The following is a 57,671-nucleotide window of genomic DNA, read 5'->3' on the forward strand; positions in this document are numbered from 1 at the left end:
AGTGCTGACGCCTCCCGCCTAGTGTGTAAATACACCTATCTTTCAACCAGCGCCTATTTCAGGCGCGATGAAAATCAAATGCCAAAACATCCGCAATCTGCCGGGTCTGCGCCATCAACATATGTAGCCGATCAATACCCATGGCTACACCGGCACAATCCGGGAAACCTTCTTTTAGTGCGTCGACCATGCGTTGATCATAGGGATAGACTGAGCGCCCCAGAGACTTTCTTTCTTCCTGATCATTACGGAAACGAGCATCCTGCTCATCACCATCTGCCAGCTCATGATAGCCATTGGCCAGTTCGACACCATTAATGAACAGTTCGAACCGCGCAGACACCTGCTGACCCGCCTTATCCGTCATGATGCGAGACAACGCAGACATAGAGGCCGGAAAGTCATAGACATAAACACCTTCCAGCTGGCCGTTTTCACACCCGCCCAGCTCTGGTTCGATAACTGCGGAAAACAGCAGATCCAACCAATCGTTACGCGCCAGTCCCTGAAGCGAGGCATCTACCTTTTCATGAACGAGTTTTTCAAGCGCCTGATCGCTGGCTGTATGGGGATTAATGTCAAAATGCTGCTCGAACAGTTGTTGATAACTGTAGCGACCGATTTCCCGGAAAGGCGTGACTGAAGAGAGTAATGCCGAGACATCATCCATTAGGGCGTGGTGATCAATCCCCAGCCGATACCATTCCAGCATGGTGAATTCCGGATTATGGCGACCACCAGCTTCACCATTACGAAATACCCGACCCAGGTAATAAATATCCTCTGAGCCTGCGGCCAGCAGCCGTTTCATTGGAAATTCGGGGGAGGTATGAAGATAGACCGTCTGCCGTGCACTAGTCCCTACGGGACAAAATTCTGCACTAAAACTGTCAATATGCGGGTCTACCGTGGCAGCACAGGAGAGCATCGGCGTTTCCACTTCAAACACCTGTTCGGCATGAAAATACTCCCGAATACCCCGCAACAACTCGCCGCGCCGACGCAATTCAGAAAACGATGCAGACGGTTTCCAGTCGTCATGCTCTACAGCCATGGCAGCCTCAATGCTAGTCAGTTAAAAAAGAGGTCAGGAGAAGATAGCGGATTTCTGGCAAGAAAAAAGGCGGGACGGGCCCGGACACCAGCCCGGGCCGAACAGATTACTTCACGCGACCGACGTATTCGCCGGTACGGGTGTCAATCTTCAGTACTTCACCTTCAGTGATGAACAGGGGCACCTTGACCACAGCACCAGTGCTCAGGGTTGCCGGCTTGGTAGCGCCGGTAGCAGTATCACCTTTCAGGCCCGGATCAGTCTGGGTAACTTCCAGGAATACGAAGTTCGGCGGCGCTACGGACAGGGGGGAACCGTTGTACAAGGTAACGGTGTAAACTTCCTGCTCCTTGAGCCAGTTGATGGTGTCGCCTACGGCTTCCTTGCTGGCAGCGTGCTGCTCGAAGGAACCATCGGTCATCATGAAGTGGTAGAACTCACCGTCGGTGTAGAGGTATTCCATATCCAGATCGATGACATCCGCCGCCTCAAGGGATTCACCAGACTTGAAAGTACGCTCCCAGACACGGTTGGTCATCAGGTTGCGCAGACGTACGCGGTTGAACGCCTGGCCCTTGCCCGGCTTAACGAATTCGTTCTCCAGAATGACGCAGGGATCACCCTCAAGCATCACCTTCAGGCCGGAGCGAAATTCGTTGGTACTATAGTTAGCCATCAGGATTACACCCTAAAAAATCGACAATTATATAGACTCAATACTCATACGTGAATTTTTATCCCGGCCAGCACCAATGATCCCTGGCTTTTCTCGCTTTAGCTCATCTTGAGAAATGACAGCAACAAAGATTCTGGACAGACAATCACGTCGCCGCAACACCTGCAACACACACCACCAGCAAAGCAAATGACCTATGGGGCAATACCAGCTATCATTGTCAGGGCGATAGAGCGATACACTTTTATTGTGACAAACCAGCGTCACAAACCTCCTAGCTCACATGTCAGAACGCCCACCTCATCATCCAAAGATAGATAGAGCCTCGAATAATAATTCCCTAAACTGCCATACCCGCCTGTTGACCCGTCTACAAGTGTAGGGCTGAGAATAGTTCCTGTGCTCACGAAGGAAGTCATATGCTCACTGTTACCCAATTGGCAAGGAAGTACGATATTTCCCGCACCACGATTCTTTACTATGAGCGTGTCGGACTACTGTGCCCCCGCAATCGTTCAGAGAATGGTTATCGGTGGTACGGTGAAGAAGAAATCAAACGACTGGAAGCCATTATTGCGTATCGCTCGTTTGGCGTGCCAATCAGTAACATCGCATCACTGCTGGACCGTGAGGACGACCTGTCACAAGAGCGCATTCTGCGAGACCAGTTTACGTTGCTGGAAAAAGAGGTCCAGAAACTGCATCAACAGCAGAAAGCGATTTTCATGCTACTGGAACAACCCGATTTATTAGAGCAACAGATGGTCAACAAAGAACGCTGGGTAGAAATCATGCAAGCCGCCGGTTTCAGTGAAGAGGACATGAAGAACTGGCATCAGCAATTTGAAAAAATGGAGCCCGATGCACATCAGGAATTCCTGGAATCCCTGAAAATTGATCAAGATGAAATTGCTGATATTCGCGCCTGGTCGAGGCAATAAGTAAGACGCTGCGTGTAATGCCTATGCGGTATTGCACGCAGACGAAACCCTATTCACTAGAAAAACGTGATAATGCGTTGCAACTTTTTACCATTGGTTCACTCAAAAGAAAGCAATACTCAGAATGGACAACACAATGCGACACTTATTATCTAAAGAAGACTCAATCTTCAAAACACAGTTCGAAACCTGTGAATTCCACGTCTCCGATTTTGACCATAAATCGCATCTACGGCTGGCCTACATCTATCTGGTTGAGAATACGATTGAGACGGCTATTCCCATGATGCGGGAGTCACTAAATCGCTTTATACAGCACAATGGCGTCCCTGCCTCGAAATACCATGAAACGCTAACCCAAGCCTGGTTACTGGCTGTCCATCACTTCATACATAAAACCGAAAAGGCAGAATCGTTCCTTTCATTTATTGACCAGAATCCGGAGATGTTAGATACAGACATCATGCTGACGCACTACACAACGGATGTGCTTTTCTCGAAAAAGGCCCGGCAGACGTTTATCCAGCCTGATCTTGAGAGGATCCCAATGTATGGTGCATAAGACGCCCTACCAAGTGTGGTAGGGCAAACACCGTAAACACTGACGCAATCGTCATTTTGTGATTATAAAACACCTGACGTACTCAACTTTTCCCATAAAATCAGACCTGAAAGGATAAGCGTTATCATGGCCGGGACCCCATCCTTCCAGGTATCAAACCGGAGGTGGCAAAAGATCGCACCGGCAGAGGTCGAAAAAATTGCCAGAGCGCCAGTAATCGCCATAAAACCCGGCAACCAGATCGCGATGGCACCGAAAAGCTCAACAATACCAACCAGAGCCATAACCTGACGGCTAAGCCCATATTTAATAAAAAACTGCAACTGCGTTTCAAAGATCAGCTTTTGCCAACCCAGAATTTTGATCGAACTGGCAAACACAAAGAAGAGAGTTATCAGACAGGTGATAACTGTCACCGATGTTTCATTCATCCTGGATCCTCAAACAACATGGATACTTCACACCGTCTAACCGGTAGAGCATTGCTAAGTGCATCCTGCAACACCGTTTTTCAAGATATGAACCCACGTTTGAACCAGGATGTCTTACACCAAAGCCAATAATGACTATATGAGATCAATGATTATCAATCATCGCGCAGTTGACCCAAATGATATGACAACAAAACAGTCCACTATTGACGTATGAGCTCTTTTAACGTCCCAAAAAAATAGTCAATTTCCTGCTCTGTGTTGAAATAGTGCAGTGATGCTCGCACGACTTCCGACAGACCTCGCTTCTCAAACGAAACCAGACTTCCCGAGCCTTTTGATATAGACACATTGATCTTATGCGCTGCCAGATAACTTTTGATGCTATCCGCACTCACCTGTTTTGCATATAAGGTCACGATTCCACACTTTTCCTTTCCTTCGTCGGAAAGCGTGATGCCATCAACCTCAAACTTTATGCCCGACACGCTCTTCTATAAAAGACTTATGTTTTTCGTGCCCCATACCAGCTTATCTCCTGATTCTGTTGATCGGGAAGGAAATGAAGTATAGATGTTCATCAAGTTCCGGAAGGAACCTTTTCGAAGGGAAATAAAAAAACCAGTACTACTTATTATCCATCTTTGCGGCCAATAAGCTGGCATGCTGTCGATCTACGCCTTCATATATAACCCGCAATTTCATGAAATGGCTACGTTATTGTAATTTTTATATAACAAATAGAAATAGCCATTATTCACCTATTAGAGCAAGTAGCAATTTAATCCCAACCCTTTATTAAAAAACAACCAATTAAATGCATTTATATATTAAAAACATCTTTTAATTTTTATTTTTATTGACTGAAACGATTTAACTCTGTAGTTTATAACTAAAAATCAAAAACCTTATTTTTAATTTAAAAAACTATTTACACCTCATTAGCTTTTTAATTAGAAAAACACTAACAACCGAAAATTAGTCACCAGAGAATACGAAGAAGGAGGCTTATGCAGACATCAATTATCAAGAAAAATCGTGGCACCGCACTGGTTGAAACGTCATGTTTATTGCTGATTGTTGTTTTTATTTTGACGATGGGTTTTTACTCAACAAAGGTTTATAACGCGAAACCTGAAAACCTTGGTGCAATCTTGTCATCATACGATATGAATACAATGATAACTTGCATAACTGAAGAAACACCAAATTACCATAAAACCATGAATGGTGGCTGCCTATAATTAAACAACAAGTATTTACATAGCAGTATCATCAGGTGATTTAGTGTTATAATCTGAATTTATTTTTAAACCCAATTTAATGAGCCCCATTAATCAAAGCATTTAAATCACTAACCACTGCAGACAAATTATATTGAAATCAATAGTCAAACTTTCATTTCCACTCTCTTTCACAAGGCGTTAGTTAACGAAAGAGATAACTATTCCAAACAAGAGAAATGGGTAATAGCACTACTACAGCATCCTGTAAGCAGTATTAAAAAATGCTGATTCGCTACCGTCCTGTTCTCACTTTAACCATTCTGCAAACTTATCCCTGAGCCTGTCCCTTAACAACAATACCGCTGGCGTTATCTGCTGACGGCTCGGACAGATGAGATTCAAATCCACATCCGGCGACTGATACTCAGGCAATATTCTCACAACCCGGCCTGCACGAAGGTCTGCAGCCATATCCAGTCGTGACTTAAAGGAAATACCTTTTCCTGCAATGGTCCATCGGCGCACAACATCCCCATCATTGGTGCAGCGGTTACTGTTAACCCTGATGCTAAATGGCTCCTGTTTCTCATTTCGTTTGCCGGTAAATTCCCAGACATCATTCAGGCGGCTGTTGAGCTGAAAGAGTAAACAGTTGTGATGCTGCAGGTCATCAGGTTCTACAGGCATGCCAAACCTTGAGAGATACGCCGGGGATGCACACAGGATCCGCTCAATGGATGCCAGCTTGAAGGCAACCATTGATGAATCGGGCTGGTTGCCATAGCGAATGGCCAGATCCACCCGGTCCAGATAAAAATCCGCAATCGAGTCTCCCAGCAGGACGTTAATCGATAAATCAGGATGTTCTTCCATGATTTCGTCAACCCAGTCTAACAGCAGGTTACGCCCCAGATCTGACGATACAGAAATCCGCAACTCACCGGCTATTTTTCCTTTCAGGGCATGCACTGACACCCTACCCGCCTCCAATGTATTTAAGGCTTCGCGGCAGTAAGCCAGAAAACGTTCACCTTCTGCAGTAATTCGTAGCTGTCGTGTAGATCGAATGAAGAGCTGTATCTGAAGCTGTTTTTCCAGGCGCTTCAGCGCGGCACTGGCTGCCGCTGTGGACAAATCCAGCTGCTCAGCTGCACGGGTAATACTGCCACTGTCGGCTGTATGAACGAAAAGGGAGAGATCGCCGGTATTCATTATCAAAAATATTTTGAATATGTTTGAAGCATTACCGCGTTTATACCATTCATACACTGACCAATAATAGTTTCACAGAGAGACAAATCCTGACCAAACGCAAATAGATGACAGTGAGAACCTAACATGAAAGCCATCGGTTATTTACAAGCCAGCCCCATTGATCAGAGCGATGCCTTAGTCGACATTGAGTTGCCGACACCTCAGACATCAGGACGTGATCTGCTCGTGAAAGTAAAAGCCGTCTCGGTTAACCCGGTAGATACCAAGATACGGGCTGCAGTCTCCCCCGAAGCTGGTCAATACAAAATCCTGGGATGGGATGCTGTTGGCGAAATCGTTGCAGTCGGTGACCAGGTTGAGCTGTTCAAGGTGGGGGATGAGGTGTGGTATGCCGGGGATCTTACCCGTGCCGGTTCCAACGCCGAATACCAGTTGGTGGATGAACGTATTGTCGGTGAGAAGCCAAAATCTTTATCCAACGCAGAAGCAGCAGCAATGCCGTTAACCGCAATCACGGCTTGGGAATTGCTGTTTGACCGTCTCGATTTTACGCCACTGCTAGCTGATAACGACAAGGTTGATCACACAGAAACTGCCAGCCCGAAACCACGTATTTTGATTATGGGAGCAGCCGGTGGCGTGGGTTCCATCCTGACCCAGTTGGCTGCCAAACTCACCAATGCCACGGTGATTGGTACCGCCTCTCGTCAGGAGAGCCAGGACTGGGTTCGAGAGCTGGGCGCCGATCATGTGATTAACCATTACCAGCCATTACTGACACAACTCCAGGCTCTGGGCATTGAGGATGTCACCCATGTGATCAGTCTTACCCACACTGATCAGCACTTTGAGCAACTGGTTGAGGTGCTGGCACCACAGGGCAAGCTGGCGCTGATAGACGACCCTCAAGCCGGTCTCGACATTATGAAACTCAAAACGAAATCCCTGTCCCTTCACTGGGAGTTCATGTACACCCGCTCCATGTTTCAAACAAGGGATATGCAAAAGCAACATGATTTACTCAATGCCATGGCCAGGCTTATCGATGATGGCATGATAAAAACGACGCTGGGTAAGAATTACGGCACCATTAATGCCGCCAACCTAAAGCTGGCGCATGCACACATTGAAAGCCATCAGGCTGTGGGAAAGGTAGTACTTGAAGGTTTTTAGCATCAACGATCACCGGCTGGCGATGGGCTATTCACGCTCATCGCACGCTGACGAACAGATGTTGACCTCTTACATAACGGTTAGTCACTTATTCAACGCACTCGTTAACCAACGTATTGAGGTATCGAGATGAGCAAACCATTGACCATTGTCGCTCGTATTGAAGCCAGGCCAGGTGAAGTCGACAGGGTAAAAGCCGCCCTGCTCAAACTTATTGAACCTACGCGTCAGGAAACCGGTTGCCTGCAATACGACCTGCATCAGGACAATGAAACCCCGGAAGTATTCGTTTTTTATGAAAACTGGGCATCACGCGCCTTGTGGCAAATCCACATGAACAACGATCACCTCAAGGCGTATATGAAAGAAACTGAAGGCGCCGTGGCAAACTTCACACTCAATGAGATGCATCAGGTTGTTTGACTGAATAAACCCAAACCATAATCGTTTATCCAGACAATAAAGCCTTGCATTGAATGAAAACAGATAACGGAAAAAAACCATGCAAAAGAAGATTCTTGTTACGGGATCCACTGATGGCATCGGGCTGGCCACCGCCAGGCAATTAGTTTCCATGGGGCATCATGTTCTTCTGCATGGTCGTAATCCCACCAAGCTGGAGGAAGCGGAGCGTTCGCTTGCCGCACTACCGGGCGGTGGACGTGTTGAAAGTTATCTGGCTGATCTATCACGTATGGCTGATGTTGTGGCTTTGGCCAAAACAATTACCGAACACCACAACCAGCTTGATGTTTTGATAAACAATGCCGGGATTTTTCGAACTCCCGCACCCATCACGCAGGATAAGCTTGACGTGCGCTTTGCGGTTAATACGTTTGCCCCTTACCTGCTGATGCAGCATCTGATGCCAGTGTTGGGTACGTCCGGGCGAATAATCAACCTCTCATCGGCGGCACAGTCCCCTGTTGATATTGAAGCACTTGCCGGACGCGTCCATCTAGACGACGACTTCACTGTTTACGCGCAAAGTAAACTGGCGCTCACTATGTGGTCGCGCTATACGTCCCTGTCATTGAAGGATAAAGGGCCGATGATTGTTGCAATTAATCCCGGTTCGATGCTTGGCAGCAAGATGGTGAAGGAAGGCTTTGGTGTAGTAGGAGGCGATATCGCCATTGGCGCAGACATCCTGTGCCGTGCAGCGCTTTCTGATGAATTTGCGACCGCTTCCGGCAAGTATTTTGACAACGATACCGGCAAGTTTTCGCCCCCTCACCCCGATGCGCTAGACACCCAAAAAACGCAAACCGTTGTACAAACCATGGAGAATGTTTTATCGGAACTCATGGTGTCATAATTCGTTCAGACACAGCTATCTGCGTTGCCCAGCAGAAACGGGCTGGGACCAGTTATCTGTTTTTCGCACATAAGACTTCAGTTGCAGGTTATTTGTCTCTGTATGAGGTTATGCCTGTTATCTACATGATGAATTTCTACCAGTGCGACTAAGCAGTGAAGGAAGCGTTTTTTCAGAAGGGAAATATGCTGATTTGTTTTACTTAGCAGACTACCGGTATTTCTTCATTACCAACGTACCCAACACATCCCGTATTCTGAAAAAGCGCCGTTGCTTAAAATACGATTCAAACTGTTTTTCACCCGGCATCGGATAATAGATATCATCCTCATCATGGATATTGACCGTATGTAGTCTTGGATCTTTTCCAGCCATTAATCGTTTCAACACACGACCCAAGAGTTTTGCACCGATCACGGCGGTGTACATTAAGACACTTTCCTGTGTGGCATGGGCTTTTAGCTTGAACGATTTTCGGGCCAGAATTTCACCGGTATCTACGCCTTCATCAATCCAGTGAACGGTCACACCGCCCCGGTCACTCCCGTTATTCAACACCCAAAAATAAGCCATCGCCCCTTTGTAAACGGGAAGCCAGCCCGGGTGGACATTCAATACCCCGAGTTTTGGGAGAGCGAGTATCCCTTTTTTAAGTATTTGTGAGAAATAGGCAGAAATCAGCAGATCAGGCTGCAGTTGCCGGATAAATGCCTGGCAAGCTTCGTCATTAATATTGCCACAATGGAATACAGGAATATTATGATCCACCGCGATTTTCCAGGCAGGCTTTAGTCGTTTACGTAAAAAGGGGAATACCAGTGTGATGAGGTAACCCAACACCTGAATACAACGTTGCCAGAAGAGTAACCAGGCGAACTTCCAGCCGACTTTTTTAAGGTGATTGATGACACGAGTGCGCCCTTGCAGGGACAGCGTTAACGGCTGGGCTTTGACGACACCGACAATATTAACCCCCGGCATGGTCAATAGCTTGTTCATAATCACTGCACTGCCCAGATGACCTGCGGAGTACAGAACGACCACATTCATGAATAACACTCCCTGTTTTTACACGTAATGTGTTCGTTGTCGTTTAAGTGCCATACACATCAGGTGCTGAAACGATAATAGCTAATCCTTACAGCGTGGAACAAGGTGATTTAACTGTCTTATCTGATACCCAGGGTGTATCCATCATTGCTACACGCACAATAAACCGTTGAATACCCTATGCTCAAAATGTCACTTGGAGCAGCCGAACATGAATACGATGAAAGCAGTAAGAATTGAATCTTGTGGTGGTGTGGATGTCCTGACGTTTGATGATTATCCGATGCCGGAGATGGGCGAACACGACCTTCTGGTCAAAGTCATGAGTACTGCCGTATCGGGTTGGGATATCAAGTACCGTAATGGCAGCCTGATGAAAAAGACGCAAAATCGCCCGATACTTCCCGGCCGAAAAGCGTACCCACTACCACAGCAGTTAGGACGAGAAGCAGCAGGGGAAGTGATTGCTGTCGGCAAGCAGGTCACATTATTTACACCTGGCGATCGGGTTTTGGGGCTGGTGCATCCGGAGAAAGTTGGTGATCTGGATGCTATCCGGGGTTTTGGCAATCTCAGTAAAGGGCTGGATTATCCGGGTCATGTGATGGCCGGAGGTAATGCCCAGTTTGTATCACGACCAGAAAACTACTGGTTCAAACTGCCTGATGGCGTCAGTTACGAGGATGCTGCCGCCGGCGCCTGGTCCTACCCTACCAGCCATCGAATTATTGTTGATCGTTGTCGTGTTTCTATTGGCGACACCATTCTAATAACAGGCACCACTGGTGGCATGGGCAGTGCAGCCATGCAATGGGCCCAACTGGCTGGCGCAAGAGTGATCGCCTCCAGTCGCAGCGAAGCCAAACGAAAAGCGTTATCAGACAATGGCGCAGACCTTGTTATTGATCCAACCCGGCCCGAAGAAGCCTGCCAGTCGATAATGGACTTTACCCGCCAGCAGGGGGTTGAGCATGTCATTGAATTTACCGGCAACGAAATACTGCAAAAACTGGCATACGACGTTTTACGTCTGGGTGGCACGATTTGTCCGGTCGGTGGGGATATGTCTCAACAGGGCATGCCCTGGGGCGTCATGGACCTTGTTGCCAAGGAAGCCACAATCCTGGGAATTCGGGGGTCACGCCTGAATGACCAGCGAATCTACCTGGAGATGCTGGCCGCTGGCAAAATCAAACCAGTGATTGGCAAGGTATTACCATTAAGTGAAATCCGACAAGCCCACCAGCTGGTAGAAGAAAATCGCGTCGTCGGAAAAGTCATGCTGGATCCATGGGCCTGAGGCAATCGCAGGTTCCCTGCCGAAAGCAGGGAAAAACCTGACTGTTGCCGTTATGGCATTACCTTTGAAGCACAAACATCTGGTAACCAAATTCACCCAGGTGGTGACGGTAAATGTTCAGCTCCGTTTCGATATCTCTGAGTGCTGCTGAATCAGGCAGTGCTGATTTGAGTTCATCAACACGCACCTTGAGTGGTTCGATATAACTCTGCCAGGCAACATCACTGAGGGTAAAACTATCGATAACCGAATAACCTGCCTCACTAGCCTGTTCAATGCGTTGGGCGACTGTCGTCGCATCGGGGTATCCCTGCTCCCAGAACGCCAACGCGTCATGGCTCGGTGCATCATTTAGCCATACGAGATCGCTTAAAACCAGGACGCCTTTTGGCCCCAGCAACCGACGCCACTGTTCAAAGGCACTGGTGACACCCATGATGTAGGCGCAGCCTTCTGCCCAAATCAGATCGAAACTACCTTCTTCAAAGGATAAATCGGTCATACTGGCGCAGACTGTTTCGATGCGATCAGCCACTCCACTTTCCTGAGCCCTTTCGACAAGACGTGCCAAGGCAGGCTCATCATTGTCCAAAGCAGCAATGTGCGCTGATGTGTGGGCTGCAAGTAACGTTGTTGCGATCCCCTTGCCACAACCAATTTCGAGAATACGCGCAGGTTTAAACGGCACTTTCTCCAGCGCTTTCAGCGTATCCTGCTCCGACCCGGGGCCCCATCGGTCCAGCGTTTCGAATACCTGCATAAAGTCGTTCATATAGTGTTCGTGCGTGTTCATGTCTTTTGATAACCATTTAAGTCTGAGCGCTTCTTTTTCCGTGAAGCCCTGATTCATTAACCACTCCAGGTGAGCATCCGGTGCCACTTCGTCCAGGGATTGATGCCACGCCTTGAGTTCTCCTTCACCGAGCATTGCTGCCAGTAACTGGCGGGACTGTTGCTTTCGGGCGATTTCCTCATCCAGCTGTTGCAGACGGTTAAGCAATAAGGAACGATCCACCCTGCTATTGAGGCAGGCCTTGCACTCTTTCAACGTCAGCCCGCCTGCCTGCAGTTTCTGGATCAGCCGTAACCGCTGAGCGTCTTTTTCGCTATAGATTCGGTAACCGTTAGCCTGTCTTTTCCCTGCAATCAGTCCCTGTTTTTCGTAGTAGAGCAGGGTACTGCGGGAAAGGCCGACGCATTCCGCGAGTTCAGCAATCAGGTACATTCGTTGGCTCCGGTCTGCGGCAATGTGCCCGGTGAATATGAAGCACCTTAAACTATGAAGTTGTAGACAGGTCAACCCAAAATGTTGTGAATACACACCTACAAAAACCGTTATGGCTGACAATGGAATGAGGAAGGGAGAGTGGATAGCTAACGGCTTATTAATAGGCCAAAAACGTTAACTATGCGCTTACGTATCCTGCCTTTGCAGGACATGGACTTCTCCGGTCCTGAACGATCAGGAACCGGAGAAGTACGCTTCAGCAGGAGAAGCTATGTCCAGAATCATCCTGATTTTGGTTCTGACCAATGTTAACAGGCCTCTAGAACGAGAAGTCAGCAACGTCCTTGCCATCCACTTTGATCAGGCAAACGGGTCTTAGTAGCGTACCGCTCGGAGTGCCCAGTGCACATTCTGCAATGACTGTTTTCGTCTGCCATTGTCCGGAAACCGGTTTAAACACTATAGGCTGGCGCATGTATTTCTCATTATTCCCCTCATATTCAGGGAATATGGGGTTACCAATCGACTGATCAATCACTGGGATGCCGTTAAATTTTACGTTCAAATGATTGGCAAGAATCTCATTGAATGATGCTGTGATCTGTACCGTTTCCTGATTGATGGTGGCCATGGATGAACGGTAGGTTACCGGAGTTAAACTTATACAGCCGGATAAAAGAAGACAGGCAACAGTAGTAGGTAGCAGTCCGGCACTCAGTTTTGGGAAAGGCTTCATTTTATAATTCCTGTTGTTGAAAACCGCCAGCTTCAGTTTACGCCTGAGAACTTGTTTATTAATTGATCTAAAGCGCTATTTGTGACCTGTGCGATTTGTGAGAACGAAATCAACCACATTCTTATAACGTAGACTTGCATGATGCCTCCCAAAAGAGGCCATATGTCAGCCTTCCGACAAGACTGACTTAAGTTCTCCCCAAACCCCAGAGCTCAATAGCGAACATTTAACTCCTGCTGAAGCCTTTCTTATTTTGTCTAATATTTAACGTATTCCTGTATCATTTCCTCACCCTCACCGATCATATAATCACAATAGACTTCGACCAAAAATAATATTTACCAAACATCAAGGAACTAATTACATAATAATTTGTCTATAAAATTCATAGATTGATCGACGTAATCCCACGTAAACCTCATGGTTTTTTCTACATAATTACGCAAAGGATATTAACATGGGAAAATTAATATTTGAGTTTCAAAAAACATGCAATCATCAGTCATCAGTGTGCCACCCACCCGAGGACACAGAAAAAGAAGTCAGTAAATTATTTTCCTCAAGAACACTGATTATCCATAAGCAGATAGGAACTGGATTTTTTTCCAAAGTATTTATTGGGTCGCTGAACGTAAAGAAAAAAGGTATACCCGAACGATTTGCAGTTAAAATATCAGGGTCAGAGGCATGTTTTAATGGAGAAGTTGAGAGCTTAAATAAAATGAGACAATGCCCTTATATAGTCGACATGCTAGCCTCAGGCGTTGATCAATATAGATATAACTATGATACATATATTTTTCTTGAACTAGCAGATATTGACCTAGGACACTTATGCGGAGCTATGAGATCACACAATATAAAGCTCACAGCCGGTCATTTAAATTTCATTCTCGACAATACCACCAGAGCAATTGAATTCATGCATAAACAAAGAGTATGGCATGACAACATAACCGGAATTAACATATTATATTTCTTCAGTAAAAGTATATTAAAAATCACTGACTTTAATCTATTTATAATTTCCCCATCAAAAGAAGAACATGAATCAAAGATGCTTAAGGATATGGGAAAGGTAATCACCCATATCAAGTCAATGAGTGACCATCAATGCCCGAAAAAAGCATTTTATGCCGATAGTTATTATGGCGATTCAGTTTCTTGTAGTCAGTGTGATGACCGTACGTCTAAGCATACTCTGAAAGTCATCGAAGAAATGGACTGGGAAGATAAAATGCTTCGCTCAATTGTGATAAGAATGTTTAAAGAACCCGAAGCCGGTTTAAAACCCATTACGTCTGCAGAAATATACGGCCATCTGACACAACTTGAAGCACTGCCCTGTTTGCCTCCAGAGCACCTGAAAAATATGCCCACTGCGTGATTGATCAACGCTAAATCAGCAGTGGGCAGAAAGCATCAATGCCCATTACCCAGATGAGCGCCAAGCGGCAATGCTCAAAATAGTGTTGTCTGAATACGTTACATAATCAGGCGTTCAACACCACTGTTTACAAATATCCCAGCAACACTGCCCTGGTTGCGGATTGTCCAACCGGGCTTAGCCCTGTATAAAGGGCGGTTCTACCGAGGGAACCGGTCATGCCACTGACAAACTTTCCACCAGGAAATACCAGTCAGCGGCTGCAACACGCTATTGTTCTTACATTGCCAAACCGCGGGAACCTGAACATCGCCTATGATCATGCGATCCGCTCAAAACCTGATTACCGACCCTGTCGCGCCGGCACACCGGCCTGCCTGGCAGCATATTCTCAGCGACGCGATTACCGATCCCGCCGCACTGCTACGCCTGCTGGAACTGGATCCCGCCCTGCTGCCTGCCGCGCAGGAAGCCAGCCAATCCTTTCGCCTGCGTGTACCGCTGCCCTATATTGCCCGTATGGAGAAAGGCAATCCGGACGATCCGCTGCTGAAACAGGTGCTGCCTGTTGCAGATGAACTGATCGAAACCCCGGGATATTCTGCTGATCCCCTGGGGGAAGCACCAAAGAACGCCCAAAAAGGCATTCTCCACAAGTACCGCAACCGCCTGCTGCTGATGCTGGGCAGCGCCTGTGCGGTAAACTGCCGTTTCTGTTTCCGCCGTCATTTCCCCTATGACGACAACAAGATGAACCGAGCCGAGTGGCAGGCTGCACTGGATTACATTGCGGCGGATACTTCACTGACGGAAGTGATTTTCAGTGGTGGCGACCCGCTGGCTGTCAACGATGCCCGCCTGCGCTGGCTCACCGAAGCCATTGCCGACATTCCCCACATCAAGCGCCTGCGCATCCATACACGGCTGCCCATCGTTGTACCCCAGCGCATTACCGAGGAAATGGTCAGCTGGTTCACCGGCACCCGCCTGCTGCCGATCCTGGTAGTGCACTGCAACCACGCCCGCGAGATAGACCAGGATGTCAGCCACAGCCTGCAGACCCTGCGAAATGCTGGCGTCACATTGCTGAACCAGACCGTCATGTTGCGTGGCGTTAATGACAACGTTGACGCGATGGTCGATCTCAACGAGACCCTGTTCGACAACGGCGTGCTGCCTTATTACCTGCATCTGTTCGACAAAGTACAGGGCGCCGCCCATTTCGATCTGGATGAAACCCGCGCTCGTCAATTATTGGGAGAAATGAGCTACCGTTGTTCCGGCTACATGGTTCCGCGCCTGGCCCGGGAAAAAGCCGACGCCCCCTGCAAAATCACGCTTTCCCCCCTCTACAACGACTAGCAGGCCCTCCCGCCATTCCGGAAACCGCCCAGTGACTGACTACGGTTTCCGGATGACAACTGCGTCACACTTTCTTTACCATGTTGGGATAACAATACGAATTCACGCCGTCCGGCACCCAGCATGGAGAGGGGCTCATGGATACGTCAGAGCAGAACCTGGCGCTCAATGTTCCCGCACACACTCAGGACACACTGCAATTCTGCGCAGCGGAGATGCCTGCCATCCACCATTGGCTGGGTCAGCTGCCCAAGGCCAACCTGGGCGAGACGGCCCGTCAGCTCTACCTCGCGTTGCAGGATCTGAATCAAACCCGCCTCTCCTCTACCCTGCGCCTCGATATCCTCGAACAAATGCGCCCCTGTGTGCATTACACCTGTCAGGCACTGGGCAAGCATTTTCTCCGCAAAACCGTGACGCTGGATCCACGGGAGCAGAAGATTGCGAATCTATCCAAGGCGCTCAGGAATCACCTTCTTTGTGGTTACAAACAGGTTATTCTCGCAACACACACAGAGAAACAACAAAAAACCAACAGGTTATCCACAAGGCGCAACCACTCTCGCCGCCAACGTCGATTGCCACTGGCATTGCACCGTGCACTGTCGGAAAGCTGCGACCACATGCTGACCACCTACCAGCTTTATTCACAACTCCCCAGGCACTTCTGGCTGGAATTACACACATTTTACCGGCTGGCGACCCAGTACCAGTTGCAGGCAGTTAAAGTCAGCGACCCGGAAACACCAGGCATTTCTGAACTGACCATTGAAGATATTTACAAGCGCGCACTGCTGATGGCTCGCTCACGACCCAATATGCTCCGCCAGATGGAACTCCAGCAACTCTCGGACACGCTCAAATACTGGTCCGGAACAGCCAGAATTGTTGACAACAGCGTCAATAATGCAGAAGAAATGCCCTTCGTGGTGAATATTGCTGGCAACCGCGGGCCGGATTACCAGTCGGAGGACATAACGGCAAGCGATGCCAATCTCCGCGGAATCGACACCCGGGAGCTGATCAACATGCTGACGGGTTCATTGGCACAACAGAATTCCGCCGACAGCCTGATGACACCACCGCTACCAGAACACCTTACCCGCCACCTGCTGTCCGCCTGGAGCCATAAGACCAGCCGCAAGTACAACCGGCAACCCACCGAGGGAGAACTATCTCTTGTCACCGGGTTTACCGCCTGCCACTTTTACCTCTGCAATCAGGTACCGTTTGACCGCTTCCTCTCCCGCACCATGGGATATACCGCCATTCTTAAAAACCAGACAGCCATGGCCAAAGTTGACCGTGATGTCTGGTCCCATGTGGATAACGGTACCGGTATCAGCAGCGATGCACCTGTCACCCACAACGATACGATCCTGTTCTCGGGCACCACATCGAAACCCGGGGCTACCAAAGGCAAGGGACATACCATCTACCAAGCAGCAATGCAGGACATGAGCCCGGAAGGATACTGCCTGCGCCTGACCGGGACGATTCCCTCCCAGATCCAGAGTGGTGAACTGATTGCCGTGCATGATAAGACAAACCAGCAGTGGACACTGGCCAACATCCGATGGCTAAAACGCGCGGATGACAATTCCATGCTGGTTGGAACCCAGTTGCTGACACCCGGTGCACGCCCCGGCGCTGTGTCACTGCTCAGTAAAACGCAGGAACAGAGCGCGTTCATGCGCTGCTTCCTGTTGCCGGCTTTCCGTACCACCAACCATACCGAAAGCCTGATTCTGCCCCGCGTCGCCTTCAAACCCGGTAACAAGATCATGCTGAATACTGGCCATCAGGTGTTGCGCGCGAAACTGATCGACTGTCTGCAAACCACGGGCAGTTTCAGTCATTTTACCTACCGCACATTTGAACAGCTGGCACAGAAATCCAAGGAGAAGACAGCGGACACGAACGCGGATGATGATTTCAGCACGATCTGGACATCACTCTGAAAGCAGACCCGAGCCCTTGTACCAGCGCACTAATCCTTTAAGATAGCGTTCAATAACAATGCACAGCGGTACCCATGGCACATAATAACCAGACCATTCGCCTGCTCCTGCTTGAGCAATCCCAGAATGACGCCGAACAACAGGTCAACCTGTTTCGTAATGCCGGACATGCTGTGCGTGTGCATCGCATCACCTCGCCGGAAGACCTGGAAGAGTCTCTCACCAGCCAGACCTGGGACCTGTTAATTGCCGCAGAAGAAACCGACACCCTGAACGCCAGGCAGGTACTTGACCTTATCCGGCACCTGAAGCGGGATATACCGGCCATAATCCGCGTGGGTAACAGCGAACCGGAAACCATTGAAGACTGGCTGAAGGCCGGCGCCATGGATGCCATCCCGGCAGAGCATGAGGGGCACCTGTTGCTGGCGGCACTCCGGGAAGTGCGTCACCAGAGTGACAGGCGGCGTCGGCAACAGGCGGAATCGGTACTGGCGGAAACCGAGAAACGCTGCGAACTGCTGCTGGAAAGTTCCAAGGATGCCATCGCCTACGTCCATGACGGGATGCACATCTATGCCAACCCCGCCTACCTCTCCCTGTTTGCCTGTGATGATCCTGATGAGATGATCTGTATCCCCGCCATTGACCTCATTCACGGGGAAAGTCAGGCGGAGTTTCGTCAGTTTTTAAAGGACTTTCACCAGGGCAACGAAGTGGGCGAATTGAACTTTCAGGGCGTTCGTAATGACGACAGCTCCTTCAACGCCCGGATGACACTGTCCGCCGCCAGTTATGAAGGCGAACCCTGCACCCAGGTAGTGATCCGCATGGATCGCGTGGATCCAGAGCTTGAAGCTCGCCTCCATGAACTCAGTCACAAAGACCTGACGACCGGACTGTTCAACCGGCAATACTTTACCGAACAGCTGGCCGGCGCCATTGAACTGGCCGCCCAGGGAAAACGTAACAGTACACTGCTGGATATACGTCTCGACAACTTCAGTGAAGTCAAACGATCACGGGGCCTTGCCGATGCCGACCTGTTGCTGGCAGATGTCGCGAAAGTCATGCAGGAACATATTCGGGAGCCGCAGCTTCTGTCCCGTTACGGGGACGATATATTCCTCGCGTTGATCTACGGGGATGACGAGGAAACCCTGGATAACCTGACCGCAACCCTGCTGGCATCGATTGAACGGCATTTATCAGAAATCTCCGGACAGACGCTACAGTCCACCCTGTCGATCGGCATCATGCCGGTCAACGGCCAGCAGCAGGATGTCGAGTATCTGCTGACCCTGGCAGAATACGCCTGCCTCAAGGCCCGCAAGGCCGGTGGTAACCAGGCGGCATTGCATGATCCGAAGGAAGAACTGGAGCGCAGGGCGCGGGAAGGCAACATTGTGGCCATGGCCCAGAACGCCATGGAGAACAACGGCTTTACCCTGCTGTATCAGCCCATCGTCAACCTGGAGCATCCGGAAGAGCAGTATGAAGTGTATGTCCGGCTAAACAGCAACGATGAGGAAGACAGCATCACCACAGCAGAATTCCTGGAAGCCTGTCAGAAAGCCGGTCTGGCCCGCAAGGTGGATCGCTGGGTGATACTTCAGGCCATCAAGCAACTGGCAGAGAAGCGAAAGCAACATCCGGAGACGCGGTTATTTGTGAATATCAGCGGAGAATCCGTGCGGGACCAGACGCTGTCCTCATGGCTGAACATTGCCCTTAAAGCCGCCAACCTGCCCGCCAGCAGCCTTACCATCCAGGTATCGGAAGGTGAACTGGTAAAATACCTGAAGAAAGCGGAACCGGTGTTCAGTGCATTAAAAGAAAATGGCTTCGGACTCAGTATTTCCCGCTTCGGGCTGGCGGATAAACCGCTTGCCACGCTCTCACATGTTGCTGTTGACCGGGTAAAAATCGATGGCAGCTACATTGCTGATATCACGACGGACGAAAAGAGCAAAAATCAGCTACAGGATCTCGTCAACACGCTGTCCGATAATAATATTTCAGTCGTCATGCCCCGCATTGAGTCGGCCAGTGAATTGTCCTGCCTGTGGCAGATGAGTGTCACTTATGTGCAGGGTTATTATATTCAGGCGCCGGAACCGGACATGCATTACGATTTCGAGCAGTAGCCCGATAAACACACCATGTTTCTTTCTATTTATTCTCCTGACATTTCTGGTGTCAGGAGAACTCCTCCTGTCGCTTCACGTCCATGATCTTGTTGCTGTCTGGCCTGTGACCTCAACTGCTGCGGCGTAACACCAAAATACCGTTTGAACTGTTTACTCAGGTAGCTGCTATCGTGAATGCCAATCTCCAGTCCAAGCAGCCCAATAGGGTGGGTACTATTTAACAGACGCCAATGGCAATGCTGCATGCGCATTCCATACCAGTGCTGACGGGCACTATGACCCAGGTTATCAACAAACAAACGATCCAGCTGTCGTCGACTCACCCCCAGCTGATGAGAGAGTTGTTCGATGGAAAGCGTCTTTGCCAGATTCTGTCGCATCAACGCGATAGCACGTCCAACCAGACGGTTCTGACCCGGCACTTCACTCAGCGAGCGCAGCGCATGGTGCGAACCCCGGCTCTCATCCACCAGCATATCCGCCAGCCCTTTCAGCGCCAGTTCACGACCACTGTGACGAGCCAGTAGCTCAACGGCCAGATCGACCGTGGCACAACCACCTGCACAGGTGGCCCGTTTGCCATCAATACAGTAGAGATCCCGTTCCCGTATCCGGCTATCAGGAAAAGCATTTTTGTATTCCGCCAAGTGCCGCCAATGCACCACCACCTGATAACCCTTAAGCAAACCACACTGTGCCAGCAGAAAACTGGCGTTATCCACTGCCACCAGCGTCAGGCCACGCCGGGCAGCCTGGTTCAGTAATGTTCGATAAGACGGTGCCATCGCCAGGGCCGCTTGCGTTGTCCGGGGACCAAATATCACGAGATAGTCATAGCCTGTGAACCCCTCAGGTGCCATCAGCGCCTCCACCTCAACCGGCACACCACTGCTGGCGGTAACAGCCCCGGCCTCCAAACCCGCCAACTGCCAACGGCAATAACGTTGCTGGCTATGGTCTTCTTCATCCGCAGAAAAGCGCAACTTGTCCACAAAGCCGCCCAGTGCCAGTAACGAAAATCCCGGCAGCGGCAAGAGCAGAAAACCCGCTTCAAGCGGTGATTTTGACGTCGTCATCCAACATCCCGAGTTGTCCTGAAATTACCGGTATACGACCAGAACAGACCGTCTAGTCAGAATCGGGACTCAGTATACTCGCGATTCTTTGATTCAATGATGTGAGATTCTTTCGTGGCGTTAGAAACCTGGTTTTTGTTTGCCCTGGCGATGATTGGTCTGGCTCTGGCGCCCGGCCCCAATGGCTTGCTGGCCTTGTCCCACGGTTTGATATATGGCCATCGTCAGGCACTGTTTACGGTGCTCGGTGGTGTCTCCGGTTTTATTCTTTTAATGGCGGTCTCTGTTCTTGGCGTCGGTGCGATCATGCAAACCCATGGCAGCCTGCTGATGATTATGAAGACGGCAGGTGCTCTCTACCTGACCTGGCTGGGCCTCAAACTGTGGAAAACACCAGCGCCAAAATGGCAGGAAAACCAAACCAATGACCGGGTCAGCCGAAGAATACTCTTTCGACAGGGGTCATTGACGGCACTGGCAAATCCGAAAGTTATCCTGGTATTTGCCGCTTTTATTCCGCAGTTTATTGATCCAGCCCGCCCGCTTCTGTCACAGCTGCCGGTCATGATACTGACATTTGCAGCCTGTGAATTCATGGTCGAATATACTTTGGCGAGAATTGCTCACTGGCTGCGTCCCTGGCTCAGTGCCCGGGGCAAGATCTTTAATCAGTGCTGCGGCACTGCCTTCATTCTGATAGCGCTTCTCATGGCCTTTGAGCAAATCGTCTGAAAGCCATCACCTCTTTCTGTGAGAAACAGCATGAAAACCTGCACGTCATTGTTCGCGTTGAATCAGCCAGAGAATTGCCCTACCTGTGGCAGATGAGTGTGGGTAATGTGCAGGGGTACTCTATCAGGCGCCGGAACCCGGGATGCATTACGACTTCGAGCAGCCCCCGTTCCCGGGTGGATTCCGGTTCTGCCTGCCCATGAGTATAATCCCGCACGCAATTCACCGGGATTCAGCATGGATTTTATTACCACGGCTTTGCGTATCAGACCGGGTGATGCTGGCTTAACAGTAACGCATTGCGCAAATGCTTTAATTACCTGAGCCGTTAATAGCAGGCAGATTTTACTGACTGTGTTTTTTGCCAGTCTTCTTTAATCTTTTTAATTTTGGGAAACGAGAGCCTATAGCTTAATCTATCAAACACGCCAAGCTCAATCAGCACTTGTGATGTGATTTCTTCGTCAGCAACCGGTATTTTTTCTGCTGGTATCCCTTTGTCTTCCAGTAAATCTCTTAAGGAAATTTTATCGCTTTTTAGCTTATTATACTCTTCACGATCTTGCTCAGCCTGTTCAAATACTTTATTCAGCTCCTCATCCGTAAAGAATTCATCCAAGGAACCGGAATTATTGTATTCTTCTACAAGAAATAGCATTATATCTTTTATTTCCACCTCGCCTTCCAGATCAAGCAAAATAAACCTTGGAGGACTTTCTTTTGTACACAATGCGAACATGAAAGATTGTTTACCGATATTTTTTTTAAAAAATCTTGAATGATTTGAAAAACTATATAATTCACCATATTTTGGCTTCGCTCCTTTCTCGACGAGACTTAACTCAAAAAAATTATATAATGGGTTACTAAATGAAGATCCCAAAGAACTAAGCATAACGACAGTAAACCATTTATCTTGTCCACCAAAGTAATCATCAAATAATGACATACCAAAATACTTAAGCAGCAACGTATAAAAAATAATTACTTCCCTGGTAAACTGGGGAGCAACTGAGAATTTATCCACACAATATTTCAACGCATCTGTAGCCGTAGAACCTTCTTTTAGCTTTAGTATGTAATCTTTTCCACCACTTTCTTGCTTCATATATGTTTCGTTGGTACTTATATCCATAGGAGGGGTAAAATTAAAAAAATAATCACGCTCAATTAAATAATCAAATTTTTCCTTAAATCTAACATCTTCGCTTTTCTTATACAGCCGTTTAAGTGAAACAAATAATTCCAAAGATGACCACATTCCTTTAGAGCACGCACTGAGTGCTTTAGCCGTTTTTTCATGGTCTTTCTTGCTTGCAATACAGTCTTCAATTATATCATTTCGTGTTTTAATCTCATTTATATGTTCTCTATAACATTGCACATGAAATTGCATAAGTTGCTCTTCGTTGTTGATTGTAACCTCATCATCCAACGACAGCGCGGTACGTGGAGCGGGATGTGTGATTGTTTTGCGTCTCGCACCGGTGGCTTTTTCTACTGCATTATCCTGATCCGTTTCAGGCTTGGCGTGTGCTGGTTCTTGCGAGGAGTCTGCAGCTTCCCTGGGGCGCAGGACGTTTGTACTGCTGCCGGGCTGATCAGCTCCTGACGGATCACTGGGTGGGACATCCTCTGCGGCTAATGGTTTTGTTTCAGATTCTTTTGATTCGGGGGCTTTACCCTCACTCTCTATGGCAGGTGCGTCATATCGGGGGGATTTCTCTAAACTCAGTTTATCCCATTCTTCAGGGTTGTGTTGAACCCATATACGATGCAAACCCTCCAGAACACTGGCGCACCGAATCAGCTCCTGTTGTTCTTCATCATTGTTAACCGGAAAATCCATCAGCAAATGTAGACAGGACTGATATTCTGTTTCCAGTTTCTCATAACCTGTATTCATGTCCAGCGCCATGCACTGAATCGTTATGTATTTGATCAGTGGAAGAATATCTTTTTTGGGTTCTCTACGTGAATATAATGCTTCTAATCTCTCAATATTTCCTGTTAGCCTGTCAATCCCTGCTTCCACCATTAAATCCCGAACCAGGCTCATCTGTTCTGTTAAGTGTTTTTTATCAAAGCATGTCTGTATATTTTTCATTAACAACTGCTTTGCATCCTCAGCCTGTCTTCTTAACCCATCGACAATATCATACAGATCTTTGCACTTTATAAGACTCTCCTGTTCAACAATTCTTTCCGTCAGTTTTTTTTTGAGCTCTCCTGCTTTTAGTTCATTGAGGTGAGCAATGAACATTGACCTTAATTCCTGCTGCATTGATTTCTGAAGTCCTTCAATCGCAGGTAACGACTTTAGCCTTCGACCTTTTACAAAAACCACGGTATCTTTTGCAACATCCAATTCTTTGACAGAAAAATCAAACAGCTTATGAATTCTGATTGGATTTATTTTTGGATCACCATCTTTCATCTTGTATATTTAAACTTCCATCAAACCTAATTCATGCACATAGGATATAGGACTTGCGCTTTAGTCATTGATTCAATTCTAACAGCGAACCATGACATAATCGTCATTAATACTGACAACCTACCATTATTAATAACCAACAAGATGATTAGCGCTCATCCCTCCAAAAAAACACAGATTCTTTTTACATGTACCAAAGTATTCTCAGCGGGGCTGACAAAGCCCCGCCCCCATAACCACACGTCAATACCCCAACAACGCGTCCAGATCAGTATCACGCCAGCCCAGCAGGTAGAGAATAGCATCCAGGCCCAGTGTCGATATGGATTGCCGGGCGGACTGTTTCACCAGTGGTTTGGCACGGAATGCAACGCCCAAGCCGGCGGCGGCCAGCATGTCCAGATCGTTGGCTCCGTCACCGACGGCAATGACCTGCTCCAGACGACACTGTTCCTTCTCTGCCAGCTCTCGCAGCAATTCGGCCTTGCGGCTGGCATCCACAATTCGCCCTTTAGCTTCACCGGTTACCTTACCGTCGACAATCTCCAGGGTATTCGCGTGGATATAATCAATGCCCAGGCGCTGCTGCAGGTATTCGGCGAAATAGGTAAAACCGCCGGAGACGATAGCGGTTTTGTAACCCAATTGTTTCAGGGAACCGACCAGGCGCTCCGCACCTTCCGTCAACTTGAGCCGTGCCGCCACTTTTTCCAGCACAGCTTCATCCAGCCCTTTCAGCAGGGCTAGTCGCTTGCGGAAGCTGCTGGCAAAATCCAGCTCACCGCGCATGGCGGCTTCTGTGATGGCCGCGACCTCATCACCAACGCCAGCCTCAACCGCCAGCTCATCAATCACTTCTGCCTCAATGAGCGTGGAGTCCATATCAAACACCACCAGTCGTCGGGTACGACGGTAGATAGTGTCTTCCTGGAAACCGATATCCACATCCATCTCAGACGACAGTTGCAGGAAATCCGCCCGTACCTGCTGCAGATCTTCAGGTGTTCCCCTGACAGAAAATTCCACACAGGCGCGTGCATCAGCACTGTTTTGATCCAAAGGGACACGGCCAGAGAGGCGGGTAATACGATCAATGTTGAGGCCGTGTGCGGCGGTCATGCCGGATACCCTCGCCACCTGCTCCGCTGTCACGCAACGCGACAGCAGGGTAACAATATAGCGATCCTTGCCCTGCGCCTGCACCCAATCGTCGTATTGGGTTTCAGTGACCGGCTGATAACGCACCTGAAGCTCCATTTTATGGAAATGGAACAACAATTCCTTGAGAACAGGGTCGCTGGCTTCTTCATCCGGCAGGCGCACCAGGATGCCCCAGGTGAGGGTGTCATGAATCACGGACTGGCCAATATCGAGGATTTCCAGGTCATGCTCAGCCATGATCGACGTGATGCCGGAGGTCAGCCCCGGTTTGTCCTGCCCGGTGACATTGAAGAGGATAATTCTGCACACACCCTGCCCCTCATCGCTACTATCGGAAATTGTTATGGCGGCATTCTACCAGTCCCGGCGACGGCATGCGCCAGAAAATCCGCCTTTCACGACCGGCGCCTGAAAACAGGGCAACGCACTATTGAATTTGTTTGCCAGCTGGCCGAATGGAGGGGCATTTAGTCGTCCGCTGTACGGGTCGCCGGTATCAATGGAATGAGAATCACACGACCAGATGTTACGGTTTGGACTCCTTCAACACGACCGGTTACTATTCCTACTTTGTCGTTTGTTATGTGTTCGCGCCGGCATTCTTACCCTTCATCGACGGCTCGAAGCGGAATGTGTCTGACCTGTACCGGTTTGCCGGGATGTCGGTTCAGCAGCGGCCTGCGCTAACACCTGTGAATACAGTCTGGCAGGGGGAGGACCCTCTGGTGGCGACGGTACGTCATCTGGCCATTGAATGGTCAGCTGAACCGCATGTCGTGGATATGCGCCTCTCGCTTGCTGCAGGCTTTGCTCGGGCTGCACGATATAAGATTTTTCACCGTCTTTCAGTACCAGCGTCTGCCCCAGTTGCACCGCCAACGCTTCTGACGGATGACCTTGTGTGAGCGGCCCGCACCAGGCAGCCACAGCCTCGTCTTCGGCGGCATGTGCGACAAAGGGTAACTGTTGTCCCGGCAATGCGCGGGACAGCTGGTTTAAGATGAATGTCGGCAATGGCATAGTGTTGACCGCCGTGACAGCTGGCGCCGTTTCCCGGTGAACAGGGAGCGCTTCACTATCTTGCAGCCACTCATCATCCACCAACGCTGTTTCAAACAAATCCATGATACGCTGGAGCTTCTCAAGCTGCTTTTCTTTTTCCTTTGAGTAGGTAGCCGTTTCACCGAGTTTCCTTAATCGAATGATTTCGCCCCTTTTCTTGTACAATATTTTTAACTCGCTGCATGATTCCCTGAACATCACGATCTTGTCATTAACTGTTTGAGTGGTCGACGCTATATGATCGGAAATCTCTTGTCTTTCCGGAATACCTTTGTCGCTGCAATAATTATCAAATGATTGTCTGGCAAGCTCCAACATCGGTAAAACATCATTTAATGTATCGTGGAGTTCACCAAACCTGATTATTGTTTTCAGGAACTCCTGATCATCCGTTTTTTCAAGACAATCATTTGCTGCAATCAGAAAATCCTTCGCCTTTTCAATCGTTGACATGGAAGAAGGGGAACAACATTTATCAAGCGACATGTTCATCCAGCACAGTATAAGATCCATCAGGGCATAACGGGATTGATAACCAAAAACAGGAACATTCTCTTTGTTAACAATTTCCAGTTCTGCTTTTATTTTATCAACGAGGGGTACGATCTCTTGATTTCTCTTCAAGCCATCAACAAACATACTGACGGCATTATCGATAACTGGATGCAGAACTTCACCCATGGCAACAGAAGCAGGCGTTTGTGACTTAATATTACCGCCTGTTTCTCTCTCAGACCATGAATGCCCATGTCTGCCCGATACAGAAGCGCTGTTTCCATGATCTTGTCCTTTACCTTTACCTTTTCTTCCTTTTTTTCCTTTTTTTCCTTTACCTTTTTGTCCCTTGCTTTTTTGCCCTTCAATTTCCGTGTGTTTTCGTTCCTGCCGTATGCTGCGCATTATACTATTTTGAATATCATAAACATCCTGTTGATCCAAATTAAAACCAAAATATAATTTATTGTTTTCCTGACAAGTAAATTCTTTAAGGGAGTCTTCAAGATATTTAAGGTTATCAGAATTATCTTTGATGAGACTTTTTACTTTCCCAAGGATTTCCGAGGAAACGTCACTCACTGTCAATATCTTTTCAAACCATTTAGTCATGGTTTTCAGTATGTCATTAAAATCATGACATCGTTTTATGTCGTCTGAATAACAGCCTGATGATTTTCCGTAAAACCGGGTCAGGTTAGCCAGTGTTATACCGGTCTGATCTAATAAACTTATCTGTTTTTCCGAGGCAAATGAAAGCAGGTTAATATTGTCCAATGCATGGGAAAATTTTTCATGCTGATCACAAAGACAACAGGTTATCATTCTTCCGGTAAAATCCTGACCTAAATTGAACGAATCCTCATTCAGGTCAAACATATCTATCCATAACATTAACATGGACTTTATTTTAACATCTCGCATGTAGCGCTTAGACTCATCAACAAAAACATCTATATCATCGTGATCCAGCAGCCGGGTAAACAGTATCATGGTTAACTGACCAGCTATAGCTACTGATTCTAATTTCCCTGACTGACCACTTAGTTGTTTTACGGCATAAGAACAATAACCGTATCTTAATACGTATAACATGTCTCTAAGGTATTGCTGATGCATAAACTGTTTCTTTCTATCACCTGCCTCACTTTTTATTTGCTCTTGTATTGCCTGAAAAGCCTTATCAAGATAATTTTTTACCGAAGAGTAGATATTGAAAGACGATAAAAAATGTTTTTTTAAACTCTGCTTAAAATCAATTTTTTCGCCAAGTTTTTTTTCAGTAAAACCATAAATGGCCATATCCAATTCCGCAAGTTTTTTACTACGCCCGCCCTTATCTAATTGCGCTCTGTAATGGGATTTCACATCAGCTTCTTTTTCTGAAAAACTGGATGACACACCACCAAAATAACAATTCACGTAATAACATTCCATTATCCTTAAATACATCTCAATATCTAAAAGCATTTTTTTCATTGTACCACCATACATTTTAATAATTTCTTCTTCCTGTCTAGATATTGATGATTCTGCTAAACCCTGTTTCCTCCCACTAACTTCTTTGGGGTAAACTGCATAACCTTTAGCCGTACATAAAAAGCCTATTCTATTTTCAATACGATCGAACACTTTATATTCAGATTTTACACGCGTCGATATTTCATCGAGTTGCTCCCAACAAAAATCAGTTATTCTTTCAAGCTCATTATCACTGAGTATTTTATACGAGCTATCTTTCATAGAGCTTATCGACTTGATTGAATCAGGCGTCATATATAAACGGTTAGCGATTTCCTGAAGAGTCACAGATCGAAAATGCATCACTGTTCCGCTTGCACCTGATTGTCCGCTCTTTTTTGTATCCGATGTTATTGTTGCTTCCTGCTTTTTTACTGTTGCCTCTACTCCTCTGCCTCTGCCTCTGCCTCTGCCTCTGCCTCTGCCTCTGCCTCTGCCTCTGCCTCTGCCTCTGCCTCTGCCTCTAACGCTACCTCTACCTCGCAGTGGCGCCGCCATTCCTTGAGATGAACCGGGTGATGATCCAGATGTTTCCATATTTACCTCCAGCAACCGAAATTTCATTAATCCGTATGCCATAAAAGCGCGTCACCGGATTCAATATCATCGGTTAATTTACCGGACACCCTTCCTGTATCTAACATTTATGACAGTATCATTTTTGGATAGTGACTCTTACATTACTGCAACAATCAATCCTGCAACCCTGAAATGATCAATAAGAATATTCAGATGAATAAACATCGTAACTATACGGCAGAGCGCAAACGACAAACAAACAGCTCACATGCTTTTGTTCGGTTATTGATACACCATTGTCATTCCCGGCAACAGGCATTCAGGAAAATGTGCCGGTCTACACAATGCCCTCCGGGAAAATGGCCCTGTACCTGGCCCGGGATGAATATGCACCGTCAACCCGACCCCCCCGGCAGACGCTTTTACATGCAAAATCGCCGGTCATCAGGCAAAATCGCCTCAATATAAGTGGAATGAATGTTCTCCTGAAGGAAATAGTGTTTGCACAACGCCCGCAGACACCGACAGTATTAACAGTTAATCCGTAACAAGCGCAGACCTCCGTGAGTCAAACCAGCGATTCTTCAATGTTTTCCCGTATCAGGCGCCGTTTCCGCCAGGTGGTCAGCCTGTCCGGGCTGACCCTGGGCCAACAGCTGATCACCCTGTTCATGGTACTGGTGCTAACCAGCCTGACCCTGTTCACCACCGTGGCGACCCGGGAGATCAACAGCGCCAGCCGTCATCATGCCGAGCTGCTTGGCACCGCACTGGCGCAGCAGACTGCCCGTTTCGCCACCGACATGCTGGTCACCGGTGACCGGCTCAGCCTGACCGTGCTGCTCAATGACCTGGTCAATAAACCTTATGTGGCGCGGGCGGCCATCTACAGCATCGACAACAACCGCCTGGCGATTGCGGAGAAGGATGATGTTGATCTGAATGATCGCTACATCACCTATTCCGAACCGATCAATTATCAGGAAGTCATTGCCGGTTATGTACGCATTCAACTGGATGAGGAGCGGCTGACCGAACCTGCAACCGATGCCACCATCATTATCCTGGCGCTTACCGTCCTGCTGCTGATAACAGGCGCCGTGCTGATTGTGAACTACAGCCGTAACCGAACCCGGCTCATGCAACGGGCTATCCACCAGCTGGAAGGGCTGTGCGATGGCGAACAGGCCTGTGATGACAGTGTTAAAGACGAGCCACGACGCCTGGTCAAACAACTGGAGTTACTGATCACCCGTGGTGCAGTACCCGCTCCGCAACCGGAAAAATCGAATGAACAGGTCAGTCATCCGGTACCCGCACTGGCGCCATTGCCACCGGAAGCGTTGGGTGAAACAGCCCTGCTGGTCGTCCGGTTCAGGAACTTCGGAAAGCTGCGTCAGTGTTTGCCGGCCATGGAGTTGCATCGGCTGATTCGCCAGCAGATTCCGCTGGTCGCCCGGGCGGCGCAACTCTACGGCGGCCAGCTTACCTATTCCGCGGAAGGTAATGCGTTCATCCGCTTCCACGAAGCAGACAACAGCGATTATGCGTTTAACGCCGTCTGTTGCGCCCTGCTGATTCGCACCCTGCTGGCCCACCAGCCTGAACATGCCGTGGCGCGTCTTGAAAGTGGTACGGGCATCACCATCGCCGCGCCCCTGACGCCTGGCGATACCCACCCCGCGCTGGCGGATTCCGCCGCCAGTAAAGCGCTGCTTCTCGCCAGCCTGGACGATGATGAGCAGCTGCTTGTGGATCAGACAATGATTCAGACAGCCGGTGTCACCACTGAAGAGAGTTCCCATGGCGAAGATATCTGGCAGGTCACAGGTGTGGATGAGAACGTGGAAAATCTGATCGTGCAGCAATGCGCCAACCTGCTGGATAAAAAGGAAGTGCAGGAAGCTGATCATTAAGCTCAGCTTCCCCAGCGCCCCAAAAATGGAACATTAGTACCGGTTAATTTCGGACACCCCCTTTACATGGGCTGACAAGGCGGCATAATCGGAACGTTAGTACAAAAACAATAAAAAATAATAAAAACAGGATGTCTCCATGCGCCGCTTTTTCCGAATGTCCCTCGCCGGACTGATGGCGAGCCTGTCCCTGCTGTTATCGCCCGTCGTGACAGCCCAGCTAACGCCCCTGTTTGATGAGGAACTCGCCGACACGGTTGGCCAGGCCCTGATCAAGATGGAAGATTTCAACGATGTTCCCCAGTCATCGGGCGGCACCCTGGATTTCACCCGCATCACCCTCGGCGCCACGATGAAGATGAATGGCAACATCGAGTCGGTCAAACTGGGGCAGTACTACCGGCCCGACCCGGCGGCTGGCAGCTGCGTCGATGGCGGCCGCCTGTGTAACGACACCAGCAATGAATGGGCCTGCACCACCGAAACCTGTGGCGGTGTAGACGGCACCTTCAAATGGCCCGGCCTCGTCAACGGTGACAGGGATTACCAGTTTAGTGAGCTCGCGGCAGGATTTGAAAAAGTCACCGATGCCGATGTCGCGCTCAGGAACCTGAGCTTTGGTTTCGTGGATTCCAACGGCAACCTGGTGCCGTTTATCATGGACGACCCCTATTACGAGTTCGCCTTCGACAACGACGGCAACATGGTGGGCCTGCGTTTCGGTTACGGCAAGGCCAGCGGCGTGATGGGCAACACCATTGATGTCATCAGCGGCAATATCAATCCCAACGTGGCGGTTACCGTTCAGGGACTGGCCAACCTCACCACGGATGTGAAACTCGACTTCGCCGGTGTCCGCACCCCTGGCTACATCAATAATGACGATGCCACGATTCTTGGCCTGAGCCTGAAGGATCTTTCGCCGGAAGCCCAGTTGCGTCCCGTGGAGTCATTGCTGGTCACCGACGCCAAGGACATGTTCGTCTCCATCAACAGCCGGGCCATTGACTACCCGGAACTGGCCACCGGTATCACCGCCCCAACGGCCATGCCGGGTTTCTGGCTGAACATGGCAGATGGTATCAACGGCGCCACCGCCAAGTACAAGCACCCTGCCAACTACTGGGAAGGCCATCCGCTCTACCAGGAGCTGGTCGATGCCGGCTGGGCGGAAAACTATTTTGAGTAACAGGAGCCCGGCCATGAACAACCTGTGGATTGCCCTGCTGTCCGCCGTCGCGGCCGCTCCCGCGCTGGCGGACCTTCAGCCGGTCGATGACGCCGACCTCTCGGACATCAACGGCGCCGGCATGGCGTTGATGATGGAAGACTTTTCCTTTGCTTCCAGCGAGTCCGGCAACGACGGGCAGCTGGCAATCAAACTGAATGACTTCAATGTCGCCACGCTGAAAAACCTGAAAATCTATAAAGCGGGCACAGGCTACACCGAAGGCGCCAACCTGGGCAGCGTGGATGACCCGATGACGTTCGATGTGGTTGAACAGGTGATGCCGGACGGCTCCCGCGCCGACGTGGCCATCCTCAGCATGCCCGCCAGCAGCGACCCGCTGGATATCCGTTACGACGGCTATTACACCGCGATTGACGGAATCAACAAAACCTTCAGCACCACACCGGAGTTTTTCGCCCGCATGGAGCTGGAAAGCTTTGAGTTCCAGCAAAACGACCTGGAAATGTGGGCTGACGACAACGGCCTGTGCATGGCCAGCACGGTCAGCATGTCAGCGGACAGCCTCAACATTGGCGGCTACGAGGCCGACCCGAGCGCCAGTCCGCTGAAGATCCAGGGCGTTGTTATCAAGAACCTGGTCATGGGTTCAAAATATCAGCCCATGTATGTCAGGACCGTGGCGTCGGAGTCCTTTTACCTGCCGGAAGGCAGTGACGAATTGCAGTCTGTCATCACCAATAATCTCCAGCTTGAAGTGGCGCCGCTGACCCAGGAGATCGCCGACAAACTGTATACCAACCCTGAAACCGGAAACCGTTACACCGCCACTGAATACCGGGGCACCATCGGCAGTATCGAGATCCAGTCCCTTGCCCTGGCGAACCAGCCGATCACCGGTTATGTCAATGGCGTGCCGCAGTACGCGTTCCAGCCGGAAGTGGGCAACGTGGTGGATGTCCAGGGGCTGGAAATCCAGGCGCTGGAAATCACCACCCATGACCTGAGCTACTGAGGGGGAGAAAACGGATGAAACGTATTTTACCCTTGCTGGCGGTCTGCGCGTCGCTGGTCGCCCTGCCGGGCCTGGGGGCGATGAAAGAGATCGCGGATGACCACCTGTCGGATGTCAGCGGTCAGGCCGGCCTGACCCTGAACCAGGACATGACCACCACCATCGACACCATGACCGTTGAGCCGGCCGGCGCCCTGAATGACGGCTACCTGGTCGCCAACCAGGTATCGATGGATTACACCCTTCAGGGGCTGACCGTCGACGTGGTCAATCTGGCCGGCAGTGATAAGGACGCCATCGCCATCGGCCATGACCTGACCCTGGAGGTCCGGAATATCGGGATGGAAGGCCTGTATGCCAGCGCGGATAAAACCGTGACGCCGGCAGCGCCCCTGACCGCCATTCCCACCAATTACGCCTACACCGGCGAAGTGATCATTGTCCCCAGTGTGCATAACTGTGCCGGCGGTGCCATTGTCGGCACCTGCGATGATAATCCGCCAAGGCCCAGGGGACACATGAAGAACGATTTCTTTACCGTTACCGTTAACAAGGGTGTCCTTTCCGACAATGTCAATATTGGCAGCGGCACCACTAACGGTTCCATCAATAACAACGGCAGGCGCTGGGATGGCAATTTTGGCAGCAACGGCTCTTTGGGTTGCTACCAGCAAGCCACCTGGACAGGTGGCTGTACTTACAACGCTATCCAGGATGTCAACGAAAAGGCGACCCTGCGGTTAACTATCAGCGACCCCGCCGACGCGGTGGTCAACATTTTTCTGGATTCTACGTTCTCTGCAGATGCCTATCTCTGGGTACTCGACAAGTATGGCTATGAAATAGGCTGCTCCGGACGCTCCGAATGTGGCAACAATTTCAATGATACGGCGGGTCGTGATGAAAGACTGGATATCAACCTGTTCGACCAATTAACAAAAATCCCCCGGACACCGCCTCCAACGAACAGTTTCCTGCTCGGTTATGGTTTCAGCGGCAACTTTACCATGACCGGCACCACTTACCTCTTTGCAGACTGAATTACTGCCATGCCTTTAGTTTCCGGATTAAAGGCATCTGGACACACTATCCCTTCAACCGGCTCAACTGCCCATACGTCTCTACATCCAGCCCGATGCGCTCTAAAAACCTGTGGGATAACGCAATAACCTCCCCATTATCCGGATAGCCGACATCATTCGGCTGCCGGAGCGTCAGCGGCGGGATGGGCTTGCGTTCCCTATGCTCCTTCCTCAGCGTATTGACCCAGGCAATTGTCTGGTTGATGAAAAGCACCACTTCCATGCCATCTTTCGGACAGGGCAACATACAAAATTGAACAGCATGGTAAGGCTCAGGAATCGGCGGCAGCTTGCCGGTCACCTCTCCGGACAGGTCACTCCTGTCGATATCCATATGGTTCAAACCCAACGCATTCCGTTTCAGCGGCTGGTAAGTCGTCCTTTTGGACGCCAGGGGAAAGTCATCCTGTACAAACCGGCACAAGGCGTCCGTGTCTTCCATGGGCTGGTACTCGTGACCGTTCCGGATTAACACATTACAGCCCTCCAAAACCTGTTGAATCGTATCCAGGTCCAGGCTTTCTTCCCATTCATTCACTTTCTGCGACAGGTAGAGAAAGTATGACGGCTGGTTGTTTAACCTGTCCGTCCTGTACAGCTTTGGCATCCATGACTGGTTATCGACATCAACAAACAACCTGTATAACTGCACCGGATCGTTGGAAAGTACCAGACTGGCATCAAGGTGCAGGTTCCATGAATGTCCCTTCATGGGCAATGCATTTACCGGGGAAAAGACGAATCTGTCCAGGCATTGATAAACGGTCAGTTTTTCACCAAAAACCGTCAAATGCTGATCTGGCAGATAGGGAGGATGGGTCAGTTCCAGGAGACCATCGCTCTCGCGCAGACACAGGTCAAAAACAAAACCGGATATGTACATTCTTTTGAAAATTCTTTGCCCCTCGCTAATAGTAATTTCAGGCCCCCTGGTGAAATGGATGTCAGACAGTTGATGCGACTGTTCTTTCAGGGCGTTTTCCCAGTGCACGAGTAACCTGTCAAAGTCATTCCTGCTGCCCGTGAAATACCATTTGAATTCGTTACCCAGTTTGAACATTCCGCTAGGTATTCTTACAGTCTCGGGCCTCACGCCTCCCTTTCCAGCGGTTTTATAGCCGACATGCCGTCCAGATACCGTTGACGCAGGTAAGGCGTCTGGCGGGAGACAAGTACCATTAGCCAGCGCCGGATTCGGGATCGCCCTGAACATGGAGCCCAATATCATACCTGTCCAGAGGGCTTTTATTTTTTCTGTATTACGATTGATGATGTCGTCTGCAAGTTGGGCATGATGCGCTTTTTTTTCCCAGTAGAGCACGCTGACAGCCAGCGCCCTTAATTTGTTATTGAACAGGCTGCAATTCTTAACTTCTCCGGATAGTGTTTTGTAAGTCGACGGCAGATTCGCCCTGCTGCCCTGCAGATAATATTGCGCAGACCGGTCGTTTTCCCGAATTTCACGGCAAAAGGCGCGAAAAAAAGGCTCTGCCAGCAAAAAGTCACCATAAAGCTTGTCCTTGTTGCCGTAGAAGATAACGTCACGCCGCTTGTTATGCATGATCGCCGCAAGGCTGACGCTGAGTTTGAAAACCAGGAAAGGGATCGCTGTTGCGTCATCCAGTAAGCAGGGGTAGCCTGCACCGATGTAGGACCAGTGGTGATAATCAGGCACCATCATTCCAATTCTTTTATGCAACTGCTGGTTGTTGTGAAAAAAGTACGTCGCGCGCTTCTGACTCGAAGCGGAATAATGTTCTATCAGACTGATATCCTTGCGGATCGCGGCAATTAATTCCGAAGGCTCAGGCAGCCCCATGCCCGTTGCATAGGATTCCAGCACCTTTTCCAGTTCATCCTTGTAATCGAAACTATAGAGAGCCTCTTCCGGCATCGGGCGCCTGACCAGAGCGCTGTACATGTTGTCCTGTGCGTCATTGATGCTTTTTTCCAGGTAATCCGGCACAAACAGATGACCGATCGATCCCAGCGATACCGGTTTCAGGGAAATATTCCGTTTTGCCAGCGTGTTATCGTTATCCGCATACCGCACCGTAGTCATGCCCAGGTAACGTGGGGAAATAAACTGAGTGGTTACTGGCTGACGTATTTTCCCCTGCACCTGCGCCAGCGTACGGTTTAGCAGTGCCGGGAATGCCTTGAATCTGATCATTTGGATTGTGAACTCCCTGTAATGGAATGACGATCACCGTCACATCAGGATTTCATCACCAGCAGATCACAGCCATTGTTTCACTCAGTCTGGACCTGATTTTTGTCGAGTGATGTGTATCGCAGTTTTCAATGCCGGTGCTTTCATCGACCGGGAACTTTCAATCTGCCAGATTATGACCCGTACTCCAGACGACAAGTTCATTATCAATACTTGCAAGACTGTTTATCCTGACCATCGGTAACACTGGCCTGTTGAGCGATTGACACTTGAGGCAGACAGAAACACCGTAAGGTCTTCGTCCGACCTGTCTGCATAAAAGGAAAATTCAGAAAGGAGAGGTGGCGGAGGAGCAAAGCGCCGGGGCCTGATGGCCCCGAAGCAAACAGTTATCGGCTTACAGCCGCATTTCAATGCCCTGCGAGGCCATGTACTGCTTGGCTTGTGGAATCGTGTGCTGTCCGAAGTGGAAGATGCTGGCGGCCAGTACCGCATCCGCACGTCCTTCCCTGATTCCGTCTACGAGATGATCCAGTGTGCCGGCTCCACCTGAAGCGATAACAGGAATGGTAAGCGCGTCACTGATTGCCCGGGTGACACCGAGGTCATAACCATTTTTGACGCCGTCCTGATCCATGCTGGTCAGCAGGATTTCACCGGCGCCAAAGGCTTCCATCTTTCTGGCCCATTCCACCGCATCCAGACCGGTGGGCTTACGGCCACCATGGGTAAAAATTTCCCAGCGATCAGGCTCTCCAGGCTGACTGACCTTCTTGGCATCAATGGCTACGACAATGCACTGAGCGCCAAATTTGTCGGATGCCGCGCGAACAAAATCCGGATTAAACACAGCAGCCGTGTTAATACTGACTTTATCCGCTCCCGCGTTGAGCATGGTGCGAATATCTTCCAATTCACGGATTCCCCCGCCAACGGTCAGCGGAATGAAGACCTCGCTGGCCATCCGCTCCACCGTATGCACCGTGGTGTCACGGCCTTCGTGGCTGGCGGTAATATCCAGAAACGTAATCTCGTCGGCACCCTGCTCGTTGTAGCGACGGGCGACTTCTACGGGGTCGCCGGCATCACGGATATCCACAAACTGGACGCCTTTGACGACACGACCGTTATCCACATCCAGACAGGGAATGATTCGCTTGGCCAAACCCATGACTTACTCTCCCGCTGTCTGAACACAGCTCTTATCAGGCTGGTCACAGAAAGCCTGCGCTTGCGCTACATCCAGCGTACCTTCATAAATCGCGCGACCGGTAATAGCGCCCAGAATGCCCTGATCAGCAACCGCTTTCAGGGCACGGATGTCATCCATATTCGTGATACCACCAGAGGCCACAACCGGAATATTCACACTCTGCGCCAGACGCAGCGTCGCTTCCACATTGACGCCCTGCATCATGCCGTCACGGGCGATATCGGTATAAACAATGCTGGAGACACCGTCGCCTTCAAACTGGCGAGCCAGGTCGATGACATTGATATCCGAAACTTCCGCCCAGCCGTCGGTTGCTACCCAACCATCTTTGGCATCCAGACCAACAATGATATGACCGGGGAACGCCTTGCAGGCTTCCGCCACAAACGCGGGTTCACGGACAGCCTTTGTACCAATGATCACGTAGCTGACACCCGCTTTCAGGTAAGCCTCAATGGTATCCAGTGTACGGATGCCGCCGCCAATCTGGATGGGCAGCTCCGGATAACGGGCTGCAATCGCACGCACCACGTCGCCATTAACCGGCTCACCGGCAAAGGCGCCATTAAGGTCCACCAGGTGCAGCCGCCGGCAACCCGCCTCAACCCAGCGTTGCGCCATGGAGACAGGATCATCGGAGAATACGGTGGAATCGTCCATCAGTCCCTGACGCAGGCGAACACAGGCGCCGTCCTTGAGGTCTATCGCAGGTATGATAAGCATGGAACGTGATTAACTCCCTGATACTTCTTTTGGTATCTCAACAACACAGCGTTGCAAAACGCATCTTCATTCAGGCTTACGGATTCCAGCGCAGGAAATTTCCCAGCAGGGTAAGCCCGTCGTCTGCACTCTTTTCCGGATGGAACTGGACGGCAAACAGGTTATTCCGTGCCAGTACCGCATCAAAGTTCAGACCGTAATGGCAATGACCGGCTACATCGCCCGCATTATCTGCCGTGACATAATAGCTGTGGACAAAGTAGAAACGACTGTCATCTTCTATACCGGACCAGAGTGGATGGTCCAATGTCTGACGCACCTGGCTCCAGCCCATGTGAGGCACTTTGAGCTTCTCACCGTTTTCCTGAAGATCACGACCGAAGAACTTTACATTGCCCGGTACCAGGCCAATGCCCTCTACGCCGCCATTTTCTTCGCTGTGCTCAAGTAATACCTGCATGCCGACGCAGATACCCAGCAATGGTCGGTTCTGGACCACTTGCTGCACCAGTTTGTCGACACCCTGCCGGCGAATTTCCGCCATACAATCACGAATGGCGCCGACACCGGGCAGCACCACCCGGTCGGCTTCCAGAATCACATCCGGTGATGCGGTGACTTCCACCCGCATGCCATCCGGCGCTACATGCTCCAGCGCCTTGGCCGCCGAGTGCAGGTTACCCATGCCATAATCAATGACCGCTACTGTCTTCATGCGTTCTCCATTGATAATCGATTGCCCTGCACGGGATTACAGGCAGCCTTTGGTCGACGGCATCTGGTCCGCCATGCGCGGGTCTGCAGTCAGAGCCATACGCAGGGCGCGACCGAACGCCTTGAAGACCGTCTCAATCTGGTGATGGGTATTCATGCCACGCAGGTTGTCCACATGCAGCGTGACCTGGGCGTGGTTAACGAAGCCCTGGAAGAATTCACGGAACAGGTCCACATCAAAACCACCGACCATGGCGCGGGTATAGTCCACGTTAAATTCCAGGCCGGGACGACCGGAGAAATCAATCACTACGCGGGACAGCGCTTCATCCAATGGCACATAAGCATGGCCATAACGATTGATGCCTTTCTTATCGCCTACCGCCCTGGCAAAAGCCTGCCCAAGGGTGATGCCGATATCTTCGACAGAATGGTGGTCATCAATATGCGTATCGCCCTCGCACCGGACATTGAGGTCAATCAGACCATGCCGGGCAATCTGGTCGAGCATATGTTCAAGGAAGGGAATACCGGTATCGAAAGCAGCCTGCCCGTCTCCATCCAGGTTGATTTCTGCCCGGATGCGGGTTTCAAGCGTATTGCGCTCAACGGTGGCCTTGCGGTCAGCCATAATCTGCTCCGTTTGGGATAACTGTCGCTGGCTGTTACGGTAAAAAACAGCCATCAGCAACAGGCCTCTGGGGCGTTTGAGTTATTCTGGTGGGGGCATTATATAGTCTTGCGCAGGGCGTGACACGAATTCCTTGTCGTCAATGCAGACTTGCGATCAGCTGTGCTGGCCGTATTATTTCTCTCTCATTTCATACATCGTGTTTCCAGGTACTGTCCTCATGCCTATTCTGCTCGAAGTCCTCCCGGCACAACCCACCCCCAGCGACCTGAATGACCTGCAGAAGATTTACCAGGATGCACCTGACGGACTGTTACCAGAATCCTGCAATCTGGATGACACTGCGGACTTACTCGCGACTCTGCGCCCGGATGCCAATACACGATTGTATGGGGCACGATTTAATGATCGACTGCTTGGTGCTGTCACCGTTACAGAAAACACACGCACCCTGACTGCCAGCTACTTATGCGTTCGAAAAGTAACGCGTAACCGTGGTGTGGGAAAACGGATCATGGACGTACTGCACCAGATAGCCGACGAACAAAACCATGCACTGCACTGTGCAATACCCACAAAGCTGCAATCATCCGAACTGCCAGCCTGGTTAAAGGCACAGCTTTAAATAGTCATTTACCAGCAGCCCATGATTTCATCCAGGTTTTCATCGTGGGCCTGGCGACAGGAGCGTCCAGTAACATCACTGAGCGTTAACGTCTCTCGCGCCAGACGCTCCAGCTTCAACGTCTGATAATGAAGTTCTTCAGTAATATGAAACAACTCCCTGGAAGCTGGCGCAGCTTCAAGTTCTGATGACAGGGTTACCATCAGCTTTACCAGTTCGGACGTCAGTGCACGTCCTTTCAACTGCAATTCACCATACGCCATCTACCCAGCCTCAAATTTTTACAAACCAGGCAAGCATAGTGTGCGATAAGAAAAACACTGCATATAAAGTGGTTTTTGTTATTTCCTGTGCATAACACGCCCGAAGCACCATCACAGCCGGGCTGGTGCGGGCTTGCAATCACCCACTAATCAGATAACTTAAAAGAGTCGACACCGGAATAACACAATGAAAGGACGCACGTTCCCGTTACCAACACTGCTGAGCATCAGTGTGGTGGCTGCCGTAGGCGGCAGTGGATACGTCTCGCCTGTTTTAGCCCTGTCATCCCCCGTTGGCTACACCGCCGCCTGGCAGTGTATGTCCACCATCAATGAGGACTGGCGCTGCAGCCCAGGCCCCGGGCAGCCCTATACCCTGACATTGGCGGAAGTGAAGGAACTCCGGTCAGAGATTGCCAATTCACTCGCCAACCTGACACTGAAAGAAACCAATCCACGGCATCCGGCAGTCGATCCGACAGAAAAGATTCTCGCGCTGAAAAAATACGAAGAACATCCCATGCGCAGTCTCGCTGAGCAGGATTGGGTAGATCGGTTAACCACCGCCTCCTCCTGGCCCGAAGACCAGAACCTGGTGCCAGAGCCGGATCTGCCCGCACCGTCAGCGGGCGACATCTCGGAAGAAGAAGTTCAGAATTCCATTCTACTGTCCCAGTGGCTGAAGCGAGCCAAGAAGCGTTCATCCTGGAAAGAGGCTGAAGAACCTGAAGCCGTCAGCCACCTGGACGATACCCGGTTGTTGCACAATCTTGTCGACAACTCACGGGAAACCTACGAAGAACAGAAGCAGGCCGCCAAATCCGGCGAACAGGATTTATCGGCGGATCAGTGGCTGGATAAGGCAACAGCCCGCTCCTCACTGACAGAATCTGATGACCACAGCCATGAGCTGGCCTTGTCCGTACGGGATGAAGAGGTCAAAACATCAGGCATTCTTTCCGGTCTGCAACCCGGCCCGGCGTTTCCGCAAAAGACGATCACGTCTCCGGACTCCCTGTTGCCACCTGGCATGGTGCAATCTGCACCGATTGTCAGAAACCCCTACACTGTCGCGAAACAACTGACACAGCAGCAGGCCCAATCCGCACAACCTGCACCACAACCCGTGCCAGTTGCACAGCCTCAACCGGTATCACCTCCCAAGCCCATCGGCGTTGGCGGACAACTGTTAGTCAGGCAAGCTACCGGTCAGCCACCGGTTCCCCAGGGATATGTCCCGACACCGGAACCCATGCCAGAGCCCGCATCAGCACCTGCATATGCAACGGCCAGGACAATATCCCAACCGCTGCCACCACTGCCTGATGTCGAAGTGACACCTGCGGAACGTGAAGCACGTGCCGTGAGGCCCAGCGTTGCGAGTCAACCTCAACGCCGTATGCCCTACGGCATGGACATGCCACCTGACCGCTGGCGTTATGCGCCCCATAACACCCTTCCTCCGAAGGCAGAACATCCTTTGGCGTCTGCACCACAGCGCCGCAGCGATCCAAGAAACGTTAATGTTCCGGGGATTGGCGAACAGCAACCTCAACAGCCTCATTACAGTTATAAAAGCGGTGTAAGCTCGACGTTGGCACCACCACAGTCTGCAGGAAACTACCGGCCATCCATGCAGGCGCAGCCAAACCATGCTGTACCCAATGGACAGACGAGCTGGTCACTGTCAGGACAGCCAGTAGCAACTTACGCGCCTGCGCCCCGCCAGGCGCCAGCTCCCCGGCAAAACGTTCAACAACAGATAGCACAACAACCTTATCGCTACCGGGCTGATGAACGGCTGGCGCCGTCACTGCCCAAATACAGTACTGAGCCATCATGGCCCCAGGCAGCGGCAGAGGATATTCCCAGGCAGAAGCCCGATAGTGCTTATTCGCGGATGAAGCAGTTCAACCGGCCACCGCCGATATCACCCAATGATATTTTCAAGCTGGCCTCCAGTGCTCCTGAGGCAAAGCAGCCTGCACCGGAAAGCAAAAGAAAACCGGAACAACCCTCAACGCCTGTTAACTCGATTGAACGTTTCCGGCAGAAAACCGCTGAACCGGATCCGATACGGTCGCCCTATCAGTCCAGTGCGCCGCAACAACCGGCTAATGATCGCTACAGGCAATCAACAGATGATGCCTACAACCGTTTCACGGGTAATAGCCGAACCACTACCCAGCCATCGACGCACAACGCTTATGCTTCCAATTCCTATAGTGGCGGCGCAGTGCAACCGGTCAGTTTCAACCGGCAGTCGACGCCAACCAAACCTGCAACACTGGATCAATTCCTCAAGGCCCCCAGAAACCATCTGACGATCCAATGGCTTGCCACCACTCAGCCAGCCAAAATCATGCGTCTGCAGCAACGCTTCCCTGCATTGCAGGATGCGAGTGTTGTCCGTTTCCGCAGGCAGGGCCAAACATGGCATATTCTCCTGACCGGCATATACCCGAATAAACACAGCGCCAGCCAGTTACTAAACCAGGAACCCTGGAAACACATCGCCCGTGCACTGAATCCATGGACGCGATCCCTGGCCGGCATCCACAAGCTGGATCTGGTCATGCCAAATACGACGCGTACAACACCCGACGTAGGACAAGCTCCTGCAGCCTTACCCCAGGGGGACTACACCATTCAGTGGGCGATCGCCCGGACAGCGGGTGAAATCCGTGAGATCCAGGCGCGTTATCCCCAGCTTTCCGGTGCGGAAGCGATCGAAATTCCCCGCCATGGCGGCAGCAGCTATGCCCTGGTACAAGGTCGATATCGTGATAATCTGAGCGCCATGGACGCCCTGCGCCAACCGCGCATGGCTATGCTGGCCAATGACCTGCGCCCGGTCACACGCCCCATGGCCAGCATCCGCAACAGTCGTCCCCTGCCCCAGGCAGTGTACTCACACATGAGCATTCCCATGGATGACTCAATCCAACGTCTTATGCAGGCACCTGACGGCACCTACACTATCCAGTGGCTGGCAGCCAACAAGCCGGATGTCCTGGCAGACCTGCAATACCGCTACCCGGAATTGAATGATGCTGTCACCGTCCGCTTCCGTCGTAATGACCGTGACTGGTATGTGTTAGTTCAGGGACAGTATCCCAATAGCCGGGCAGCACAAAGGGCATTGCAGAAACCTGGTATGCGGGAACTGGCGAACAAACTGAATCCCTGGACCCGTTCTGTCGCCAGCCTTCGCAACGCTATTGGTTCCTAGAATCGATAGAACACATTGAAGTAGTGCCCAACACCGTTGGAATCGGTTTTCTTACCATCAAGCACTTCACCATTCTTCCACTGGGTCATGTGGTGATAGAGCTTGGCGCCATAGCCTGCTCCCCAATGTTTATCGTGATACCAGAGGCCCAGGTAAGCCTGAAAGGAGTCATCCGTGCGGTAGGCTTTTTCAAAGGCATTCTCATTCTTCGGCATTTTGCTGTCGAACTCCCAGTCAAAATAGCCCTGGAAAACAATCATCTGGTCGTCACCAAGCATTTTCAGAGGCTTGAACCAGTTGGCGTGTAACACGTAACCATCCCATGAACGCTCATTGGACGCCCCGTAATTGTCGTAAATATACCGTTTGTAGAAATCAACACCGGTTTTGCCCAGCCAGGGAACCATGAGATCCGTTCCTATCCCGACCCAGAGGTTCTGACCGCCGCCATTATGGCCAACCACTTTGTCAGGTTCTTCGGAATCAAACTCATACTTGTCCCCGTCCATCATGTTCAGGGTGAACGACAGGTACCACTCCCGGAACGGCCCGACCGCCAGGTCAGTCTGGAACAGGCCGTCCATCGACAACCGGGGCGCTATCTTGGCGAAAAAATTATCGGCCTTGTTCTTGTCGCTGTGGGAGCTGCCGAGAATGTCCAGGAAATCCACGTAACCGTAGAGGCCCACGATCCCGGAACGACCGCCGAATTCAATTTCAAAGTAGGTATCATCAAACTTGAAGGGACCACCGCGCTGGTCAATGCCCCGGTACAGGTGCCAGTTCATCCACAGGTGGTCATCCTTCCGGGTATCCTGTGAATAATCTTCGGCCTGAACGGCGCAGGCCATTCCCAATAACAGGCAGACTCCGGCCAGTCGGCGGAAAATACACAAACCATCAACTTTGCACACGGGACTTCTCCAGAAAGAAAAACAGGGCGAGAGGATGTAAGGTTCGAGACAATTTCAGGAGTGCCCTTGAGTGTAGACAGGAACCATCAGAACAGCAGGTAAATACCCTGCAACAAATGGAACCAGGTGTTAGGATCATAACCGGGAAATTATGGATAACCGTTTAAAACAACATCATGGAGAAAGTTGACACCGTTATTATCGGCGCGGGTGTAATCGGCCTTGCCATTGCCAGGCAACTGGCTCGCCCGGGCAGGTCCGTATTTGTGCTGGAACAGCATGACCAGTTCGGTGAAGAAACCAGCAGCCGTAACAGTGAGGTGATCCACGCCGGTATCTACTATCCTTCAGGATCGCTTAAGGCTTCTCTTTGTGTACGCGGCAAAGCGCTGCTCTATGACTATTGTGAACAGCACAGCATTCCCTTCCGCCGTACCGGTAAATTGATTGTTGCTAATGCAACAGAAGAGATCCGGCAGCTGGAACACATTTATTCCCAGGCAACAGCCAGTGGTGTCAGGGATCTTCAGTGGTTATCTCAGGAAGAACTGAAGGAAAAGGAACCGGCAGTCACCGGTATAGCCGCGCTCTTCTCTCCCTCAACAGGGATCATCGACAGTCATACCTATATGCAAACCCTGTTACTGCAAGCCACACAGAATGAGGCCGAGCTGGTTACGGGCACCCGCGTTCTTTCAGTGTCCTGCAACCGTATGCAAGATGGCTTTCTCGTGACCGCCGTTACCAATGGTGAAACTTACCAGTTTCAAAGTCGTTCCCTGATCAATGCTGCCGGACTTGGCGCCCAACAGATTGCAGCAGATTTAACCGGCAAAACGTCAGTGCCTCCGCTCTATTACTGCAAGGGACACTATTGTTCTCTGCAAGGCAGCCGTCAGCTCTTTCGCCACCTCGTTTATCCTGTACCAGAGCAGAACACCACGGGTCTTGGTATTCATGCCACGATAGATCTGGCGGGCAATACCCGCTTCGGACCCGACACAGCCTATATCGATACGGTCGATTACCGTATGCCTGCCGAGGCTCCGGAAAGCTGGTATGCTGCCATACGCCGCTACTGGCCTGATCTGCCAGATGGCGCACTGCAACCGGACTACAGCGGCATACGCCCTAAACTGCAGCAGGCCGGGGAAACGTCCCGGGATTTTGTCATCCAGGGCCATCAAACTCACGGACTACCGGGGCTGATCAATCTTTTCGGCATTGAGTCACCGGGACTCACCGCCTCCCTGGCACTGGCCGGGTATGTTGAATCACTGTTAGAGGGACACGGTCCCAGGGAACACTTGCAATGAAGACACTGTTCAAGTGGCTGACAGGCATTCTTGTCAGCCTGATCGTACTCATCATTCTTGCTGCGGTTCTGTTACCCGTCGTCATTAACCCGGATGATTACCGGGAGCAGCTTCGCTCTGCAGTCTCTGAAAACACCGGTTACGATTTACATCTCAACGGCCCGATCAGTTGGTCGCTCTTTCCACGGCTGGGTTTGAGTGTGGAGGATATCCAGGTTGACGACATCCATAATAAACCGCTCGCGACGCTCAAACAGGCAGATATCCACATCGCCGTGATGCCACTCATCCTTCATCGGCACGTTGATATGCAGGCACTGGTACTGGAAGGATTAACCCTGAACCTTGAGCGCGATGCCCAGGGAAACCCTAACTGGGACAATCAGGAGAAAAACGCCGGCGCGACTGATATTTCCAGTAAGCCCGACCAGTCCCAGCCCTCAACATCAACGACATCAGCAGAGTCACTGAGCCTCAACATTGCCAGCATTGATATCAGCCAGATCAACCTGAATTATCAGGATAAACAGACCGGCCAATCACTGGCGATCCATTACGCCCATCTGCACACCGATGCGATTGAAGCAGGCAAACCCTTTAACCTGGATGCAGGGTTTTCACTGGAAAGCAGCGAACCTCCATTGCACGCGGCTGTCGCCCTGGAAGCCGGCTTGATTCTGGATTTGAAAAAACGCGCATTCAAGGCTGATCAACTGAACCTGACCATCATCCCGGAAAAACAGGCAGAACCGGTTAAACTGACCATTATCGCCACACTTCAGGGTACCGATAGCCAGCTGGATGGAAACATCACACTTCAGCCAGTCAACCTGAAACGTTTCCTGCAGCAGCTGGAGCTTCCCCTGCCCGAAATGGGCAACAACAAGGCCCTGACCAATGTCAGTCTTACCGCTAATGTGAACGCAGCCGATAACCGCGCCAGTCTCCAGGATCTCAAACTGGTGTTGGATAACTTTGACCTGAATGGAAAACTGGCCATTTCGGACATCAAAAGCAATGCCCTGCGCTTTACCCTCAAGGGGTCTGACCTGGTACTGGATGATTACCTGCCGGTGACACCTCAAACACCACCAAAAACCGATGATGGTAAAGCGACCAAACAGAACCAGCCTCCGACAAAAGCATCTGTGAATGTGCCAGTCATTCCCGTTGAATTGCTGAAGCCTCTAAATCTTGATGGAAAGCTGTCGCTCTCAGGCCTGACAGCCAAGGGGTTCCGTTTTGACAAACCGACACTGGCCATTAAGGCCAATAATGGCGTGCTGTCGATCAGCAAACTGAATGCCGGTTTCTATGACGGGGTTATTGATGGCAAAGCCAGGATTGATGTCAATGGCACCCCGCAAGTATCGGCAAACAGTATGATACAGGACATTGATCTCCATGCCCTGTCTGCTGCGATACCAGACATGCAGGCTGTCAGCGGCAAAGCCAATGCCAGCATTCGCCTGCTGACCAGTGGCCTGACTGATGCCGAGCTGATCAGACACCTAAACGGCGTCGTTGAGTTTTATGTGGATAACGGCGCCATCAACGGTATCAACCTGAACAAGACAGTCTGCAGCGGTATCGCCAGAATACGGCACAAAACCATGTCCAAGGACGACTGGCCTGATGAAACCCGGTTTACCTCACTCAAAGGTACGTTCAATATCAGCAACGGTGTAGCTACCAACAATAACCTCTGTGCCGCCATGGACCAGATCAATCTCTGCGGCGGCGGTACCATCAGCCTGGTCGACCAGGGCCTTGATTACACCATGGGCGTCACGGTCACTGGCAGTACAGCCGAAGAAGATGAGCCTGCCTGTCGCATCAATGAAAAATATGCCGATCTCTCCTGGCCGGTACGTTGCAGCGGTAAACTTGGCGGCAGCGACCTGTGCGGTATTGATGAACAACGTCTGGCCGAACTGGCTGCAACGGTGGCTGAACGGGAATTGAAAGGGAAGCTGCAACAAAAGCTGGACAACAAACTCCGGGAAAAACTCGGTGACCAACTGGGTGAAGAACTTGGGGATAAACTGAAAAATCTATTTAAATAGAATCAGTTACAAACAACAAAAGTTATCCACATCCATCCACAGCTTTTGCTGTGGATGGGCACACATTGAACAGGTAATACCCCGACTGTTATATCAGGCAGGACAAGCGCATAGTGTCCAACGATAACAATATCGAGATAAACAACATTCACCTTGAATACGCAATTGATGAGCCAAACTTCCGGCAGTTTCAGCCAGCGAGTGCTTGAGTGGTATGACCAGCATGGTCGCAAGCACCTGCCCTGGCAGCAAAATATCACTCCGTACCGGGTCTGGATCAGTGAAATCATGCTCCAGCAGACCCAGGTGAAAACCGTCATCCCATACTTCGAAACCTTTATGGAACGGTTTCCGGATGTCCATGCACTGGCGGCGGCACCAGTGGATGATGTCCTGCACTTATGGAGTGGCCTGGGTTACTACAGCCGTGCCAGAAACCTCCACAAGGCAGCCTGTCAGGTCGTTGAGCGGTTTAACGGTGAATTTCCCCGGTCCATTGACTTGCTGACAGAGTTACCCGGCATCGGCCGCTCTACAGCCGGCGCCATTGCCAGTATCAGTATGGGCATTCGCGCCCCCATCCTGGACGGCAATGTCAAGCGGGTACTGGCCCGACACCATGCCATTGATGGCTGGCCAGGACAAAGCGCAGTTGCCAACAAACTCTGGGAGATTGCAGAACAACATACGCCCCGGGAACGACTTCCCCAATACACCCAGGCAATGATGGATCTGGGCGCAATGATCTGTACCCGTACCCGCCCCACCTGTCACCTCTGCCCCCTAGAGGAAAGCTGCGTGGCGCACGCCATGGGTGATACGGCATCCTATCCGGGCAAAAAACCAAAGAAAACACTCCCCGAGCGTCAGGTTCGTATGTTGATGGTGGTTAATCATTTAGGCGAAGTACTGCTGCAAAAAAGGCCGTCACAGGGCATTTGGGGAGGACTTTGGAGCTTTCCTGAAATTGAAATCCATGCATCGCTGGATGAGAGTGCTGCCGCGATCGCCGGTACGGCCCTGTATGGCATTGAAACCTGGACAGCATTTCGCCATACGTTCAGCCACTACCACCTGGACATCACTCCTGTGAAAGCATTCACAGCAGAGGAAACAGAGGCTCTTCAGGGAAATGATCAGCGATGCTGGGCAGCGATTAACAATCCCGGGACTATCGGGCTCGCCGCACCGGTGACAAAACTATTACGTAAGTTGGCGCAAAGTTTATAGATTCGGCTAAAAAGAAGATGCCTTGTTTCATTGAAACAGGGCTTCCCTGCACAACTCATCCAGCTCAGAACCCGACAATATTGCATATTGAATCAATAGGCATAAATCCATCACACATTTACTTCAACACGGCAACAAGCGACAGACCAATTATTATGCGCCTCTAAAAATGCGCCTCATACTTCTTATTAATATATGGGTAAACGTTATCAGAGAGTTTATATCCAGGTTCAACAGAAGCTCTCGCCAATCGATAACCACCCGTACACAGGCCGTAAAGTGCTCCCCCTACAATATCAATCGGAAGAGCCAAAATTGCCGGCAACATATAGCAGGGAACGCAAAATATACACACTATTGAGGCTATAGCAGCCCTGACGAAACAAATGAGCGCTTTGGTTATCGCCACGATTGGAGCCAGCACGGTTCCAACAATAAAAGTAATCGGAAGAAATACACAGGCGATGAAACGAATGAACAGGTTTTTCTGCGGTACATCCCCCCCAGTATTCTGCCCGGGAGTATTCGTTTGCTGGACGACGGGCTTTCCTGGAACCGTAGTAACCCGAGGAGAGTACGGAGGAGGTGAATACGGAGGAGGAGGCGGATCTGTATATTCTTCCGTATAAGGAGGAGGATCCGCTGGATAGCCTCCAGATTCTGATAGATAAGGAGAACTGGTAAAGTGTCCTGTAATGTTGGGGTAAAGAGAACATGTGCTGGGCATAGTTGTATTAACCTCAAAAACAAGATGGGTATCATCTTTTAACATCAAAGAAATTTGTTCATGTGTTCTGCGTTTTTTGACATATCAACAGGGAAATAGTTTCTTCGATAGTGCCGGTCCCCCCCCTTTTAACACGTTAAAACAGGCGGACTTCGCCATTTTAGTAACGAAGTACGCACAGTTTTGTGTTAGTAACAGTTAACAAAAATGGACATTTACGCTGACAATGAACCACTTACCCATAGTTAACCGATCTTGATATATCCCTCCTCCCGCCAAATACCGTTATGATTGTGCCCAGTGTTAACTCAGGAGCCCAACCATGAGCCGTACCGTACACTGCATAAAACTCAAGAAAGACGCCCCCGGACTGGATATCCCCCCTTACCCCGGTGAAAAGGGCAAATGGATTTATGAGAATGTCTCCCGTGAAGCCTGGACGCAGTGGACCCAGCATCAGACCCGCCTGATCAACGAGAAGCACCTGAACCTGCTCGACCCGCAAACACGCAAGTACCTTGGCGAACAGATGGACAAATTCTTCGCCGGCAGCGACTACGACATGGCCGAAGGCTACGTGCCGGAAAAGAACGATTAAACGCTTCGGGCGGATAAAGTGCACAGCTGTGCATTTTATCCCTGCAAAAAATCCTGCCGGGGGTGTTGACTCCCGGAACGTAAAACAGTTTAATACCGCCGCATTCACGCCATGCCTGGGTAGCTCAGTTGGTAGAGCAGCGGATTGAAAATCCGCGTGTCGGTGGTTCGATTCCGCCCCTAGGCACCATGTTTCACTTCCCATGAAGTACGTTGGCGGTAAGCACATCATCAAGTGCACGAATGTCGTGCCTGGGTAGCTCAGTTGGTAGAGCAGCGGATTGAAAATCCGCGTGTCGGTGGTTCGATTCCGCCCCTAGGCACCATATCAGGAAAGCCCCGTTACTCATTAGCATCGGGGCTTTTTTTGTTGTACGGACGTATGAAATATGCAACCAGACCATTTACGATTGATGCATTGGTTATGGGCTCTCCCTTCAGCGTTATGCTATCCCCATCTTTTCCTTTTCAGCGTTATTATGAAATCGTTGCTCGTCTCAGAGACAGTGCTTTCTAATCCATCCACAACGCTACACACTAATGCCCACCACAATAAAAGCAGCTTACATTCCTGTCGTCAGCTAACTCTGAGACAATGCGAGTTTTTTCTACAGCTCTGCCTTATCACGAGTACCGAATAGTTATGGGATCATGACTTTGGCAGTGGCATGAAATCTTTTACTCCGAATAAAATATATGAGCAAGTTCTACAGTTTTTATGAAAAAGGGGGTTATTCATGGTTGGCGCAAATAATAATGCTCTTGTGCCCAATGATAGTGTCGATGTTCAAGTTTACTCCTTTACCAAACTACTTAGCTTAGGTGTTCCGCTGGCACTCGATAACTATCAGCGTCCTTATGTGTGGAATCGCGAAAAAATACAGCAACTGGTGCAGGATATACGTGATTTTGAAACTCAGAAAAATAATAACCCGAGCGCACCCGATTACTATATGGGTACCTTGCTGCTGCACCGTAACCAGAGCAAGGAAAAGCTGTTCGTTATTGATGGTCAGCAACGGCTGACCAGCCTCTGCGTACTACATCATGTACTGAACAATGAGCTACCTATTAACATCGAATTTTCCTATCGATCACCCCTGTCGGCACAGAACATACAGCGGGCACAAGAAACTTATAAGACTCTAAACAATTCTCTCCCCCTACCGAGTATTTTTGCCCGCCTCTGCTTTACTGTGATTACCGTTGAAAATGAAGATTTAGCTTTTACCTTTTTTGATACCCAGAATAATCGTGGCGTACCACTAGCAGCTACCGACCTTTTAAAAGCTTTCCACTTACGAGCAATTCACAGCAATAATTCCGTACAGGATGAACAACTGCAGGAACACTGCGCCCGCCGCTGGGAATCCTTACAGGTAAAGGGCCATAAGGGAACTAAACGAAAAGACAATGATTTTGCCCCGGAGCTGTTTCACTATTACCTCTGGCGCGCCCGTAACTGGAAAGGCCAGCGGATAATTGAACGGGAAACCCGTGACGATGTGCTAGCCACTTTTCAGAAACAAAGTGTCTCTAGAATTAGCGCACAACAAGTGTCAGATATACCTCTTTATCCCGGCGTAAACAACCGGCTAGCAGTCAATCTGTCATTGATGCCGAATAATGAATACCGGATGGATTTACAATCTCTGGATATCAGCAGCAATCCTGCAGTACTGCCCTTCTCACTACGACAGCCTGTTCATCAGGGAGTGGGCTTTTTCCTTTATACCCAGAAATATGCGGCTCTGTTAAACCAGTTACTATATAACGATAACCCTGAGCCTGAAATTCAAGCATTTCGTTGTTTCTATAAGGAAGTAATGCTCAATACCTCACACTACCTAAGGGAGCTTTTTAATCTGGCTGTGCTGATGCATGTAGATCAGTTTGGCACTGTCGGTTTGTTGCGCTTTTCCCTCTGGCTTGATCATGTACTGGGAGCCATCCGCTTGGAGAAAGCTTACATATTTAAACAGGCTCCTTTGAAATATCTGAAAGAGGCGAGTTATAACCTACTGGATACCATTGTTGGAGCCTACCGTCCGGAAGAAGTCACAGAGTTCTTGGCTGAGGATGCTCACGCCCAAAAACTATACGCATCACCATTGAAGGTGACTGCTGGTAAAGGTGTTCAGGGGCACTATATGCAAGCCGTTCTAAACTATTACGATAAGTCTTCCCTTGAAAGCAAACAGCATTGGATTACAGACTTGTTTATTGAGGGAAAAATTTATGGAAAGTAAGTTACAGCATGTTAAGTCAACATTGGTGACTCTGAGCAGCATTGTTGAGCAAAATTATTTTTTTAATATTCCCATCTATCAGCGTTTGTATGTGTGGGGGAAAAATCAGATTGAGACTCTGCTATCAGATATCTGGGAAGCCTGCAAAGAAGGTAAAGACGTTTTTTATCTAGGCGGCACACTTGTTATTGAACGAACAAACCCTGAATCTGAAGGCCGCTATTATGATCTGATTGATGGCCAACAAAGATTTACCACTCTCTGGTTAATCAGCCTAGCCTGGCAACAAGCATTGAAGGACTACCGCTATCATGACGCGGCAGCCGGTTTGCGCCACCGAATTAATTTCGCGATTCGTCCTCAGGTGAAAAGCTTTTTTGAAGCCCTGATTGCGGGTCGCCCTACCAGTGTACCGGAAGCCCGACAGCTGGAAGATGCGATGGCGATCATTGAGAACTTTTCCAGTCGTAAGGCACAAGATAAAGATCCTCTAGATTTTACTCTACTGACGCATTTCATTTACGAAAAGGTAAAGCTGGTTTTCACCGAAATTCCGGAAAACACTGATCTGAACAAGCTATTTGAGGTGATCAATAACCGCGGAGTGCAGCTGCAACATCACGAAATTCTCAAGGCTCGGTTACTAAGCCAACTGACGGACACTCAACAACGGGAGTGTTATGGGCAACTATGGGATGCTTGCTCATACATGGGCGACTATGTTGAAAAAAACCTGAAGCTAGCAACTAATATAAAATTGACAGATTACTTTAATAATGACGCCAGCGCTCAGGATGAAGAAACACTTGCATCTGCGGCCAAGGTAGTGATAGCTCTTGATGCCTTGCTACAAGGAAAGGAAGAAACTGCGCTCTCCTTATTAGAAATTCTTGAGGGTTCAACCGTAGTAGCTGAAGATAAGCCCGATGACAAAGAAGATGATTACGAGTCCGATAAAGTTCGCAGTATCATAACCTTTTCTATGCTGCTGCAGCATGTATTACGAATCTGGCTAGTTAAAAAAGGTCGAACAGATATTATCAAGATTCTTGATAAAGACCTGATCACTATTTTTGAGCATAGCTGGCTCAACGACGGCATAACCGAGCTGGAGGTAAAGTCCTTTATTGAGCTGCTCTGGGAGGTTCGCTACCGGTTTGATAAATACATTATCAAATGGGTGGAAGACGAAGAGGATGAAGTACATGCCATCCGCACTCTTCGTAAAAACAAAAATACTTCTGGCAAAAGTGTTTACTACAGCCTTAGCCGTGACAGCAGTGACTCCAGAGTGGGTTTTGCCCTGTTGCAGAGTATGCTGTACCACTCCCAACAGATGACGACTCAGTATTGGCTGACCCCATTACTGCAATATCTTCTCGATAATCCAGGAGGCAATGCGTTTCTGTATCTGCAATATCTTGATAATCAGTTATTTTGCACCGGCAGGAGCAGCTCGCTGATCAAACGCACCCGCAAACCACTGGAAGATCCATTTTCACTCAAGCGTAAACGGCATTTTGAAGAACTCGATAACACTCTTGGAGTGAGCTTTCCTCACTATTGGTTCTATAAACTTGAGTTCATTCTCTGGAGCCAATTAAAAGACCAAAAGGGGGATGCCTGGAAGAACTTCAGGATCACTGCCCGTAATTCTGTCGAGCATATTTCACCACAAACACCGGCAAAATATGATACCAACAGGGTCAGCAAAGAAGCTCTGGACAGTTTTGGTAATTTGGCACTAGTCTCTCGAAGCCTCAATTCAGAATATAGTAATCTACCATTTAATGAAAAACGACAGCGTTTTCTAAACAAAAATCATGCTGGGGTTGATTCCCTGAAAATGTCAATGATCTATGAAAATAAACAGTGGAATGACGATCTAGCGAAGCAGCATCAGACTGAAATGAAAGAGAGGTTTATTACCTATTTTCGCTTTGTAAGAAAAGAGATAAAAAAACATCAGGGAAGTAATAGTTAAGCATTCTGGAGGCTAGGTCATTGTATCCAGCTATTTCAAAATCATCTACCTGCCGGTCGCGTATCAAAACATAAACCAATATTACTCCTATGGACCCTCAACCATAGGAGTTCACAATGCAAATTCTCATTGATCTCTCCCATCCTAAATACCGTGCCACTGCACGATGTTGTTCTGTAACAACTACACCACCATATCGAAGAACCCGCAAACAACAGCAACACACCTGTCACTGTTCTCAGGAATAACTTTGCGATATCTCTGGACATATTGATGGCTGACGAGCATATAGACGACGCTACCGCCACAGGAGCCTAGAAGTGACTGACCACTCCGACGAACACAACTATAAAAACTTCTGGGGGAAGGTGTGATGCGTTCCACCTCTGCCTGTTGCGAGGTACTGCGTACCGAATTAACCTCGTACTTTAACTTTATCCTGCAGAAGAAGGGCACCTCTCTCTGGATAAAGACGTTGGCCGTTTGTACACGCGCCCCTGTATCTGGGGCGCATAATCATTAGTCAGCCAGTGCTTGGTTGCGCGGCAAGCCAATGGAAATTAGTGCTGCCAGCAAAATAAATCCGGCTGAGACCCACAAACAAAGCACTAGCCCGGACATCTCAAACAACCACCCAGAGAGCACTGTTCCAAGCAGACGACCAAGTGCGTTTGCCATATAGTAGAAACCAACATCCAGAGATACGCCATCTTCACGGGCATAGGCGACAATCAGGTAAGAGTGCAGGGAAGAATTGATGGCAAACAGCGCACCAAAGACCATTAAACCGACGACAATAACAGCCTGAGCGTGCCATCCGGTGCTGACACCATAGGCAACCGCGGCTGTGACAAGGGCCAGTCCGACAGCCCAGATCATGGCAGAGCGTCCATCATTGTTTTTGCCGGTTATCCTCGGCGCAATCCCCTGGACAAACCCGTAACCCATTACCCACAGCGCGAGGAACCCTCCCACCTCGGAGCTGTTCCAGCCGAACGTTGTCCCCAGGTAAATGGGCAGCGCAATCACAAACCAGACATCCCGGGCACCGAACAGGAACAAGCGCGCTGCAGAAAGGATGTTTATCGCCCGACTCTTGGAGAACAGTTCCGAGAACTTGGCCTTGTTTTTCGCCTTGCCAATATCCTGATCCAGCATTTTAAGACTGAGCAACAGGACGGCCAGCAAAACCACCGCCATGACCACCATGGCATACCTGAAACCCACAGTGGCAAGCAGTAATCCACCGACAAAAAAGCCCAACCCTTTCAGTGCATTCTTGGAGCCGGTCAGTATGGCAATCCATTGGTAGAGCCTACCCTTGCCACCATCTTTGACCAGCATCTTGATAGAGCTTTTTGCGCTCATCTTGTTGAGGTCTTTCGCGATACCGGACATCGCCTGTGCCGCCATCACCCAGGGCACGGATAACATCGTCGCCGGCACTGTCAGCATACCCAGGGCAACGATCTGCAATCCGAGCCCGATATTCATGGTACGGTTCAGACCCAGCCGTGCACCCAGCCACCCACCCGTCAGGTTGGTGACCACACCAAAGATCTCATAAAACAGAAACAGGGCCGCTACTTCCAACGGACTGTAGCCAAGCATGTGGAAGTGCAGCACCACCAACATGCGCAGCGCACCATCGGTGATGGTGAAATTCCAGTAGTTGAAGGTAATCAGCAGATATTGGCGGACTGATCGGTCCAGACCGGACAGCCTGGCAGGAATAAATGTCATTGATTCACTCTCGCTGGTCATCCCGGGGCAGGAGCTGCCCCGGGCTCACACTTACAGGTCAGCCTTTCCCACTTTCAGAACCAGCTCAGCGGTACGACAGGCGTAGCCCATCTCGTTGTCATACCAGGCGTAAATTTTCACCATCCGGTTATCGACCACCATGGTAGACAGGGCATCAACGATTGAGGAACGGCTGTCGCCTTTGTAATCGATGGAAACCAGAGGCTTCTCTTCATAACCCAGAATACCTCTCAGCTCACCTTCCGCCGCTTCCTTGAGCAGAGCATTCACTTCTTCTGCACTGGTATCCCTGGCCACATCGAAGACCATATCGGTAATAGAAGCATTGGCCAGAGGCACCCGAATGGCATGACCATTCAGACGACCCTCCAGATCAGGGAATATCTGGGTAATGGCCTTGGCAGATCCCGTGGTAGTGGGGATCAGGCTCATGCCACAGGCGCGGGCACGACGCAGGTCCTTGTGAGGTGCATCCAGAATCGTCTGGGTATTGGTGATATCGTGAACGGTGGTCATGGAGCCACGCTCAATACCGAGCTTCTCGTGAATCACTTTAACGACAGGTGCCAAACAGTTGGTCGTGCAGGAGGCCGCAGTGACGACAGGGTGTCTGGCCGGGTCGAACAGGTGGTCATTCACACCGACAACAATATTCTGGACCGTGTCATCCTTGACCGGTGCAGAGACCACAACCCGCTTTACGCCCTGGGTCAAATACTGATCCAGGAACTGACGATCTTTGTGGACACCGGTGCACTCCATCACAACATCGCAGCCGGACCAGTCTACGGCAGAAATCTCACGTTCACGGGTGCAGGTAATCGTTTTGCCATCAATCTCGATGGTATTGCCTGACACACTGACAGCATGGGGCCAGCGCCCTTGCACAGAATCAAATTCCAGCAGGTGCGCCAGCGTTGGCGCATCGCCGGCAACGTCATTGATTTGCACGAATTCAAGTTCCGGCCAGTCAAACGCCGCGCGCAACGCCAGACGACCAATACGGCCAAAACCATTAATACCCACTTTGATGGTACGTGACATGGAAAATTCTCCAGACAACAGGTTGGAAAAAATACGTTGGGTTAGTCACATTGACAGGGCTGATCCACAAGCCGATCAATATCAGCCTGATAGGTTTCCCTGAGACAGTTAGAGGCCGCAAGTCCCTCAATCACCTTACGACACCAGCCGGGAATCGTGTCCGCAATGCGGTAATGGACCCACTGCCCCTGTCGTTCATCCCGGAACACACCCAAAGTCCGCAGCTGGGCC

47 protein-coding genes and 2 tRNA genes (1 of these 49 running past the window's edge) are annotated in these 57,671 nt (G+C 50.1%); 26 read left to right on the forward strand and 23 right to left on the reverse strand.

The features are described 5' to 3' along the window. Positions 1–58 precede the first annotated feature (58 nt). Positions 59–1,054: an EF-P lysine aminoacylase EpmA gene (gene epmA / locus AC27K1_RS17440; RefSeq protein WP_487152074.1), complete on the reverse strand. Its 996-nt coding sequence runs from the start codon at positions 1,052–1,054 to the stop codon at positions 59–61. Between the two features lie 106 nt (positions 1,055–1,160). Continuing rightward, a complete protein-coding gene (gene efp / locus AC27K1_RS17445; RefSeq protein WP_345195858.1) occupies positions 1,161–1,730 on the reverse strand; it encodes an elongation factor P in 570 nt (189 codons plus the stop codon). A 419-nt stretch (positions 1,731–2,149) separates the two neighbouring features. On the opposite strand from efp, the gene AC27K1_RS17450 reads away from it, so the two are divergent. Beyond that, positions 2,150–2,671: a MerR family transcriptional regulator gene (locus tag AC27K1_RS17450; RefSeq protein WP_487152075.1), complete on the forward strand. Its 522-nt coding sequence runs from the start codon at positions 2,150–2,152 to the stop codon at positions 2,669–2,671. A 136-nt stretch (positions 2,672–2,807) separates the two neighbouring features. Next, positions 2,808–3,233 carry a hypothetical protein gene (locus AC27K1_RS17455; protein WP_487152076.1) on the forward strand — a complete coding sequence of 142 codons (426 nt, stop codon included), beginning with the start codon at positions 2,808–2,810 and terminating at the stop codon, positions 3,231–3,233. Between the two features lie 62 nt (positions 3,234–3,295). Here the strand turns inward: AC27K1_RS17455 and AC27K1_RS17460 are convergent, their stop codons facing one another. Together AC27K1_RS17460 and AC27K1_RS17465 are read right to left on the reverse strand one after the other, a co-directional pair. Continuing rightward, the gene (locus AC27K1_RS17460; protein ID WP_487152077.1) at positions 3,296–3,664 is read right to left on the reverse strand and encodes a DoxX family protein; all 369 of its coding nucleotides are present in this window, start codon (positions 3,662–3,664) and stop codon (positions 3,296–3,298) included. 203 nt (positions 3,665–3,867) lie between these two features. Continuing rightward, entirely contained in the window at positions 3,868–4,152 is a 285-nt protein-coding gene (locus AC27K1_RS17465) for an aminotransferase class V-fold PLP-dependent enzyme (RefSeq protein WP_487152078.1), read from the reverse strand. Positions 4,153–4,674: 522 nt separating this feature from the next. Here AC27K1_RS17465 and AC27K1_RS17470 point away from each other — a divergent pair. Then, positions 4,675–4,908 carry a hypothetical protein gene (locus tag AC27K1_RS17470; protein ID WP_487152079.1) on the forward strand — a complete coding sequence of 78 codons (234 nt, stop codon included), beginning with the start codon at positions 4,675–4,677 and terminating at the stop codon, positions 4,906–4,908. Between the two features lie 288 nt (positions 4,909–5,196). On the opposite strand, the gene AC27K1_RS17475 is transcribed toward AC27K1_RS17470, so the two are convergent. Continuing rightward, positions 5,197–6,102: a LysR family transcriptional regulator gene (locus AC27K1_RS17475; RefSeq protein ID WP_487152080.1), complete on the reverse strand. Its 906-nt coding sequence runs from the start codon at positions 6,100–6,102 to the stop codon at positions 5,197–5,199. A 126-nt stretch (positions 6,103–6,228) separates the two neighbouring features. On the opposite strand from AC27K1_RS17475, the gene AC27K1_RS17480 reads away from it, so the two are divergent. The 3 genes from AC27K1_RS17480 (at position 6,229) to AC27K1_RS17490 (ending at position 8,596) form a co-directional block, all read left to right on the forward strand. Next, positions 6,229–7,278: a zinc-binding alcohol dehydrogenase family protein gene (locus AC27K1_RS17480; protein WP_487152081.1), complete on the forward strand. Its 1,050-nt coding sequence runs from the start codon at positions 6,229–6,231 to the stop codon at positions 7,276–7,278. A gap of 129 nt (positions 7,279–7,407) precedes the next feature. Continuing rightward, positions 7,408–7,701 carry a putative quinol monooxygenase gene (locus tag AC27K1_RS17485; RefSeq protein ID WP_487152082.1) on the forward strand — a complete coding sequence of 98 codons (294 nt, stop codon included), beginning with the start codon at positions 7,408–7,410 and terminating at the stop codon, positions 7,699–7,701. A gap of 79 nt (positions 7,702–7,780) precedes the next feature. Further along, positions 7,781–8,596 carry an SDR family NAD(P)-dependent oxidoreductase gene (locus AC27K1_RS17490; protein ID WP_487152083.1) on the forward strand — a complete coding sequence of 272 codons (816 nt, stop codon included), beginning with the start codon at positions 7,781–7,783 and terminating at the stop codon, positions 8,594–8,596. A 210-nt stretch (positions 8,597–8,806) separates the two neighbouring features. Here the strand turns inward: AC27K1_RS17490 and AC27K1_RS17495 are convergent, their stop codons facing one another. Continuing rightward, complete coding sequence (locus tag AC27K1_RS17495) at positions 8,807–9,646, reverse strand: methionyl-tRNA formyltransferase (protein WP_487152084.1); 840 nt, start codon at positions 9,644–9,646, stop codon at positions 8,807–8,809. A 211-nt stretch (positions 9,647–9,857) separates the two neighbouring features. Here AC27K1_RS17495 and AC27K1_RS17500 point away from each other — a divergent pair, with 211 nt between their 5' ends. Then, on the forward strand, positions 9,858–10,946 hold the full coding sequence (locus AC27K1_RS17500; RefSeq protein ID WP_487152085.1) for a quinone oxidoreductase family protein: 1,089 nt from the start codon (positions 9,858–9,860) through the stop codon (positions 10,944–10,946). 58 nt (positions 10,947–11,004) lie between these two features. Here the strand turns inward: AC27K1_RS17500 and AC27K1_RS17505 are convergent, their stop codons facing one another. Both AC27K1_RS17505 and AC27K1_RS17510 read right to left on the reverse strand, forming a co-directional pair. Next, a complete protein-coding gene (locus tag AC27K1_RS17505; protein WP_487152086.1) occupies positions 11,005–12,171 on the reverse strand; it encodes a MerR family transcriptional regulator in 1,167 nt (388 codons plus the stop codon). Positions 12,172–12,493: 322 nt separating this feature from the next. Next, on the reverse strand, positions 12,494–12,910 hold the full coding sequence (locus AC27K1_RS17510) for a hypothetical protein (protein WP_487152087.1): 417 nt from the start codon (positions 12,908–12,910) through the stop codon (positions 12,494–12,496). A gap of 457 nt (positions 12,911–13,367) precedes the next feature. Here AC27K1_RS17510 and AC27K1_RS17515 point away from each other — a divergent pair, with 457 nt between their 5' ends. From AC27K1_RS17515 to AC27K1_RS17530, 4 genes are all read left to right on the forward strand, one after another. Continuing rightward, positions 13,368–14,297 carry a protein kinase domain-containing protein gene (locus AC27K1_RS17515; protein ID WP_487152088.1) on the forward strand — a complete coding sequence of 310 codons (930 nt, stop codon included), beginning with the start codon at positions 13,368–13,370 and terminating at the stop codon, positions 14,295–14,297. Between the two features lie 315 nt (positions 14,298–14,612). After that, positions 14,613–15,659, forward strand: coding sequence for an EF-P beta-lysylation protein EpmB (gene epmB / locus AC27K1_RS17520; protein WP_487152089.1), 1,047 nt, complete (start codon positions 14,613–14,615; stop codon positions 15,657–15,659). Positions 15,660–15,796: 137 nt separating this feature from the next. Then, entirely contained in the window at positions 15,797–17,620 is a 1,824-nt protein-coding gene (locus AC27K1_RS17525; protein WP_487152090.1) for a hypothetical protein, read from the forward strand. 74 nt (positions 17,621–17,694) lie between these two features. Then, on the forward strand, positions 17,695–19,767 hold the full coding sequence (locus AC27K1_RS17530) for an EAL domain-containing protein (protein WP_487152091.1): 2,073 nt from the start codon (positions 17,695–17,697) through the stop codon (positions 19,765–19,767). 29 nt (positions 19,768–19,796) lie between these two features. Here AC27K1_RS17530 and AC27K1_RS17535 read toward each other — a convergent pair whose 3' ends face one another. After that, a complete protein-coding gene (locus AC27K1_RS17535; protein ID WP_487152092.1) occupies positions 19,797–20,846 on the reverse strand; it encodes a GlxA family transcriptional regulator in 1,050 nt (349 codons plus the stop codon). Between the two features lie 114 nt (positions 20,847–20,960). On the opposite strand from AC27K1_RS17535, the gene AC27K1_RS17540 reads away from it, so the two are divergent. Further along, positions 20,961–21,578 (forward strand): LysE family translocator, encoded by a 618-nt coding sequence (locus AC27K1_RS17540; RefSeq protein ID WP_487152093.1) that lies wholly within the window; start codon positions 20,961–20,963, stop codon positions 21,576–21,578. A gap of 328 nt (positions 21,579–21,906) precedes the next feature. On the opposite strand, the gene AC27K1_RS17545 is transcribed toward AC27K1_RS17540, so the two are convergent. From AC27K1_RS17545 to AC27K1_RS17555, 3 genes are all read right to left on the reverse strand, one after another. Continuing rightward, positions 21,907–24,015, reverse strand: coding sequence for a hypothetical protein (locus AC27K1_RS17545; protein WP_487152094.1), 2,109 nt, complete (start codon positions 24,013–24,015; stop codon positions 21,907–21,909). Positions 24,016–24,258: 243 nt separating this feature from the next. After that, on the reverse strand, positions 24,259–25,485 hold the full coding sequence (gene serB / locus AC27K1_RS17550) for a phosphoserine phosphatase SerB (RefSeq protein WP_487152095.1): 1,227 nt from the start codon (positions 25,483–25,485) through the stop codon (positions 24,259–24,261). 300 nt (positions 25,486–25,785) lie between these two features. Next, entirely contained in the window at positions 25,786–28,791 is a 3,006-nt protein-coding gene (locus tag AC27K1_RS17555) for a hypothetical protein (RefSeq protein ID WP_487152096.1), read from the reverse strand. A 545-nt stretch (positions 28,792–29,336) separates the two neighbouring features. Here AC27K1_RS17555 and AC27K1_RS17560 point away from each other — a divergent pair. The 4 genes from AC27K1_RS17560 (at position 29,337) to AC27K1_RS17575 (ending at position 33,933) form a co-directional block, all read left to right on the forward strand. Then, on the forward strand, positions 29,337–30,689 hold the full coding sequence (locus tag AC27K1_RS17560; RefSeq protein ID WP_487152097.1) for a hypothetical protein: 1,353 nt from the start codon (positions 29,337–29,339) through the stop codon (positions 30,687–30,689). Between the two features lie 139 nt (positions 30,690–30,828). After that, positions 30,829–31,878, forward strand: a complete 1,050-nt coding sequence (locus AC27K1_RS17565; RefSeq protein ID WP_487152098.1) for a hypothetical protein — start codon at positions 30,829–30,831, stop codon at positions 31,876–31,878. A gap of 13 nt (positions 31,879–31,891) precedes the next feature. Then, on the forward strand, positions 31,892–32,893 hold the full coding sequence (locus tag AC27K1_RS17570; RefSeq protein WP_487152099.1) for a hypothetical protein: 1,002 nt from the start codon (positions 31,892–31,894) through the stop codon (positions 32,891–32,893). Between the two features lie 14 nt (positions 32,894–32,907). Further along, positions 32,908–33,933 (forward strand): DUF6160 family protein, encoded by a 1,026-nt coding sequence (locus AC27K1_RS17575; protein WP_487152100.1) that lies wholly within the window; start codon positions 32,908–32,910, stop codon positions 33,931–33,933. A 46-nt stretch (positions 33,934–33,979) separates the two neighbouring features. Here AC27K1_RS17575 and AC27K1_RS17580 read toward each other — a convergent pair whose 3' ends face one another. From AC27K1_RS17580 to hisB, 5 genes are all read right to left on the reverse strand, one after another. Next, positions 33,980–36,148: a hypothetical protein gene (locus AC27K1_RS17580; RefSeq protein WP_487152101.1), complete on the reverse strand. Its 2,169-nt coding sequence runs from the start codon at positions 36,146–36,148 to the stop codon at positions 33,980–33,982. A 397-nt stretch (positions 36,149–36,545) separates the two neighbouring features. Further along, a complete protein-coding gene (gene hisF / locus AC27K1_RS17585) occupies positions 36,546–37,319 on the reverse strand; it encodes an imidazole glycerol phosphate synthase subunit HisF (RefSeq protein ID WP_487152102.1) in 774 nt (257 codons plus the stop codon). A gap of 3 nt (positions 37,320–37,322) precedes the next feature. Then, positions 37,323–38,084 carry a 1-(5-phosphoribosyl)-5-[(5-phosphoribosylamino)methylideneamino]imidazole-4-carboxamide isomerase gene (gene hisA, locus AC27K1_RS17590; RefSeq protein WP_487152103.1) on the reverse strand — a complete coding sequence of 254 codons (762 nt, stop codon included), beginning with the start codon at positions 38,082–38,084 and terminating at the stop codon, positions 37,323–37,325. A gap of 76 nt (positions 38,085–38,160) precedes the next feature. Next, positions 38,161–38,799, reverse strand: coding sequence for an imidazole glycerol phosphate synthase subunit HisH (gene hisH / locus AC27K1_RS17595; RefSeq protein WP_487152104.1), 639 nt, complete (start codon positions 38,797–38,799; stop codon positions 38,161–38,163). A 36-nt stretch (positions 38,800–38,835) separates the two neighbouring features. Then, entirely contained in the window at positions 38,836–39,429 is a 594-nt protein-coding gene (gene hisB / locus AC27K1_RS17600; RefSeq protein ID WP_487152105.1) for an imidazoleglycerol-phosphate dehydratase HisB, read from the reverse strand. Positions 39,430–39,649: 220 nt separating this feature from the next. Here hisB and AC27K1_RS17605 point away from each other — a divergent pair, with 220 nt between their 5' ends. Continuing rightward, entirely contained in the window at positions 39,650–40,054 is a 405-nt protein-coding gene (locus AC27K1_RS17605) for an acetyl-CoA sensor PanZ family protein (protein ID WP_487152106.1), read from the forward strand. An 8-nt stretch (positions 40,055–40,062) separates the two neighbouring features. Here the strand turns inward: AC27K1_RS17605 and AC27K1_RS17610 are convergent, their stop codons facing one another. Continuing rightward, complete coding sequence (locus tag AC27K1_RS17610; RefSeq protein ID WP_487152107.1) at positions 40,063–40,317, reverse strand: hypothetical protein; 255 nt, start codon at positions 40,315–40,317, stop codon at positions 40,063–40,065. Positions 40,318–40,504: 187 nt separating this feature from the next. On the opposite strand from AC27K1_RS17610, the gene AC27K1_RS17615 reads away from it, so the two are divergent. Then, a complete protein-coding gene (locus AC27K1_RS17615; protein WP_487152108.1) occupies positions 40,505–43,549 on the forward strand; it encodes a hypothetical protein in 3,045 nt (1,014 codons plus the stop codon). On the opposite strand, the gene AC27K1_RS17620 is transcribed toward AC27K1_RS17615, so the two are convergent. Further along, positions 43,546–44,463, reverse strand: a complete 918-nt coding sequence (locus tag AC27K1_RS17620) for a nucleoside-specific channel-forming Tsx family protein (RefSeq protein ID WP_487152109.1) — start codon at positions 44,461–44,463, stop codon at positions 43,546–43,548. The genes AC27K1_RS17615 and AC27K1_RS17620 overlap by 4 nt on opposite strands. A 176-nt stretch (positions 44,464–44,639) precedes the next feature. Here AC27K1_RS17620 and AC27K1_RS17625 point away from each other — a divergent pair, with 176 nt between their 5' ends. From AC27K1_RS17625 to mutY, 3 genes are all read left to right on the forward strand, one after another. After that, on the forward strand, positions 44,640–45,779 hold the full coding sequence (locus AC27K1_RS17625) for an NAD(P)/FAD-dependent oxidoreductase (protein WP_487152110.1): 1,140 nt from the start codon (positions 44,640–44,642) through the stop codon (positions 45,777–45,779). Continuing rightward, on the forward strand, positions 45,776–47,845 hold the full coding sequence (locus tag AC27K1_RS17630) for an AsmA family protein (protein WP_487152111.1): 2,070 nt from the start codon (positions 45,776–45,778) through the stop codon (positions 47,843–47,845). Before AC27K1_RS17625 ends, AC27K1_RS17630 begins: the two co-directional genes overlap by 4 nt. 168 nt (positions 47,846–48,013) lie before the next feature. Further along, the gene (mutY, locus tag AC27K1_RS17635) at positions 48,014–49,075 is read left to right on the forward strand and encodes an A/G-specific adenine glycosylase (RefSeq protein ID WP_487152112.1); all 1,062 of its coding nucleotides are present in this window, start codon (positions 48,014–48,016) and stop codon (positions 49,073–49,075) included. Positions 49,076–49,238: 163 nt separating this feature from the next. Here mutY and AC27K1_RS17640 read toward each other — a convergent pair whose 3' ends face one another. Next, on the reverse strand, positions 49,239–49,847 hold the full coding sequence (locus AC27K1_RS17640; protein ID WP_487152113.1) for a hypothetical protein: 609 nt from the start codon (positions 49,845–49,847) through the stop codon (positions 49,239–49,241). A 277-nt stretch (positions 49,848–50,124) separates the two neighbouring features. On the opposite strand from AC27K1_RS17640, the gene AC27K1_RS17645 reads away from it, so the two are divergent. The 5 genes from AC27K1_RS17645 to AC27K1_RS17665 all read left to right on the forward strand — a co-directional run bounded on the left by AC27K1_RS17645 (position 50,125) and on the right by AC27K1_RS17665 (position 54,632). Continuing rightward, positions 50,125–50,400, forward strand: coding sequence for an oxidative damage protection protein (locus AC27K1_RS17645; RefSeq protein WP_487152114.1), 276 nt, complete (start codon positions 50,125–50,127; stop codon positions 50,398–50,400). Positions 50,401–50,513: 113 nt separating this feature from the next. Beyond that, positions 50,514–50,589, forward strand: a tRNA-Phe gene (locus AC27K1_RS17650). 60 nt (positions 50,590–50,649) lie between these two features. Continuing rightward, a tRNA-Phe gene (locus AC27K1_RS17655) sits at positions 50,650–50,725 on the forward strand. Positions 50,726–51,136: 411 nt separating this feature from the next. After that, positions 51,137–52,648 carry a DUF262 domain-containing protein gene (locus AC27K1_RS17660; protein WP_487152115.1) on the forward strand — a complete coding sequence of 504 codons (1,512 nt, stop codon included), beginning with the start codon at positions 51,137–51,139 and terminating at the stop codon, positions 52,646–52,648. Further along, on the forward strand, positions 52,638–54,632 hold the full coding sequence (locus AC27K1_RS17665) for a DUF262 domain-containing protein (protein ID WP_487152116.1): 1,995 nt from the start codon (positions 52,638–52,640) through the stop codon (positions 54,630–54,632). Before AC27K1_RS17660 ends, AC27K1_RS17665 begins: the two co-directional genes overlap by 11 nt. 519 nt (positions 54,633–55,151) lie before the next feature. Here the strand turns inward: AC27K1_RS17665 and arsJ are convergent. The 3 genes in view from arsJ to AC27K1_RS17680 are tightly spaced (at most 51 nt apart) and all read right to left on the reverse strand, a layout consistent with a single transcriptional unit that may run on beyond the window. Then, entirely contained in the window at positions 55,152–56,375 is a 1,224-nt protein-coding gene (gene arsJ, locus AC27K1_RS17670) for an organoarsenical effux MFS transporter ArsJ (RefSeq protein ID WP_487152117.1), read from the reverse strand. Positions 56,376–56,426: 51 nt separating this feature from the next. Next, positions 56,427–57,440 (reverse strand): ArsJ-associated glyceraldehyde-3-phosphate dehydrogenase, encoded by a 1,014-nt coding sequence (locus tag AC27K1_RS17675; protein ID WP_487152118.1) that lies wholly within the window; start codon positions 57,438–57,440, stop codon positions 56,427–56,429. A gap of 41 nt (positions 57,441–57,481) precedes the next feature. Continuing rightward, positions 57,482–57,671: the 3' portion of a metalloregulator ArsR/SmtB family transcription factor gene (locus AC27K1_RS17680; protein ID WP_487152119.1), read on the reverse strand. 143 nt of this gene lie beyond the right edge of the window; only the last 190 of its 333 coding nucleotides appear in the window; its start codon lies beyond the right edge, outside the window — the gene reads right to left on this strand; the stop codon is at positions 57,482–57,484.

It is taken from the genome of Kistimonas ophiarachnellae, assembly GCF_057552235.1.

Excerpts from the sequence above, each read along its gene's own strand:
- epmA (WP_487152074.1), bottom strand. The coding sequence starts at position 1,054 with ATGGCTGTAGAGCATGACGACTGGAAACCGTCTGCATCGTTTTCTGAA.
- efp (WP_345195858.1), bottom strand. The coding sequence starts at position 1,730 with ATGGCTAACTATAGTACCAACGAATTTCGCTCCGGCCTGAAGGTGATG.
- AC27K1_RS17450 (WP_487152075.1), top strand. The coding sequence starts at position 2,150 with ATGCTCACTGTTACCCAATTGGCAAGGAAGTACGATATTTCCCGCACC.
- AC27K1_RS17455 (WP_487152076.1), top strand. The coding sequence starts at position 2,808 with ATGCGACACTTATTATCTAAAGAAGACTCAATCTTCAAAACACAGTTC.
- AC27K1_RS17460 (WP_487152077.1), bottom strand. The coding sequence starts at position 3,664 with ATGAATGAAACATCGGTGACAGTTATCACCTGTCTGATAACTCTCTTC.
- AC27K1_RS17470 (WP_487152079.1), top strand. The coding sequence starts at position 4,675 with ATGCAGACATCAATTATCAAGAAAAATCGTGGCACCGCACTGGTTGAA.
- AC27K1_RS17475 (WP_487152080.1), bottom strand. The coding sequence starts at position 6,102 with ATGAATACCGGCGATCTCTCCCTTTTCGTTCATACAGCCGACAGTGGC.
- AC27K1_RS17480 (WP_487152081.1), top strand. The coding sequence starts at position 6,229 with ATGAAAGCCATCGGTTATTTACAAGCCAGCCCCATTGATCAGAGCGAT.
- AC27K1_RS17485 (WP_487152082.1), top strand. The coding sequence starts at position 7,408 with ATGAGCAAACCATTGACCATTGTCGCTCGTATTGAAGCCAGGCCAGGT.
- AC27K1_RS17490 (WP_487152083.1), top strand. The coding sequence starts at position 7,781 with ATGCAAAAGAAGATTCTTGTTACGGGATCCACTGATGGCATCGGGCTG.
- AC27K1_RS17495 (WP_487152084.1), bottom strand. The coding sequence starts at position 9,646 with ATGAATGTGGTCGTTCTGTACTCCGCAGGTCATCTGGGCAGTGCAGTG.
- AC27K1_RS17500 (WP_487152085.1), top strand. The coding sequence starts at position 9,858 with ATGAATACGATGAAAGCAGTAAGAATTGAATCTTGTGGTGGTGTGGAT.
- AC27K1_RS17505 (WP_487152086.1), bottom strand. The coding sequence starts at position 12,171 with ATGTACCTGATTGCTGAACTCGCGGAATGCGTCGGCCTTTCCCGCAGT.
- AC27K1_RS17510 (WP_487152087.1), bottom strand. The coding sequence starts at position 12,910 with ATGAAGCCTTTCCCAAAACTGAGTGCCGGACTGCTACCTACTACTGTT.
- AC27K1_RS17515 (WP_487152088.1), top strand. The coding sequence starts at position 13,368 with ATGGGAAAATTAATATTTGAGTTTCAAAAAACATGCAATCATCAGTCA.
- epmB (WP_487152089.1), top strand. The coding sequence starts at position 14,613 with ATGATCATGCGATCCGCTCAAAACCTGATTACCGACCCTGTCGCGCCG.
- AC27K1_RS17525 (WP_487152090.1), top strand. The coding sequence starts at position 15,797 with ATGGATACGTCAGAGCAGAACCTGGCGCTCAATGTTCCCGCACACACT.
- AC27K1_RS17530 (WP_487152091.1), top strand. The coding sequence starts at position 17,695 with ATGGCACATAATAACCAGACCATTCGCCTGCTCCTGCTTGAGCAATCC.
- AC27K1_RS17535 (WP_487152092.1), bottom strand. The coding sequence starts at position 20,846 with ATGACGACGTCAAAATCACCGCTTGAAGCGGGTTTTCTGCTCTTGCCG.
- AC27K1_RS17545 (WP_487152094.1), bottom strand. The coding sequence starts at position 24,015 with ATGAAAGATGGTGATCCAAAAATAAATCCAATCAGAATTCATAAGCTG.
- AC27K1_RS17555 (WP_487152096.1), bottom strand. The coding sequence starts at position 28,791 with ATGGAAACATCTGGATCATCACCCGGTTCATCTCAAGGAATGGCGGCG.
- AC27K1_RS17565 (WP_487152098.1), top strand. The coding sequence starts at position 30,829 with ATGCGCCGCTTTTTCCGAATGTCCCTCGCCGGACTGATGGCGAGCCTG.
- AC27K1_RS17570 (WP_487152099.1), top strand. The coding sequence starts at position 31,892 with ATGAACAACCTGTGGATTGCCCTGCTGTCCGCCGTCGCGGCCGCTCCC.
- AC27K1_RS17575 (WP_487152100.1), top strand. The coding sequence starts at position 32,908 with ATGAAACGTATTTTACCCTTGCTGGCGGTCTGCGCGTCGCTGGTCGCC.
- AC27K1_RS17580 (WP_487152101.1), bottom strand. The coding sequence starts at position 36,148 with ATGATCAGATTCAAGGCATTCCCGGCACTGCTAAACCGTACGCTGGCG.
- hisF (WP_487152102.1), bottom strand. The coding sequence starts at position 37,319 with ATGGGTTTGGCCAAGCGAATCATTCCCTGTCTGGATGTGGATAACGGT.
- hisA (WP_487152103.1), bottom strand. The coding sequence starts at position 38,084 with ATGCTTATCATACCTGCGATAGACCTCAAGGACGGCGCCTGTGTTCGC.
- hisH (WP_487152104.1), bottom strand. The coding sequence starts at position 38,799 with ATGAAGACAGTAGCGGTCATTGATTATGGCATGGGTAACCTGCACTCG.
- hisB (WP_487152105.1), bottom strand. The coding sequence starts at position 39,429 with ATGGCTGACCGCAAGGCCACCGTTGAGCGCAATACGCTTGAAACCCGC.
- AC27K1_RS17605 (WP_487152106.1), top strand. The coding sequence starts at position 39,650 with ATGCCTATTCTGCTCGAAGTCCTCCCGGCACAACCCACCCCCAGCGAC.
- AC27K1_RS17610 (WP_487152107.1), bottom strand. The coding sequence starts at position 40,317 with ATGGCGTATGGTGAATTGCAGTTGAAAGGACGTGCACTGACGTCCGAA.
- AC27K1_RS17615 (WP_487152108.1), top strand. The coding sequence starts at position 40,505 with ATGAAAGGACGCACGTTCCCGTTACCAACACTGCTGAGCATCAGTGTG.
- AC27K1_RS17625 (WP_487152110.1), top strand. The coding sequence starts at position 44,640 with ATGGAGAAAGTTGACACCGTTATTATCGGCGCGGGTGTAATCGGCCTT.
- AC27K1_RS17630 (WP_487152111.1), top strand. The coding sequence starts at position 45,776 with ATGAAGACACTGTTCAAGTGGCTGACAGGCATTCTTGTCAGCCTGATC.
- mutY (WP_487152112.1), top strand. The coding sequence starts at position 48,014 with ATGAGCCAAACTTCCGGCAGTTTCAGCCAGCGAGTGCTTGAGTGGTAT.
- AC27K1_RS17640 (WP_487152113.1), bottom strand. The coding sequence starts at position 49,847 with ATGTTAAAAGATGATACCCATCTTGTTTTTGAGGTTAATACAACTATG.
- AC27K1_RS17645 (WP_487152114.1), top strand. The coding sequence starts at position 50,125 with ATGAGCCGTACCGTACACTGCATAAAACTCAAGAAAGACGCCCCCGGA.
- AC27K1_RS17660 (WP_487152115.1), top strand. The coding sequence starts at position 51,137 with ATGGTTGGCGCAAATAATAATGCTCTTGTGCCCAATGATAGTGTCGAT.
- AC27K1_RS17665 (WP_487152116.1), top strand. The coding sequence starts at position 52,638 with ATGGAAAGTAAGTTACAGCATGTTAAGTCAACATTGGTGACTCTGAGC.
- arsJ (WP_487152117.1), bottom strand. The coding sequence starts at position 56,375 with ATGACATTTATTCCTGCCAGGCTGTCCGGTCTGGACCGATCAGTCCGC.
- AC27K1_RS17675 (WP_487152118.1), bottom strand. The coding sequence starts at position 57,440 with ATGTCACGTACCATCAAAGTGGGTATTAATGGTTTTGGCCGTATTGGT.